The sequence below is a fragment of the Streptomyces sp. ADI95-17 genome (assembly GCF_003846175.1).
GTDB classification, from domain to species: domain Bacteria; phylum Actinomycetota; class Actinomycetes; order Streptomycetales; family Streptomycetaceae; genus Streptomyces; species Streptomyces sanglieri.
Map to the genome: position 1 here is coordinate 878,286 of NZ_ML123046.1, position 56,449 is coordinate 934,734.

Consider the following 56,449-nt stretch of genomic DNA (forward strand, 5'->3'; position numbering starts at 1 on the left):
TATCACCGGGCGGGCCTCCTTGCCCAGGCGCCGCTCCAGCTCCCTGGAGAGCTGCGTGGCCATGCCGGCGAACCGCTCGTGCCCGTAGATGTCCTTGGTGCCCTGCTCGATCTCCATGGACGTGCCCTCGCGGGGCTTGGCGCCCTCGGCGACGACGACGATCGCGAACTTCTTGCCCGCCGAGAACCGCCGGCCGACCACCTCGGTCAGCTCGTCGATGTCGAACGGGCGCTCCGGCACCACGATGGCGTGCGCGCCGGCCGCCATTCCCGAGTGCAGGGCGATCCAGCCGGTGTGGCGGCCCATGACCTCGACGATCAGCACCCGCTGGTGCGATTCGGCGGTCGTCTTGAGCCGGTCGAGCGCCTCGGTCGCGACACCGACGGCGGTGTCGAAGCCGAAGGTCACATCGGTCGAGGCGATGTCGTTGTCGATGGTCTTCGGGACGCCGACGATCGGCAGGCCCGCCTCGGAGAGCAGATTGGCCGCCTTCAGCGTGCCCTCGCCGCCGATCGGGATGATCGCGTCGAGACCGAGATCGGAGACATGGCCCCTGGCCTGCTCCACACCGCCGCGCAGATGGGCGGGCTGGACCCGGGAGGAGCCGAGGATCGTGCCGCCCCGGGCGAGGATGCCGCCGACCGCGTCGAGGTCGAGCTTGCGGTAGTCGCACTCAAGGAGGCCCTTCCACCCGTCGTGGAAGCCGATGACCTCGTCGCCGTGGTCGACCACCGCGCGATGAACGACGGAACGGATGACGGCGTTGAGGCCGGGGCAGTCGCCGCCGGAGGTGAGCACACCAATTCGCATTGCCCGGGAAACCTTTGCAACGTGGGCCGACGACCGGACCACGTCGTCCGGTTGGATCCCCGCCACCCTACCGGCGCAGGGTGGCGGGACCGAACCGGGCGTCCGCCTGCTGGACTCCGCTCAGACGAGCGAAAAGCCCCTCATCAGGCGGGCTGTGTCGCCGACGCGATGCGCTCGGCGCGCAGCGCCTCGTACCAGCGGTCGTCCGTCGGCGGCAGGGCGTTCACATCGAGGGCCAGCTTCAGCAGCAGGTCCGCGATCAGCGGGTTGCGAGCCATGACCGGGCCGTGCATGTACGTACCGAAGACGGTGTCGTTGTACGCGCCCTCGGTGCCGTCGCCGGTGCCGTTGCCCCGGCCGAACTGCACCCGGGCGAACGGCCGCGCCGTCGGGCCGAGATGGGTGACGCCCTGGTGGTTCTCGAACCCGGTCAGCGGCGGCAGACCGAGGTGCGGGTCGATGTCCGCCAGTACGTCACCGACGCAGCGGGCACCCTCGCCGCGGGTGGAGACCACGTCGAGCAGCCCGAGACCCGGCTCGCGCTCACCGAGGTCGTTGATGAACTCGTGGCCGAGGATCTGGTAGCCCGCGCAGACCGAGAAGATGATCGCGCCGTTCGACGCGGCCCGGCTGAGCCCGCCGTCGCGGCGCAGCCGCTCCGCGGCGAGCCGCTGCGGCCGGTCCTCACCGCCGCCGATCAGATAGATGTCGCCGGACGTCGGGATCGGCTGGTCGCTGCGCACGTCGACGCGCTGCACATCGAGACCGCGCTGCCGGGCCCGGCGCTCCACCACCAGCGCGTTGCCCTGGTCGCCGTAGGTGCTGAGGAGGTCGGGGTAGACCCAGACCAGACGCAGACCGTTGTTGCTCATGCTTCGTCCTCTCCGGAGGTGGCCGGGGCCGGGGTCAGTTGCCGACACGACGGCGCAGATCCTGGAAGGCGGTGTAGTTGGCGATGACCTCGATACGGCCGGGCGGGGCCTGCTGCACGGCCTCGTCGAGGTTCTCGCAGACCCGGAAGTCGAGACCGGCCACTTCGAGACGGACCGCCAGGTCCAGCTTGCGGTCGCCGAGCACGAAGATCGGGTGACCGGCGAGCTGGGTGTAGTCCACGTCCCACAGCCAGGAGGTGTCCGTGCCGTCCGCGCCACGGGCGTTGACGGAGAGGATCACCGGCGTGGGCGGCGGGTCGATCAGGGAAAACGTTTCGAGCCAGCCCGCCGGGTTCTTCGCCAGCAGCAGCCGCAGCTCACGGCCGAGGAAGGACACCACGTCGTAGCGGCCCGCGACGGCCTGCACCTGGTACATGCGCTCCAGCGCGACCTGCGGCGGCACACCGAAGACGGCGGCCACGGCGGCGGAGCTGGTGGCGTTGGCCTTGTTGGCGCGGCCGGGCAGCTGGAGGTGGATCGGCCATGCCGAACCGTGCGGGTCCAGGACGTAGTCGCCGTGCAGGACCCAGCTGGGGGCCGGCCGGCGGAATCCGCACTCGCCGCAGAACCAGTCGTCGCCGGGGCGCTGCATCACACCGCCGCAGGAGGGGCAGGACCAGGCGTCGTCCTTCCACGCCTGTCCCGCCGCCACCCACACCACATTGGGGGAGGAGGAAGCCGCCCAGACGATCAGCGGGTCGTCCGCGTTCGCGACGATCACGGCCTTCGAGCCGGACAGCCCCTCACGCCACTTCTCCGCCAGCATCCGGGTCTCCGCCGCGCGGTCCAGCTGGTCGCGGGAGAGGTTGAGCAGTGCGATCACCTTGGGCGTCGTGTCGCGCGCGACCCCGGCGAGGTACTTCTCGTCCACCTCGATCACGCCGTACTGCGCGTCCGAGCCGCCGGCCAGCGCCGAGGTGATGCCCGCCGGCATGTTGGCGCCGAGCGCGTTGGACACCACCGGGCCCGCGGCCCGCAGTGCTTCGGCGATCAGCCGGGTGGTCGTCGTCTTGCCGTTCGTCGCCGACACGAGGATCACGTCCAGGTGCTGCGCCAGCCGCCCCAGCAGGTCGGGGTCGAGCTTGAGCGCCACCCGGCCGCCGATCACCGATCCGCTGCCGCGCCCTGCGGCGCGTGACACCGCCGCCGCGGCCTTGCCCGCCGTCACGGCCAGCTTGGCCCGCGGCGACAGCGGGTCCGTGTTGCCTGCCATCGTCCTAGATCCTCCTTGCATCGGTCCACGCCCAGCCTATCGATGTCCGGCGCGGCGCCCGCACCCTGGCACCGCCGGGAAGGTGGAGGTCGCGTGGAACGTACGATTGCGGCCATGCGAAACCGCCCGATCCCCGGCAGTTCCGGACTGATTCGTGCCATGAGCCTGCTCGGTGATCCGGTGTTGCACGGGGCCTGTGAACCCGTCACCGACTTCGGCCCGTCGCTCGCCCGGCTCGTCGAGGACATGTACGCCACCATGTACGCGGCCGAGGGCGTCGGCCTCGCGGCCAACCAGATCGGCGTGCCGCTGCGGGTGTTCGTCTACGACTGCCCGGACGACGACGACATCCGTCACCTCGGGCACCTCGTCAACCCCAGACTGGTCGAGGCCGACGGCATCACCGTACGCGGCCCGGAGGGCTGCCTCTCGCTGCCCGGCCTCGAAGCGGCCACCCCGCGGTTCGACCGTGCGGTCGTCGAGGGCCGCACGGTCGACGGCGAACCGGTCCGGATCACCGGCACCGGGTTCTTCGCCCGCTGCCTCCAGCACGAGTGCGACCATCTCGAAGGCACGGTCTACACGGACCGGTTGACCGGGCTGCGCCGCAGAAGGGCGATGCGAGCGGCCCGCCGCGCTCCCTGGGCGCGCACCGGTGAGGCCGCGTCCTAGAAACCGCGTCCTGGAAACCGCGTCCTGGAAACCGCGTCCTGGAAACCGCGTCCTAGAATCCCGGTCCGCCCGGACGGTCGCCCGCCGCGGCCAGCCTTCCCCACAGCAGATCGGCCAGGCTGCTCACCAACTGTTGGCGGGAGCAGGGGCGTTCGCCCAGCCACCAGTCGCCCGCGGCGTGCATCATGCCGACGATGCCGTGGCCCCAGATCCGGGCCATGGCCTCGCTGTCCGGGCCCAGGTCCACCCGCTCGGCGATCACCAGGGCGAGTTCCTCGCCGAGTCTGCGCAGTAGGGGTGCCGAGTGCCGTCCGACGTCGAAGCCCTGCTCCGTCGAGGGTGCCGCGTCGTCGGAGGGGTGCATCAGGAAGCGGTAGACCTGCGGGCGGGCCTCGATCGCCGCGAGGTAGGTGTCGAGCGTCGACTCGACGCGCCGGCGGCGCTCGGCGGGGGCGTCGAGCGCGGCCCGCAGTGCGATCAGCAGCGCGTCGGTGTGGCGCTTGGCGAGGGCGCGGTAGAGGCCGCCCTTGTCGCCGAAGTGCCGGTAGAGGATCGGCTTGGTGATCCCGGCCTCCGCCGCGATGGCGTTCATCGAGGCCCCGGGCCCGTCCCTGAGCACCACGCGGTCGGCGGCTTCGAGCAGCTCGCGGCGGCGGCTCTCGGCCGCTGTCCGCTGTCGCTCTGCCTGTCGTGTGCTCTCCATGTCGCCTCTCCCCGCCCCTGGCTGTGCAAATGCGTCCTGCCTGCGCAACGTAACACCCTGCCCAGCGCCGTGCGGATCCGAACCGGGACGGTTGACAGAGGCTACTTGTCGGTAACAGACTGCGGTTACCGCAAGTAACGAGTGGTTTTTCACAGCAGTACGTGGAGGGGAACATGGCGGAGTTCACGCTCGAACTCAACGATGACCAGAAGCAGGTCCGTGACTGGCTTCACGGCTTCGCCGCGGATGTGATCCGTCCGGCGGCTTCGGAGTGGGACGAGCGTGAGGAAACGCCCTGGCCCGTCATCCAGGAGGCGGCCAAGGTCGGCATCTACTCCCTCGACTTCTACGCCCAGCAGTTCTTCGACCCGACGGGCCTCGGCATCCCGATGGCGATGGAGGAGCTCTTCTGGGGGGACGCGGGCATCGCCCTGTCCATCGTCGGTACGGGCCTGGCGGCCGTGGGCGTCCTCGCCAACGGCACCGAGGAGCAGATCGGCACCTGGATCCCGCAGATGTACGGCGACCCCGACGACGTCAAGGTCGCGGCCTTCTGCTCCTCCGAGCCGGACGCCGGCTCCGACGTCGCCTCGATGCGCACCCGCGCGGTGTACGACCAGGCCAAGGACGAGTGGGTGCTGAACGGCACCAAGACCTGGGCGACCAACGGCGGCATCGCCAACGTCCATGTCGTCGTCGCCGTGGTCGACCCCGAGCTGGGGTCCAAGGGGCACGCCTCGTTCATCGTGCCGCCGGCCACCCCCGGGCTCTCCCAGGGCCAGAAGTTCAAGAAGCACGGCATCCGTGCCTCGCACACCGCCGAGGTCGTCCTGGAGGACGTCCGGATCCCCGGCCACTGCCTCCTCGGCGGCAAGGAGAAGCTCGACCAGCGCCTGGCGCGGGCCCGTGAGCGCGCCGCCTCCGGCGGTGAGCGGGTGAAGAACGCCGCGATGGCCACCTTCGAGGCGTCCCGCCCCGCGGTCGGAGCCATGGCCGTCGGCACCGCCCGTGCGGCGTACGAGGTGGCGCTGGACTACGCGAAGACCCGAACCCAGTTCGGCCGGCCCATCATCGACAACCAGGGCATCGCCTTTCAGCTCGCCGACATGCGCACGCAGATCGACGCGGCCCGGCTGCTGGTGTGGCGTGCCTCGTGGATGGCGACCACCGGCAAGCCGTTCACCTCGGCCGAGGGCTCGATGTCCAAGCTGTACGCGAGCGAGACCGCGAAGAAGGTCACCGCCCAGGCCGTCCAGATCCTCGGCGGCAACGGCTTCACCCGGGAGTACCCGGTGGAGCGGATGCACCGGGACGCGGCGATCTACACGATCTTCGAGGGCACCAGCGAGATCCAGCGCCTGGTGATCGCCCGCACCCTGTCGGGCATGCCGATCCGCTGACCGTGTGTGTCCCCGGCCGCCTGCCCGGCGACCGGGGACACGGTCCGTCAGGCAGGCAGCAGGGCCTCGATGGCCGCGACGAGTTCGGGTGCCTGGGGCTCGACGCGCGGGCGCAGACGGGCGACCGGTTCGCCCGCCGGCGAGATGAGGAACTTCTCGAAGTTCCACTGGACGTCACCGGCCTCGCCGTCCGCGTCCGCCAGCTGCGCCAGCTCGGCGTAGAGCGGGTGGCGCCCCTCGCCGTTCACCTCGGTCTTCTCCAGCAGCGGGAAGCTGACCCCGTACGTGGTCGAGCAGAAGGTCTGGATCTCCTCCGGGCTCCCCGGCTCCTGGCCGGCGAACTGGTTGCACGGCACGCCGAGCACGGTGAAGCCGCGGTCCGCGTAGTCGTTCTGGAGCTTCTCCAGGCCCTCGTACTGCGGGGTGAGCCCGCACTTGGACGCGACATTCACCAACAGGACGGCCCGGCCCCGGTAGACGGCCAGGGACGTGGGCTCGCCGGTGAGCGTGCGCAGGGGGATGTCGTGCAGCGTCATGAGGTCTCCTCGTGAGGTGTGGCTTCCGCAGCCATTGTCACGCCCCCGTCCGCTCCGTACGAAGCCCGTTCCCCGTCCGTCCGGGCCCCCGCACGCCACCGACCTGCGGGAGTCCGTCCGCGGAGGCGTCCGGGGCATGACCCCGACGAGCGACCCGTGTACGGATACCGGCCGAGCCCCGGACTCCTGTGCCCCGACCGGGGATCCGTGCGCCGCTCACCGGCCGGGCAGCGCCTGTGCGGGGCCGATCGCCTTGTAGTAGAGCGTCGTCGGCCTCAGGACCCCGGCCGGATCCCCGGCGTAGTCCGGGATCGAGCCGCACTCCGTCCAGCCCGCCGAACGGTAGAGCCGCTCGGCCGGACTTCCGCTCTCGGTGTCCAGGACCAGCAGTGTGACACCCGCCCCGGCGGCCGACCGCTCGGCGGCGTCGAGCAGCGACCGGCCCACGCCCCGGCCGCGGGCCGACGGACGCACCATCAGTTTGGCCACCTCCGCGCGGTGCCGGGCGTTGGGCAACTGCGCCCGGTCCAGGGCGATGGTCCCGGCGACCCGTTCCGCGTCGCGGGCGATCCAGACCTGGAGGCGGCCCGCGTCGACGGCCCCGGCCCGCTCCCGCCACCAGCCGGCGGCCACCTCGCGGTCCAGCGGCGCGAGGAAACCCACCGACGATCCGCCGTCCACGGTGTCCACCAGGAGCGCGGCCAACTCATCGGCGTAGGTGACCAGTTCGTGGCCGCGTACGGGAACGATCTCGATCATGTGCAGGGTCCTCTCACGGCAGAACGATCATCAGTGCATAGCGGACCTGCCCCGGCCCGGGGCAGTGGAAGTGCGAGGGGCCGCGCAGCCGGAACCGGAGGCAGTCGCCGCGGCGCACGGTGTGCACGGTGCCGTCGACGGTGATCTCGACCGTTCCCTCCAGCACCCAGACGTGCTGCTCCACGCCGGACACCGGCGCGTTCTCGTACGCGATGGCGGCCCCCGCGTCGAGGGTGCCCTCGATGACCTCCGCGCGCAGGCCGCTGTGCGGCGGCGACACCGAGCGGCGTACGAAGCCCGATGCCTCGTCACGCCAGACCGGTTGCCGTGCGGCCGGGACGAGCTGCGGGGGCTCCGCCTCCACCTCCAGCAGCAGCCGGGACATCGTCCGCCCGTAGACCGTGCACAACCTGCCGAGCAGGGCGGCGGTCGGGCTCAGCTCGCCGCGTTCCAGCCGGGACAGCGTGGACCGGCTCACCCCGCTGCGCCGCGAGAGCTCGTCCAGCGACCAGCCGCGTTCGGTGCGCAGTTCACCCAGCCTCGCGGCGAGCCGGGCATCGACGGAGCCGGGCTCCGTCTCTTCGGTTTCTCTCATCATGGAGATGATATCCCTGTACGGAGACGGATCGTGTGCCGGCGGCGCTCCCGGGGAACGGCTGTTCTGCCGGGCGGGTGCCGACATGACACGCTGGGTCGGGGGAGGTCCCGGTGGCCCGCTCGGTCCGCCGGGTCGCTCGGCTACCCGAGGAGGCCGCAATGGCCAGTACCACCAGCGGGCCGTCGGTGGCGCCCGCCACCCCTTCGAGCTCGCACCATCCCTTCCGGATCGGCTGGACCGCCTTCGCTGCGGTGCTGATGATCTTCGGCGGAGCGATGGCGATCTTCGAAGGAATCGCCGCCATAGCCAAGGACGCCGTGTTCGTCGCCACCCGCGACTATCTGTTCCGGTTCAACCTCACCGGCTGGGGCTGGATCCACCTCGCACTCGGCATCCTCATCGTGATCGCCGGCTGCGCGCTGTTCACCGGAGCCGCATGGGCACGTGTGGTGGGCATCGTGCTCGCGGGCCTGAGCGCACTCGCCAACTTCCTGTGGCTGCCCCACTACCCGCTCTGGTCGATCGTGCTCATGGCCATCGACGTCTTCGTCATCTGGGCGCTGTGCGCGAGTCCGTTCCAGGAGAACCAGGAGAAGGAGAGCGTCTGAGGTCACGGCGGAGGTCCGTCATCCCCGATCCGGCCGGGCGCCGGCCGGGGACGGCGAGAGCCGGATCGTGGCGACATAGGAGACGACGACCGAGACGATCACGAGCGGCATGACGGTGAGGCCCTCGGAGCCCAGCAGCAGTGTCGCCAGCAGCACCGACGTCATCGGGAGCTTGAGCATCGCCACACACATGGCGCCGATGCCCATCGCGAAGCCCGACGTGAGGCTCAGCCCCGGCAGATGGGACAGGGCGATGCCGCCCGCCGCCCCCACGAACATCGCCGGGAAGACCGGGCCTCCCCGGAAGCTGCTCAAGGACGCGCCGTACGCCACCGCCTTGCAGACCACCAGCAGTACGAGCGTGCCCACCGAGTACCCGGCGCTCTGCGCCAGCAGCGGATCGAGGGCACTCTCCCCGGAGTACAGCACCCCGGACGCGTCCCGTCCGGTGCTCTGCGCGTACACGAGCGCGGCCACGCCGGCGACCGCTCCCATGACGACGGTGCCCGTCACGGTCCGCCGGTCCACCCGCCCCTGGAGGAACCGGGCGAGCCGCTGGATGCCCGTGCCGACGAAGGCCGCGGCCAGTCCGAGGACGACGGCCCAGCCGAATTGCGCGATGTCCGGCCCTGCTGCCCGGGGTACGTGATGCAGCGCCAGGGAGTACGTCCCGAGCCCGGTCCAGGAGCCGAGTCCGGTGAAGACGAGCGCGCCGATGCCGGCCGCCAGCAGCCCCGGCACCAGGACCATTCCGAGCATCATCCCGGCCAGCCCCGAGGCCTCCATCAGCAGAAAGGCCCCCAGGAGCGGCGAGCCCAGCAGCGCGCTGATCGCGGCGAAGCTCCCCGCGGCCCCCATCACCGCGCTGGGGCCTGGCCCGATGCCGGGCTTGACCAGGTGCGCCGCGTACACGGCCAGTCCGCCGCCGAGCGCGATGAGCGGCGCCTCGGGGCCGAGCACCGCCCCGAGGCCGAGCGAGGCGATCGCCGCCAGCACGACGCCGGGCAGCTCCACTGCCGAGGGTGCCCCCGTGGCCACCATCCCGTCGGCGGGCCGGTGACCGCCCTGCCCCGGCAGATGGCGGACGGTCAGCCCGACCAGCAGGCCGGCCACGGCGAGCAGCGGCACCGGCCACCAGGACGGTGTGCCGGCGAACCCCAGCGCCCGGGGCAGGTCGTGGTAGGTCAGCGACTGGAGTTCGTGGGTGAGTGCCAGGAAACCGAACGCCACCGCCGAGACCGGGACGCCGAGGGCCGCCGCCAGTACGAGGAGCGCGGCGTAGCCGCGGGTGCGGATCCGCGCGAGGGGGTCCGCACCCGCGGCGGGTTCGGCCGACATGATCGTTGCCTCCTCGGCGTCGCGACCCGTCCGGAACGGGCTGTCCCACAAGCGTCGACAAGCGTCCACAAGGAGATAGCACAACGCGCTGATTCGTCCGCGATGTACCCGCTGGGTGGGTGCGCCGGTTCCCGTACTGCCATCCCCCTGGACCAGCGCGCGGCCGGGCCGACGGAGCGGCTCAGCAGTCCAGGGCGGCAGGGAGCCGGCCCGCCCGCACCGCGTCGACCAGCGTCCGGTGGTCCCGCTCGTTGCGATCGGCGTACTTCTCGGCGAAGCAGACCAGCGCCCGGTCGAACGAGGGACCGCGTCCCAGGTACGCCGCGATGGCGATCCGGTCGCCGGAACGCGCGTGGGCGCGGGCCAGGGTGGCGCCGCACGCCTCGCCGAACACCCGCATGCCGGACGGCACCATGTCCTCCGGCTCGACGATGCCCTTCCAGTCGCGCAACTGGCGTACGTAGAAGTCGCGGTGCCTGCCGTCGATCCCGTCCACCCGCTCCCAGCCGAGGAAGATGTCGCTCGCCGCCTGCATCAGCCGCTGCCCCGAGACCACCCGCTCGCCCTGGTTCCGGTACGGGCCGGCGCCGGCGTGGGGCGCGAGCACCGAGGTTCCGGCCTCCTTGGCCTGGAGGAGGAGCGGATCCCCGCCGTCCCTGCCGAGCATCAGGATGACCCAGCAACGCGTGCCCACGCTGCCGACGCCGACCACCTTGCGTGCCATGTCCACGAACCGGAAGTCGGAGAGCAGGGTCCGCCGGTCCGACGGCAGGCTGCGGCCGTAGTGCGAGACCAGCGTGCGGAGCTGCTCCTGTGTCGTCCCCCGCTCGCCCTCCGGGAGCAGATCGGCGGCCGGTACGAGCAGCGGCGGGTCCGCCGCGATGCGCGACTGCCCGTCCACCGTCCCGGTGAGCCTGTCGAAGGCCTGGAGACTGTCCCGGGTGCGGGCCTTCGCCGCGAACCGGGCCAGCTTCCTGCGGCCGCGCTTCGCCAACTGCTGGGCCGCCAGCGCTTCGAGGCGGCCGATGTCGACCCGCGAGTACCAGACATCGAGGTTGCGCATGCCGGCGAACCGGATCATCGACTCCCGGTACGACCGCACCGTGGTCAGCACGATGTCCGCGCACTCCCGTTCGGTGAAACCGTTCGCACGTCCCGCGATGACGAAGCTGGCCGCCAGGCGTTTGACGTCCCACTCCCAGGGGCCGGGCGACGTCTCGTCGAAGTCGTTGATGTCGAACAGCAGATTCCGCTCGGGCGAGGCGAGCAGCCGGAAGTTCAGCAGATGGGCGTCCCCGCACAGTTGGGCCCGGATCCCGGAGTCCCCGGTGGTGGCCAGGTCGGCGGCCATGATCGCGGCGGCGCCCCGGTAGAAGCGGAACGGCGACTCGGTCATCCGGCCGTAGCGGATCGGTACGAGTTCGGGCAGCCGGGTCGCGGACTGGGCTTCGAGGACGGCCAACGGGTCGGGCCGGTCGGCCGGCGGTTCGAACTCGGCATGGCTCGACCTGGGTGTCGCCCGCCGGGCCGCTTTGCCGAGAGCCGCTCGCTGCTCGGGCGTCGCATCGGGTGCCGTCCTGAGCATCGAGTTCGTGTCCTGCGGCATCGGGCCCTCCTGACTGCTCCACGGGCGTGCGCCGCACTCGCCGGCGCCCAGGTCCGGGGACGGGACCGGACGGGGCCGGGGCAGGCCGGCAGGGCGGCGCAGGGCACCGCACCGGTCGGCGCGCCCACGCCCTGCGTCCGATCATCGCGGCTCGGCCCGGTTCCGGCATCATCTGGACGCCGCCCGGCACGCCCCGACTCCGGGCCGCTACCGCCGTACCGCCCGGGTGTGGAGGCCCGGACGGGCGAGCACAGGGCGCCGGGCGGACAGTGGAAGTCGGAGGGGGCCCGTCCGGCAATGGATCCCCATGAGCCCCGGGAACGGACGCTCATGGACCGATACCTTCCCATCGCCCTCGTCTCCGACAGCCTCGTCCACCGCTACGACCCCGCGGCGTCCCCGGACGGGCTTGCGGGGCTCCGAGGGCACGTTCAGCCTCTGCACGTTCCTCTACGTGGACGCCCCGGCCCGCGCCGGCCGGCTGCGGATGGCCCGGTACACCTTCGAGAAGACGCTCATGTACGCCAAACCATGTCGGCCTGTTCGCCCAGGAGATCGGCCCCAGCGGTGAGCAACTCGGCGACTTCCCGCAGGCGTTCACCCACCTGTCGCTCATCACGGCGGCCCGCACCCTCGACGAGGCCCTGGACCGGGCCCGTGCCGAGGAGCGCGGCTGACGGTGCTCAGAGCGACAGCTGCCGGGACGGCGGGCCGAGCAGGACGGCGATGTCGCCCGGCCGGGCCTCCGGGGTGTGCGCGGGGGTGACCGGGACGAGCCGCCCGTCGGCGCGGACGACGAACAGCACATCGTGTCCGGCCGGGACGGCGCCGTCGGCCCGCCGGGTCGTCACCCGGGCCCCGGCCTCGTAACGGCGGGCCAGCTCCGGCCCGGTCAGGCCGGTACGGAAGAGCGGCTCGCCCCCGGTGTACGGCGCCACCACCCCCTGGCTGTCGGCGGCCGGGCCGAGCCGGTGCACCGGGCCCTCGACGCTCTCCCGCAGGGTCATGGCGGCGAGGGCGTTGAAATCGTCCTCCTCGGTGAGCAGCAGCACACCGGTGATGCCCTCCAGCTCCGCCCCGGCACCCGAGGCCGCCGCGAGTAGTTCGCCCGGCGCCAGGGGCAGCCCGGCCTCCTCGATCCGGGCCCGCTGCCGCTCGGCGCCCGCCCACATCAGCACATCCAGTCCCGCCGAGCGCAGCGCGCGCCCCAGATCGACCGCCCAGGGCGAGCCGCCGACCAGCAGCGGCCGGGACCGGGCGGGGCGCAGCACCCCGAGCCGCCGGGCGACCGGAAACGCCGTCAGGCCGTACAGCGTGACGGTGGCGACGATCACCACGAAGGTCGCGGGAAGGATCCGCTCGGCGCCCTCGACGCCCCGCGCCACCAGGGTCGCCGAGAAAGTGGAGGCGGTCGCCGCGGCGACGATGCCACGCGGGGCCATCCACCCGATGAACCACCGTTCCCCGCCGCGCACATCGGTACCGGCCGTCGACACCAGGGCCACGAGCGGGCGCACCACCAGCACCAGGAGGGCGACCAGCGCGAGCGAGGGCAGCACCACATGGCGCAGCGAGGCCGGGGTGACCGTCGCCGAGATGGAGATGAACAACAGGCCGATGATCAGCGAGACCAGCGTGTCCAGGAACGGCCGGCGAGCCGGAACGTCCAGGCCCGGCAGATTCACCATGGCCATTCCCATGACCACCGCCGAGATGAGCCCGGTGTCCTCGCGGAGCGCGTCGCAGGCGGCGGCGACCCCGATCACCGCGGCGATCTGCGCAGACGTGGCCAGCTCCTCGTTCAGCCGGACATGGCGCAGCAGCAGCCACAGCACGCCGACCCCGATCGCGCCGCCCACCGCACCCACCGCGGCGCTGGCCGCGAACTGCTCCAACTGGCTTCCCAAACCCTTGAGTTCACCGGCGACCACGGCATGGAAGACCAGCGCCCCCAGGATGCCGCCGACCGGGTCGATCAGGGAGCCCTCCCAGACCAGGATGCGCTGCAGCCGCTCGGAGGGCCGTACGAAATTGAGCAGCGGCCCGACGACCGTGGGACCGGACACCACGAGGATCGCGCCCAGCATCACGGCCGCGCCCCTGGACATGTTCAGCACCGGCACCGCGAACAGCGCGGCGGCCAGCCAGGTGATGAGCGCCCCCAGCCAGAGCAGCCTGACCACGATGCGCCGGGTGTGGCCCCGCAGCCGCCTGAGCTCCAGACCGAGCCCGGCCTCGTAGAGGATCACCGCCACCGCGAGTGAGACCAGCGGGGAGAAGGCCTCGCCCAGCAGCTTCTCGGGGTTGACGTTGTCCGTCAGTGCCCCGGCGGCGAAGCCGACCGGCAGCAGGATCAGCAGTGCGGGGACGCGCAGCCGGCTCGCCAGCAACTGGGATCCGACCGCCAGCACCACGATGAGCCCCACGCCCACCATTACTTGATCAGCCGTCATGTCCGTACCTCCCACGGCGTCAGCCTCCGGCGGCGAAGCCGGGGTAGAGCGTCATCCCGCCGTCGACGTAGATCGTGGTGCCCACGACGTAGTCCATCAGGTCGGACGCCAGCAGAGTCACGGCGGCGGCGACGTCCGCCGGATCGCCCACCCGGCCGTAGGGGATCAGCTCCAGCAGTCCGGCCTCGGCCTCCGGGGTGTTCCAGGCCTCGGTGTTGATGGGCGTGCGGATGGCGCCGGGGGCCACGGCGTTGACCCGGATGCCCCGCGGGGCGCACTCCTGGGCCAGGGTCCGCATCATCATCAGGACGCCGCCCTTGGACGCGGCGTAGTTCGCGTGCCCCGCCCACGGAATGATCTGGTGGACCGAGCTCATACAGATGATCTTCCCGGCGGCGCGGGACACCTCGGGCACGACGCCCCGGCGGTCGAACTCCTTGACCGCCTCCCGGGCGCACAGGAACTGGCCCGTGAGATTGACGTCCAGCACCCTGTCCCACCGGTCCAGGGTCATCTCCGTGACGGCGGCGTCCCGCTGCAGTCCGGCGTTGGCGACCAGGACGTCGATCGTGCCGAACTCCTCGGCCATGCGGGCGAACATCCCGACGACCTGATCCTCCCGGGAGACATCCGCCCGGTGGGCGCACGCCCGCACGCCGAAGGACTCGATCTCCCGCACCACCTCCTCGGCCGCCTCGCGGGCGGAGGAGTAGTTGACGACGACATCGGCACCGGCCCGTCCCAGCTCCACCGCGGTCGCCCGGCCGATGCCGGAGCTCGCCCCGGTCACCAGCGCCTTCTGGCCGCGCAGCAGGGGCCACGGCATCCGCTGCCGGTCCGTGTCCGCCGGTTGGGTCATCGCAGTCTCCCGTCACCCCGCGCGTGGCGGTCCCGGAAACCCGTGGGACCCCGGTCCGGCCCCCGCAGGCCGTCCGCGCGCGACAACCATCCGTGGCGGCGGGGGAGGCGCGGGGCAGGGCTCGCACCACTGGGCCGTCGGAGTCACCCGCTGTCCACCGGATGGAGCAACCGGGACCGTGCCCGCCCACGTCCACGACCGAGATGCGTACCGGCCCGCCCACTGCTCCAATGACGGAGACACAGGCCCCGGCCGGACCGGGGCAGCCGAGATTCTGAGGAGCCGGTGTGAGCAGCGAGACCGACGAGACGGGGCCGATCGACTATCTGGTGGTCGAATTCCCGGGCAGCCGGATGACGGGCGAGGGGCTGCCCCTGCTGGTCGACCTGGTCGACCGGGGAATCATCCGGATCCTGGACCTGGTCTTCGTCAGGAAGGACCAGGACGGAACGATCGCGGGGGTGGAACTCTCCGAGCTGACCGGCGGCGGCCACGACGAGCTCGCCGTGTTCGAGGGAGTGTCCTCCGGCCTGCTCGGCCGGGACGACATCGACGAGGTGAGCGCGGTCCTGGAACCCGGCAGCGCGGCCGGGATCGTCATCTACGAGAACGTGTGGGCCGGACCGTTCGCGGCCGCCCTGCGCCGCTCCGGGGGACGGCTCGTCGCCAACGGGCGGATCCCGGTCCAGGAGATCCTGGCATCGCTCGACGCGGCCGAGGCCGGCACCGGGGCCTGAACCGTTCGGCCGCGGCGGCGCCGACCGGTCCGCGCGGCCCCGGCGGGCCCCCGCACCAGCCAGTCACCGGCCCCCGCACCAGCAAGTCAAAGGAGATGCACCATGCCAGGCCTTCTTCGCGGCGTCGCCCGTACAGCGGTGATCGCCGGAACCGCCACCTCGGTCTCCAACCGGGTCTCCCGGCGCCAGGCGGGCCGCTGGGCACAGCAGGACGCCGAGCAGGCGCAGGCCCGGCCCGCCGCCGCGGCGCCCCCGCCCGCGTCCGTGGCGCCGGAGGACGAGATGAGCAACAAGATCGCCCAGCTCAAGGACCTCGGTGATCTCAAGAGCCAGGGTGTGCTGAGCGAGAGCGAGTTCGAGGCCCAGAAGGCGAGGATCCTCAACTCCTGACCGCTCCGGCCCGTGCGACCGGGACCGCGCGGGCCCGGCTCACTCCCGCTTGTCGTCCCAGGGCGTACCCATCCAGCTGTCGAAGGTACGGATCAGCGCGCTCAGCGCCGCCGCGAGCCGCCAGTCGACCCACGGCGCGTGGACGTGGACCTCGTCGTCGTCCGAGAAGAACTCCAGCGGCACTTCCCGGCCGGACCGCCAGATGATCCGCCGCGGCCCGCGCGCCACATCGCCGCCGCCGGACAGCAGGCTGCCCACGCCGATGGCCACCTGGACGGGCAGCAGCAGCCACCACACGTACCACCAGAAGATCCGGCCCTTGAACCCGACCGCCTCCGGGCAGCCGGTCTGGGCGACCGTCCAGCGGGTCCGCAGTCCCTTGCCGTAGAGGGCCTTCTCCCGGACGAGCGTGCCGATCGGCTCGCCCTGCGCGCCCAGTACCCGGTACGTGGCGACACCGTCCGCCGCGGACACGGTGACCAGGGTGGCCAGCCGCGCCCGGCGCTCGGCGTCGGCCCACAGCACGAAGGAACGCACCCCCGACTTGCGGGCCGCCAGATACGCGGGTATCCCGCCCTCCGGCAGTTCCCGCTCCACATGGGCGACCACCCGCGACTCGCCGCCCGGCGCGTCGGTGAACTCGACGACATGGCCGACGGGCGAGACCGCGGCCGGCTTCAAGGTCAGCACGCTGCTCACCGGTGAACTCCTCCGTTGTGTACTGCTCGGATATCTGTGCGCGGCTCGGACGTCGCACAGTGGACGGGTGCCCTGAGAAGATCGATCCGTGGAGTCCGCCGAACCCTTCCCCGAACCGCTTCCCGGCGCCGGTGCCGGAGCCGAGCCCTCGCCCGAGGACGAGCAGGGCGGCCGGACCGCCCGGCGACGGGTGGTGCGCTGCCGCATGTGCGGCCGCCCGCTCACCGGTACGGCCTCACGCCGCACCGGCCTCGGGCCCGCCTGCGACGCCAAGCTCCACCCGGCGCCGCCGGACATCCGTACCCGGCGCCACGAGGTCGAGCAGGACCCGCTGCCCGGCATCTGAGCCGGACACGGCTACTCACCGAGGCGGCGGAACAGCCCCTCCTGCACCACGGACACCAGCAGGTTGCCGCCCCGGTCGTAGATCCGGCCACGGGCCAGCCCCCGGCCGCCCGTCGCGACCGGCGACTCCTGGTCGTAGAGGAACCACTCGTCCGCACGGAACGGGCGGTGGAACCACATGGCATGGTCCAGCGAGGCCATGTCGAAGCCGCGCGGCCCCCACAGCGGCTCCACCGGGATACGGACCGCGTCCAGGAGCGTCATGTCGCTGGCGTACGTCAGCGCGCAGGTGTGCACCAGCGGGTCGTCGCCCAGCGGGCCGACCGCGCGCATCCATACCGCGCTGCGCGGATCGGCGTCCCTGACCTCCTCCTTCGTCCAGCGCAGCCGGTCGACGTACCGGATGTCGAACGGCTGCCTGCGGGCCATCCTCTCCAGCGCCTCCGGCAGCGCTCCCAGGTGCTCACGGACCTCCTCGGCGACGGTCGGCAGCTCCTCGGGGTCCGGGACCTCGCGGGCCGGCGGCAGCTGGTGCTCGAAGCCCGCCTCCTCCGGCCGGTGGAAGGACGCCGTCAGATTGAAGATCGTCCGGCCCTGCTGGACGGCGGTGACCCGGCGGGTGGTGAACGACCGGCCGTCCCGGACGCGCTCCACCTCGTAGACGATCGGCACCCCCGGCCGTCCCGGACGCAGGAAGTACGCGTGCAGCGAATGGACCGGCCGGTCCCCGTCGGTGGTCCGGCCCGCCGCGACCAGAGCCTGCCCGGCGACCTGCCCGCCGAAGACCCGTTGCAGGGACTCCTGGGGGCTGCGGCCACGGAATATGTTGACCTCGATCCGCTCCAGGTCGAGCAGATCGACCAGGCGCTCTGCGGGATCCGTCATGCCGTTCGTCTCCACTCTCGCAGCGGCGCCGCCCCCGCGGCGTACGTCCTCACAGCTGACCGACGGAGGTGACTCGGACGACGGCCCGGCCCTCCTCGTCGGAGGCGGCCAGATCGATCTCCGCGCTGATGCCCCAGTCGTGGTCGCCGTTCGGATCGGCGAAGGTCTGCCGGACCCGCCACAGCCCGTGCGCCGCGTCCTCGTCGATCTTCAGCAGCTTCGGACCGCGGGCGTCCGGGCCGGTGCCCAGGTCCTCGTACTCGTCCCAGTAGGCGTCCATGGCCTCGCCCCACGCGTCCTCGTCCCAGCCGGCCTCGCCGTCCAGCTCGCCGAGATCGCGGACCCGGTCCAGCGCGGCCAGCTCGACCCGGCGGAACATCGCGTTGCGCACCAGCACCCGGAAGGCGCGGGCGTTGGCCGTCACCGGCTTCACCTCGTCGGCCCGCTCCTGCGCCTGCTCGGCGGTCTCCACCTCCGGGTTGGCGAGCTGCTCCCACTCGTCGAGCAGACTGGAGTCCACCTGACGGACCATCTCGCCCAGCCAGGCGATCAGATCCTCCAGGTCCTCGGACTTGATGTCGTCCGGGATGGTGTGCTCCAGCGCCTTGTACGCACTGGCCAGATACCGCAGCACGATGCCCTCGGTACGGGCCAGCTCGTAGTTGGAGGTGAACTCCGTGAACGTCATGGCACGTTCGTACATGTCACGGATCACGGACTTCGGCGAGACCGGGTGGTCGCCCACCCACGGGTGGCTCCTGCGGTACACGTCGTAGGCGTGCCACAGCAGCTCGCTCAGCGGCTTCGGGTACGTGACCTCCTGGAGCAGCTCCATCCGCTCCTCGTACTCGACACCGTCCGCCTTCATCTGCCCGACCGCTTCGCCGCGCGCCTTGTTCTGCTGCGCGGCCAGGATCTGCCGCGGGTCGTCGAGCGTCGACTCGACGACGGAGACCATGTCCAGGGCGTACGAGGGGGAGTCCGGGTCCAGCAGGTCGAACGCGGCCAGCGCGAAGGTCGACAGCGGCTGGTTGAGGGCGAAGTCCTGCTGGAGATCGACGGTGAGCCGGACGATCCGGCCCTCCGCGTCCGGCTCGTCGAGCTGCTCCACCACACCGCCGTCCAGCAACGAGCGGTAGATCGCGATGGCCCGGCGGATGTGGCGCAGCTGCGCCCGGCGCGGCTCGTGGTTGTCCTCCAGCAGGTGCCGCATCGCCTTGAAGGCATTGCCGGGACGTGCGATCACGGACAGCAGCATGGTGTGTGTGACCCGGAAGCGGGAGGTCAGCGGCTCCGGGTCGGACTGGATCAGCTTGTCGAACGTGGTCTCCGACCAGGCGACGAAGCCCTCGGGGGCCTTCTTGCGGACCACCTTGCGCTTCTTCTTCGGGTCGTCGCCGGCCTTCTTGACGGCCTTCTCGTTCTCGATGACGTGCTCGGGCGCCTGCGCCACGACGAAGCCCGCCGTGTCGAAGCCGGCCCGGCCCGCGCGGCCGGCGATCTGGTGGAACTCCCGGGCGCGCAGCGTACGTACACGGGTGCCGTCGTACTTGGTGAGCGCGGTGAACAGCACCGTGCGGATGGGGACGTTGACGCCGACGCCGAGGGTGTCCGTACCGCAGATCACCTTCAGCAGGCCGGCTTGGGCGAGCTTCTCCACCAGACGCCGGTACTTCGGCAGCATGCCGGCGTGATGCACCCCGATGCCGTGCCGCACATAGCGGGAGAGGTTCTGGCCGAACTTGGTGGTGAAGCGGAAGTTGCCGATCAGATCGGCGATCTTCTCCTTCTCCTCCTTGGTGCACATGTTGATGCTCATCAGCGACTGCGCCCGCTCGACGGCCGCGGCCTGGGTGAAGTGCACGATGTAGACCGGCGACTGCCTGGTGTCCAGGAGCTCGGTGAGGGTCTCGGTGATCGGGGTCAGCCGGTACTCGTAGCTGAGCGGGACCGGCCGGGTCGCCGAGCGCACCACGGAGGTGGGGCGGCCGGTGCGGCGGGTCAGGTCCTCCTCGAACATCCGGACGTCGCCGAGCGTGGCCGACATCAGGATGAACTGGGCCTGCGGCAGCTCCAGCAGCGGGATCTGCCAGGCCCAGCCGCGGTCCGGCTCGGCGTAGAAGTGGAACTCGTCCATCACGACCTGGCCGATGTCGGCGTACTTGCCGTCACGCAGCGCGATGGAGGCCAGCACCTCGGCCGTGCAGCAGATCACCGGGGCGTCGGCGTTGACCGAGGCGTCGCCGGTGAGCATGCCGACGTTCTCCGTACCGAACAGCTTGCACAGGTCGAAGAACTTCTCCGACACCAGCGCCTTGATCGGCGCGGTGTAGAAGGTGACCTTGTCCTGGGCCAGCGCGGTGAAGTGCGCACCCGCCGCGACCAGGCTCTTTCCGGAGCCGGTCGGGGTGGAAAGGATCACGTTCGCGCCGGAGACCACCTCGATCAGCGCCTCCTCCTGGGCCGGATAGAGGGTGATGCCCTGCGTCTCGGTCCATGACGAGAAAGCCTCGAAGAGGGCGTCGGGGTCGTCGGTCGGGGGCAGCTGATCGATAAGGGTCACGCCCCCATCTTGCCTGCCTTCCGCCCGGATGAGGGAACCGGACGACGGTATGAAGATCATGGGCGATACGCTTCCCACTCAACTCGGCCGTGCCGTAACGGCAATGGCAGCGATACGACTCTGGGGGCGGGAAGAACCATGATGGGACCGGCACACTCTCTGTCAGGGGCGGCGGCCTGGCTGGGGGTGGGCGCGGCGGCGGCGGCCGCCGGCCACGCGATGCCGTGGCCCGTCCTCGTCGTCGGGGCACTGATCACCGCCGGGGCCGCGCTCGCCCCGGACCTCGACCACAAGTCCGCGACCATCTCGCGCGCCTTCGGGCCGGTGTCCCGGGGGCTCTGCGAGATCGTCGACAAGCTCTCGCACGCCGTCTACAAGGCGACCAAGATGCGCGGCGACTCGGCCCGCAACGGCGGCCACCGGACGCTGACCCACACCTGGGCGTGGGCGGTCCTGATCGGCGCCGGAGCCTCCGCCGCGGCGATCACCGGCGGCCGGTGGGCGGTGCTGGCGATCCTCTTCGTCCACCTGGTGCTCGCCGTCGAAGGACTGCTCTGGCGGGCCGCCCGGATGTCCAGCGACGTACTGGTCTGGCTGCTCGGCGCGACCAGCGCCTGGATACTGGCCGGCGTCCTGGACAAACCGGGCAACGGCTCGGACTGGCTGTTCACCGCCCCCGGCCAGGAGTACCTGTGGCTCGGTCTGCCGATCGTGCTCGGAGCCCTCGTCCACGACATCGGCGACGCGCTGACCGTCTCCGGCTGCCCGATCCTGTGGCCCATCCCGATCGGCCGCAAGCGCTGGTACCCGATCGGCCCGCCGAAGGCCATGCGGTTCCGGGCCGGGAGCTGGGTGGAGCTGAAGGTGCTGATGCCGGTGTTCATGGTGCTCGGGGGAGTGGGCGGGGCAGCCGCTCTGAACTTCATTTGACCGGGAGGAGGCCGGGGAGCCCGGCCGGTACCGCGGGCTATGGCGAAGGCGCCGCTGAGCTTGCCGAGCAGTACGAGAGCGTCTCCTTCGCGGAGGTCCACCGCGAAATGCTCGATCTGTTCCCCTCCCGGCCCGGCGCGGCGCGGCGCGGTCCTGGACATCGGTGCGGGCAGCGGACGCGACGCCGCCGCGCTGGCGGGCCTGGGACACCGGGTCCTTGCCGTCGAGCCGACGGCGGAGCTGCGCTCGCTCGGCCGTCGGATCCACGCGGACCGGGCCATCGAGTGGATCGACGACTCGCTGCCGGAGCTACGGGTGCTCCGCGGCCGGGACGAACGGTTCGACCTGATCCTCCTGACGGCTGTCTGGATGCATCTGGACAGCCGTCAGCGGGAGTCCGCGATGGCGAGCATCGCCGGTCTCCTCGTGCCCGGAGGCCAGGTGTTCCTCTCCCTGAGGCACGGCCCGGTTCCGGCAGGACGACGGATGTTCGACGTCTCGCCGGACGAGACCACTGCACTCGGCCGTCACCACGGCCTGGACCCGGTGCGTCTTGCCGAGCGTGAGGATCTGCACGGCCGGCCGGGTGTGCGGTGGAGCTGTTTGGGACTGCGCCGGAACCCGGATGCCGACTGAGGTCGCCCCGCAGCCCCACCGCCCCTCACCCGTGCCAGGACCGCCAGAGCGCCGCATACGCGCCGTCCGCCGCCACCAGCTCGTCATGGCTGCCCAGCTCGCTGATCCGGCCGCGCTCCACCACCGCGATCACATCCGCGTCGTGCGCGGTGTGCAGCCGGTGGGCGATCGCCACGACCGTGCGGCCGTCCAGCACCCGGGCCAGTGAACGCTCCAGATGACGGGCCGCCCGCGGGTCCAGCAGGGACGTCGCCTCGTCCAGCACCAGTGTGTGCGGATCGGCCAGGACCAGCCGGGCCAGTGCGATCTGCTGGGCCTGCGCCGGGGTCAGCGCCAGACCGCCGGAGCCGACCTCGGTGTCCAGCCCCGCCTCCAGCGCCTTCGCCCAGCCGTCCGCGTCGACCGCCGCCAGCGACGCCCACAGCTCGGCGTCCTCGGCGCCCGTCCGGGCCAGCAGCAGGTTGTCGCGCAGCGAACCGACGAACACATGGTGCTCCTGGTTGACCAGCGCCACATGCGTACGTACGTCCTCCGCCTTCATCCGCGACAACTCGGCGCCACCGAGCGTCACTTCGCCCGCACGCGGGGCGTAGATCCCGGCCAGCAGCCGCCCCAGCGTGGACTTGCCCGCGCCGGACGGGCCGACCAGGGCCAGGCGCGTACCCGGCGCGACGTCCAGTGACACCCGGTGCAGCACGTCGAGCCCGTCGCGGTATCCGAAGCGCACCTCGTCGGCACGGACATCACGGCCGTCCGGGACGACCTCCGCATCACCCGCGTCCGGCTCGATGTCCCGCACCCCGACCAGCCGGGCCAACGACACCTGAGCGACCTGCAACTCGTCGTACCAGCGCAGGATCAGACCGATCGGGTCGACCATCATCTGTGCCAGCAGGGCGCCCGTCGTCAGCTGCCCCACGCTCAGCCAGCCCTCGATGACGAACCAGCCGCCGAGCATCAGCACCGAGCCCAGAATCGTCACATAGGTGGCATTGATGACGGGAAAGAGAACGGAACGGAGGAAGAGTGTGTACCGTTCCCACGCCGTCCACTGCCGGATACGGGTGTCCGACAGCGCGACCCGGCGCGCACCCAGCCGGTGCGCCTCCACGGTCCGTCCGGCATCCACCGTCTCCGCGAGCATCGCGGCGACCGCCGCGTACCCCGCGGCCTCCGAACGGTACGCGGACGGCGCTCGCTTGAAGTACCAGCGACAGCCGAGGATCAGCACGGGCAGCGCGAGCAGCACCGAGAGCGCCAGCGGCGGAGCCGTCACGGTGAGAGCGCCGAGCAGCAGCCCCGCCCACACCACACCGATCGCCAGCTGCGGCACGGCCTCGCGCATCGCGTTGGCCAGCCGGTCGATGTCCGTGGTGATCCTGGAGAGCAGATCTCCGGTACCGGCCCGCTCCAGCACCCCCGGCGGCAGCCCCACCGACCGTACGAGGAAGTCCTCGCGCAGATCGGCCAGCATCTCCTCACCGAGCATCGCGCTGCGCAGCCGCATCAGCCGGGTGAAGACGGTCTGCACGATCAGTGCGAGCGCGAACACCCCGGCGACGCGCCCCAGATGAAGGTCCCGCACCCCCTCGGAGAGGTCCTCGACCAGCCCGCCCAGCAGATACGGGCCGACGATCGACGCGATCACCGCGATGGCGTTGAACGCGACGAGCACGGTGAACCGCCCGCGATGGCGTCGCAACAGCTCCCGTACATAGCTCCGTACGGTGGTGGGGGTGCCGACCGGCAGGGTCGTCGCCGACTCCGGCGCGGCCGGGTCGTACGCCGGTACTGCGACGCCGATCATGCCCGTTCCTCGATTTTCTCGATCGTTCCGGTCGCGCCCAGGGAGGTCAGGGCCTCGATCTCGTCGTCCGTCTCACGTGTCACGACCGCCCGGTAGCGAGGGTCCGTGCGCAGGAGCTCACGATGCCCGCCGACCGCGACGACGGTGCCCCGGTGCACCAGCACCACCCGGTCCGCGAGGTCGAGCAGCAGGGGTGAGGAGGCGAACGCCACGGTGGTACGGCCCTGGCGCAGCGCCTTGATGCCGGCGGCGACCCGGGCCTCGGTGTGCGAGTCGACGGCGGAGGTCGGCTCGTCGAGCACCAGCGCCTCCGGGTCGGTCACCAGGGAGCGGGCCAGCGCCAGGCGCTGGCGCTGGCCGCCCGAGAGCGACCGGCCGCGTTCGGTGATCCGGGTCGTCATCGGGTCGCCGTCCGTGGCCACGGACGCCTGCGCCAAGGAGGCCAGCACATCGGCGCACTGCGCCGCCGTCAGCGCGTCCTCGGCGGTGACCCGGCCGGACGACGGAACGTCCAGCAGCTCGCGCAGCGTGCCCGAGAGCAGCACCGGGTCCTTGTCCTGGACCAGCACGGAGGTCCGGGCGGCATCCAGCGGGAGTTCGTCCAGCGGCACACCACCGAGCAGGACGGACGGGGCCGTCAGTGCCGAGGTCTCCCGGTCCGCGGAGCCGGCTGCTGCGCCTTCCGTCGCCGAGGCAGGACCGTCCTCGTCCGGGCCGGTGTCCGCCTGGGCGTGTCCGCCGAGCCGTTCGGCCAGCCGGCCCGCCTCGTCCGGATCTCCGCAGACCACTGCGGTGAACAGACCGGCCGGGGCCATCAGGCCGGTGTCCGGGTCGTACAGGTCACCGGTCGGCGCGGCGTCCGCGTCCGGTGCGGCACCGACACCCGACGGCCCGGTCGTGCGGCGCAACGACAGCACCCGGACCGCACGCTGGGCGGAGGGCCGAGAGAAGGAGTACGCCATCGCGATCTCCTCGAAGTGGCGGAGCGGGAACAGCATCAGGGTCGCCGCGCTGTACACCGTGACCAGCTGGCCGACCTCGATCCGGCCGTCCCGGGCCAGCACCGCCCCGTACACGACCAGCGAGATGAGCAGCGCGCCCGGCAGCAGCACCTGGATCGCCGAGATCAGCGACCACATCCGGGCACTGTGCACCGCGGCCTCGCGGACTTCCTGGGAAGCACGCCGGTAGCGGCCGAGGAACAGCTCCTCGCCACCGATCCCGCGCAGCACCCGAAGCCCCGCCACGGTGTCCGAGGCCAGCTCCGTGGCCTTGCCCGCCTTCTCGCGCTGGAGATCCGCACGCCGCGTCGCCCGGGGGAGCAGCGGCAGCACGGCGAGGGCCAGCAGCGGTACGGCGACCGCCACCAGGACGCCCAGCGACGGCAGATACAGCACGAGCCCCACACAGATCAGCACCAGCGCCGCGGCCGCCGCGGCGAACCGCGAGAGCGCCTCGACGAACCAGCCGATCTTCTCCACATCACCCGTGGAAACAGCGACCACTTCGCCCGCCGCGACCCGACGCGTCAGCGCCGAACCGAGCTCCGCGGTCTTACGGGCGAGCAACTGCTGGACCCGGGCGGCGGCGGTGATCCAGTTGGTGACCGCCGTACGGTGCAGCATCGTGTCACCCACCGCCATCAGCACGCCCAGGACCGCGATCAGCCCGCCCGCCCAGGCGAGCCGGCTGCCGGAACGGTCGACGACCGCCTGGACGGCGAAGCCGACCGCGGGTGGCAGACCGGCGAGGGAGCACTGGTGAAGCAGGCCCCAGGACAGGGACGCGAGCTGGCCCTTGAGCTGGTTGCGGCCGAGCCAGAGCAGGAAGCGAGGACCTGACCGGACATCGGGATCGCCTGGATCTGGGTAGGGAAGATCGCGAATCTGCATGACGTCCCATGGTTCGGTGTGACGGTTCGTTCGGTGCGACGGCCATCGGGTGGAAGACTCAAACCGTGCAAGACTCGCCCCGGGACGCCGGTCGGGGCAATTGATTTTTTTCTCCACGAACGGCACCGGCCGCGCCGCCGTCGCGATACGGACGGGCCGGCCGGTTACGTGCCGCGAGGCCCGGCCCGGCCGGGCCCCGCGGCGGTGTATCGGCCGGTCAGGCCTTCTCCGGGTTCTCCGAGTCCATGCCGGAGCGGGCCTTCTTCCACTCGCCGCGGGTGAAGTCCGGGATCTGCTGCGGCGCGCCCTTCGCCTTGATGGACAGATGGCTGAGGGGTACCGGCGACGTCCAGGTCGCCGCGTCGTACACATCGAAGTCGGGGACGAGCCCGAGCCGCATGCACTGCATCAGCCGGAACACCAGCATGTAGTCCATGCCGCCGTGGCCACCGGGCGGGTTCGCGTGCTCCTTCCACAGCCAGTGGTCCCACTCCTGGTACTTGGCGAAGTCGCCCCAGCTGTCATTGGTGTGGTCGGGCTCGATGTAGATACGGGCGGGGTAGTCCTCGAAGACGCCCTTCGTGCCGCCGAGGCTGTTGATCCGCGAGTACGGATGCGGAGTGGACACATCGTGCTCCAGCCGGATGACCCGTCCCTTGGCGGTCTGGACGAGACTGATGGTGCGGTCGGACTCGACGTAGGTCTCCTTCCAGCTCGGGTCGCCGGCCGGCATGTTCTTCTCGCGGTACTCGGCGAGCCCGAGGGACGGGGAACCGACACTGGTGATGCTCACCGCACGGTCGCCGCGGTTGATGTCCATGTAGTTGGCGACCGGGCCGAACCCGTGGTTGGGGTAGAGGTCACCCCGCAGCCTGGTGTGCCACAGCCTGCGCCAGGGGCCCTCGTAGTAGTCCGGGTCGAACATCAGGCCGCGCAGATCGTGGTTGTAGGCGCCCGCGCCGTGCAGCAGATCACCGAAGAGACCGGCGTGCGCCATGCGCAGCACCCGCATCTCGTTCTGCCCGTAACAGCAGTTCTCCAGCTGCATGCAGTGGCGCCTGGTGCGCTCGGACAGGTCGACCAGCTCCCAGAGCTGGTCGAGCTGGAGCGCGATCGGACACTCCACACCGACGTGCTTCCCGTTCAGCATGGCGGTCTTCGCCATCTGGAAGTGGAAGTCCCAGGGCGTCGCCACATAGACGAAGTCGATGTCACCGCGCTTGCAGAGGTTCTCGTAGTCGTCCTCACCATTGGTGTAGACGGCGGGCGCCGGCTGACCCGCGGCCGTCACCTTCGCCGCGGCCTGCTGCGCCTTGGCCTTGACCGGGTCGCAGACGGCGACGACCTGTACGCCGCTGACGGCGAGGAAGAGGTCGATCATGCTGCCACCGCGGTTGCCCAGGCCGACGATGCCGACCCGCACGGTGGATCGCCGGTCGAAGGGGACGCCCACCATGGTCCGGCCCTGACGCTTCGGCGCGGCCGCCGGGTCGGCGGCGCCCTCCGGGCCCCGGCCGGGGGCGGCGGCTGCCGAGGAGCTTCCGAGGGCGCCGAGTCCTAGCCCGGCCCCGGCCACTCCGGCGGTCGTCCAGAGGACCGAGCGGCGGCTCATGGAGCCCTCGTCGCCACCCTGCGTACCGTCGTTGTGCTGTGCTGCGTCGTTCATCGATCCTCCAGAAAGGGGGTCTGACGTGCGCGGCTGGTGCGTGAACCTCGGTAAGGACCTTGGTAGTTGGGTCTGCTGTTGCGCAAGGGGAGGGATTGGACTCCTGTGCCGAAACCATGGACTTTCGTGCCCGCACGAAAACGCCGGGCGGGCTCGAACGCGTCGAGCCCGCCCGGCGGTCCGGGGTGGCCAATGGGGACCGAACGGCCCGGTGATCAGCGCACGGCGGGCCCCGGCCGGGTCGCCCGCTCCAACTCCATCAGCACCGAGTAGTACTGCTGACCCGTGGCCCGGTCCATGCCGATCTCGCACATGCGGTTGGCCGAGAGGTAGGCGTCGTACTCGCGGGACTTCACCTCGGCGGCCTCCTTCGCCGTCGCCGAGGCCGTCAGCTCCTTGTGCAGCATGCCCCGGTCGCCCGCGAAGGCGCAGCACCCGGCGTCGTCGGGGATCACGACCTCCTCGGCACAGGCCTCCGCGACCGTACGCAACTGCTCCACATCGTCCAGATGCTGCATGGAGCACGTCGGATGCAGGACCGCCGAACCGGTCTTCCGGAGGACCGTCAGCTCCGGAAGCAACTCGTCGGCCGCCCAGACCAGGGAGTCGACGATGGTCAGCTCCCGGTGCAACTCCCGGTTGTCATCGGTGAGATACGGCACCACCTCATGGGCGATGCCCAGGGTGCAGGACGAGGCGTCGACCACCAGCGGCAGCTTTCCGCCGGCCGTCCAGCCCCACGCCGCCTCCACGATGCGGTTCGCCATCACGGCGTTGCCCTCGTCGTACCCCTTGGAGTGCCAGATCGTCGCGCAGCAGGTCCCCACGACATCGTCCGGGATCCACACCGGCTTTCCGGCGCGGGCGGACACGGCGACGACGGCCTGCGGCAGCGAAGGACCACGATGGCCCTCGGGGCCGCCGAAGATACGGTTCACACACGCCGGGTAGTACACGGCGCTCGCCCCGACACGGGAGGTCCGGGGCAGCTTCCGGGCGGCTGCGCCGGGGATCTCGGGCAGCCACTCGGGCACCAGATCGGGGCGCACGGCCTTGCGGGCGAGAGCGGTGATGGTCTCCAGCGGTCCGTCACCGAGCCGGTCACCGATCCGGCCGGCCGCGGCCACCGCCAGCCGCGCCGCCGCCTCCACCGCCTTGAAGTTCTTCGCCGTGAGCGCCGCGACCCGCTCCTCGCGCGGCGAGTGCCGCCGGTGGCGGAAGTCCTTCATCATCGCGCCGGTGTCGATGCCCACGGGACAGGCGAGCTTGCACGTGGAGTCGCCCGCGCAGGTGTCGACGGCGTCGTAGCCGTACGCGTCGAGCAGCTGCGTCTCCACCGGGGAGCCGTCCGCCTGCCGCAGCATCTCCCGCCGCAGCACGATCCGCTGACGCGGGGACGTCGTCAGATCGTGGCTGGGACAGGTGGGCTCGCAGAAGCCGCACTCGATGCAGGGATCGGCGATCGCCTCGACCTCGGGAATGGTCTTCAGCCCGCGCAGATGGGCCTTCGGATCGCGGTCGAGGACGATCCGGGGCGCCAGGACACCGTCGGGGTCGATGATCTGCTTGGTGCGCCACATCAGGTCGGTCGCCTTCGGACCCCACTCCAGCTCCAGGAACGGGGCGATATTGCGGCCGGTGGCGTGCTCGGCCTTCAGGGAGCCGTCGAAACGCTCCACCGTCAGCCGGCAGAAGTCGTCCATGAACGCGGCGTAGCGGTCGACGTCGGACGGCTTCGCCGCGTCGAAGGCGAGCAGGAAGTGCAGGTTCCCGTGCGCCGCGTGACCGGCCACGGCGGCGTCGAAGCCGTGCTCCGCCTGGAGCCCGAGCAGCGCCTCGCAGGCCTCGGCCAGCCGGGACGGCGGCACCGCGAAGTCCTCCGTGATCAGCGTCGTACCCGAGGGGCGGGAGCCGCCGACCGCGGTGACGAACGCCTTGCGGGCCTTCCAGTAGCCGGAGATGACCTTGGCCTCGCGGGTGAACGCATTGGTCACCGACGGGACCGGCGCGACCAGGTCCAGCCCCTCGACGACGGCCGCCGCGGCCCGCTCGTACGCCTCCTGACCGGACTCGTCCGGAGCACGGAACTCCACCAGCAGCGCCGCGGTCTCCTTGGGCAGCTCGGCCCAGTCCGCCGGCACGCCCTTGACGCTCACCGACGCGCGCAGCGTATTGCCGTCCATCAGCTCGACGGCGATCGCCCCCGCCTCGTTGAAACGGGGCACGGCGGCCGCCGCCGCGGTCAACGACGGGAAGAACAGCAGGGCCGTGGAGATCCGGCGGTCCAGCGGCAGCGTGTCGAAGACGACCTCGGAGATGAAGCCGAAGGTGCCCTCGGAGCCGACCATCAGACCGCGCAGGATCTGGACCGGCGTCGCACCGTCCAGGAAGGCGTCTAGGCGGTAGCCGTTGGTGTTCTTGATCTCGTACTTGGCGCGGATCCGGGCCGTGAGCTCCGGATCCGCCTCGATCTCCGCCTTCAGGGCCAGCAGCCCTTCGCACAGCTCCGGCTCGGCGTGGGCCAGGGCCTCGTCCGCGGCCGGGTCGCCCGTGTCGACGACGGTGCCGCTGGGCAGCACGAAGGTGAGGGAGGAGACCGTGCGGTACGAATTGCGGGTGGTGCCCGCCGTCATTCCCGAGGCGTTGTTGGCGACGACCCCACCGATCGTGCAGGCGATCGCGCTGGCCGGGTCGGGGCCCAGCAGCCGGCCGTGCCGGGCGAGGGCGGCGTTGGCCCGCACCACCGTCGTACCCGGGCGGATCCGGGCCTGCGCGCCGTCGTCCAGGACCTCGATGCCCGCCCAGTGGTGGCGGACGTCGACCAGGATGTCCTCGCCCTGGGCCTGGCCGTTCAGGCTGGTGCCGGCGGCCCGGAAGACGACCTCGCGGCCCCTGCCGTGCGCGTACGACAGGATCGCCGAGACGTCGTCGATGTCCTGGGGGACCACGACGACCTGGGGGAGGAAGCGGTAAGGACTGGCGTCGGAGGCGTACTTCACCAGGTCGGAGACCTTCCAGAGCACCTTCTCCGGACCGAGCAGGGCGATCAGCTCGGCGCGCAGCGGTTCGGGCGTGCCCGGAGCCTGCCGGTCGGGGACCCGGTCCACGGACGGCGTGCGCACCGCGTCGGGGCGCAGTGCTTCCGGCTTCGGCTCCAGCAGTGGCATGTCGAGGTCTCCTCGGCGGTTCGGTTCGGTACCACGGCGGCGGGGGCGCCGCCCGGTGTCCAGGGGCTGCTCCTCAGCAGCGGCGCTCCGGCATTCCGTTGACCAGAGCGGACAGGAGTCCGCCGAGCACCTCGCGCTGATCGGCGGTCAGTGGGGCCAGGATCTCCTCTGCGGCGGCCCGGCGCGCGTCGCGCAGCGACCGGAGGGTGGCGAGCCCCTCCTCGGTGATCTCGATGCGGACCACCCGGCGGCTGTCCGGATCGGGGGCCCGGCGCACCCGCCCGCTCGCCTCCAGCCCGTCGACCAGGGTGGTCACGGCGCGCGGGACGACGTCCAGGCGTTGCGCGAGATCGGCCATCCGGGGCGGGCCGTCGTAATGCGCGACGGTGCGCAGCAGCCGAAACTGTGCGGGCGTGATGCCGATCGGCTCCAGCTGGCGGCTCTGAATCCGCTGGAGCCTGCGGGTCACCCGCAGCAACTGCTCGGCGAGCACGCCGTCGGCGTCGGAGGAGTCCATGGAGGGAACAATATCAGGACCTCGTTCATTGTGAGTATAGGTAACAATGAGCTATGCTCTCAAAAATCGGCTCGTCGCAGCCCCGGCTCGATTCTCCGCTTCTGTGACCCTTGAGCCCATCGAGTCCCTGCTCCGGCCACGGCCGCCGCACGCCCGACGAAGGAGCCCATGAAACCCGACGCGATCAACTGGACACCCCCACCGCGGGACGAGAGCCGTCCGCCCGCCGAGGTGCGCCGCATCCTGCGCCTCTTCCGCCCCTACCGAGGCCGGCTCGCGCTGGTCGGGCTGCTGGTCGGCGCCTCGTCGCTGGTGTCGGTCGCCTCCCCGTTCCTGCTGCGCGAGATCCTGGACACGGCCATTCCCCAGGGTCGTACGGGACTGCTGTCGCTGCTCGCCCTCGGCATGATCCTCACCGCCGTGACGAACAGCGTCTTCGGTGTCCTGCAGACCCTGATCTCCACCACGGTCGGCCAGCGGGTCATGCACGATCTGCGGACCGCCGTCTATGCCCAGTTGCAGCGGATGCCGCTCGCCTTCTTCACCCGGACCCGCACCGGCGAGGTGCAGTCCCGCATCGCCAACGACATCGGCGGCATGCAGGCGACCGTCACCTCCACGGCGACGTCGCTGGTCTCCAACCTCACCGCCGTCATCGCCACGGTCGTCGCCATGCTGGCCCTCGACTGGCGGCTCACTCTGGTCTCGCTCCTGCTGCTGCCGGTCTTCGTCTGGATCAGCCGGCGGGTCGGCCGTGAGCGCAAGAAGATCACCACCCGGCGCCAGAAGCAGATGGCCGCCATGGCGGCCACGGTCACCGAGTCGCTCTCCGTCAGCGGCATCCTGCTCGGCCGGACGATGGGCCGTGCGGACTCCCTGACCAAGGGCTTCGCCGAGGAGTCCGAGAAGCTCGTCGACCTCGAAGTGCGCTCCAGCATGGCCGGGCGGTGGCGGATGTCCACGATCGGCATCGTCATGGCCGCCATGCCGGCGGTCATCTACTGGGCGGCGGGCCTCGCCCTGCAGTCCGGCGGACCGGCCGTCTCCATCGGCACGCTCGTCGCCTTCGTCTCGCTCCAGCAGGGCCTCTTCCGGCCCGCCGTGAGCCTGCTCTCCACCGGCGTGGACATGCAGACGTCCCTCGCGCTCTTCCAGCGGATCTTCGAATACCTCGACCTCGAAGTGGACATCACCGAGCCCGAGAGCCCGGTCCGGCTGGAGAGGATCCGCGGCGAGATCCGTTTCGAGGATGTCGATTTCAGCTACGACGAGAAGAGCGGCCCGACCCTCAGCGGCATCGATGTGACCGTCCCGGCCGGCGGCAGCCTGGCGGTCGTCGGACCGACCGGGTCCGGCAAGTCCACGCTCAGCTATCTGGTGCCCAGGCTCTACGACGTCACCGCCGGCCGGGTCACGCTCGACGGGGTCGATGTACGCGATCTGGACTTCGACACCCTGGCAAGAGCCGTGGGTGTGGTCTCCCAGGAGACCTACCTCTTCCACGCCTCGGTCGCCGACAACCTGCGCTTCGCCAAGCCGGACGCCACCGACTCGGAAATCGAGGCGGCGGCCCGTGCGGCCCAGATCCACGACCACATCGCCTCACTGCCCGACGGCTACGACACCCTCGTCGGCGAGCGCGGCTACCGCTTCTCCGGCGGCGAGAAGCAGCGGCTCGCCATCGCCCGCACGATCCTGCGCGACCCACCCGTCCTGGTGCTCGACGAGGCGACGAGCGCCCTCGACACCCGTACGGAATTCGCCGTGCAGGAAGCGATCGACGCCCTCTCCGAGGGGCGCACCACCATCACCATCGCGCACCGGCTCTCCACGGTTCGCGATGCCGACCAGATCGTCGTCCTGGATCACGGCCGCACCGCCGAGCGCGGCAGCCATGAGGAACTCCTCCAGCGGGGCGGGCGTTATGCCGCGCTGGTCCGGCGGGACACCCAACTGGCCCCTGCGACAAGCTGATTGGCGGGATCGAGTGTGCCCGGCCGAGACCGGACACGCGGCGACGCCGCCGCTCCCGTGGGACGGGGAGCGACGGCGCCGGGCGGAGCGATGGTCAGACGAGCCAACCCACGAAGTGGATGATGCCGGCGAGCAGGTTGGTGATGACGTTCATTCGGTGTTTCTCCTTGTGCGTATTGCAAATCTGGGACAGCACAGTCGCGGTCTGCAGCCCGTCGCTTGCGCCCTGTAATCATCCAGCGCCGCAGGGGAGTTGAGCAACGAATCCTGGAACGATCACGCGTTCCAGCGAACACCCGATCCCCTGTTCGTGTGTTCCATTCGAGAACTGCGGGCCCGTGTCGTCCGGGCCCGGGCCCCGAACGGCGGGATAGCGTGCCCGCATGGTGAACGAATCGCCGGACACCCCGCCCGGTCGCACTCTTCGCCCGACCCGGCGCGGCCGTCTGGTGCTGTTCATCGGCGTCGTCCTCGTCCTGGTCGTGGCAGCGGCCGTGCTCGTACCGCTGCTGACGAGGGGGCCGAAGGTCGAGCGGGCCCGCTCGCTGGTGATCCCCGAGGGATGGCGGGCCTCCCAGGTCTACGAGGCGGTCGACAAGGCCCTCGACGTCGAGCCCGGCACCACCGAGAAGGCCGCGACCACGGCTGACCTGCCGCTCCCGGCCGCCGCGAAGGGCAACCCCGAGGGCTACCTCTTCCCGGCGACGTACCCCGTCACCTCCGGCACGACCCCGCAGAGCCTGCTCAGGTACATGGCCGACACCGCGGTCGAACGATTCGGCGCTGACCACATCGCAGCCGGCGCACAGCGCAACGGTGTGTCGGTGTACCAGACGGTGACGATCGCCTCCATCGTGCAGGCCGAGGCGGACACCACGGCCGACATGGGCAAGGTCGCCAGGGTTGTCCACAACCGGCTGGACCGGGGCATGCCGCTCCAGATGGACTCCACGCTCAACTACGCGCTGAACCGCAGCACCCTGCACACCACCACGGGCGACACGAAGATCGACAGCCCGTACAACAGCTATGAGCGCAAGGGACTGCCTCCCACACCCATCGGGAACCCGGGGGAACAGGCGATGACGGCGGCGATCAACCCCACTCCCGGAGCGTGGCTGTACTTCGTCACGGTCGCACCGGGGGACACCCGCTTCACCAGCAGCTACACGGAACAGCAGCGAAACGTGGCGGAGTTCAACCGCAACCGCCGCAGCGCCTCCGGCGGCTGAGCACCCGCGCCGTCAGACCACGGCGGGCGCGAACACCTCATCGGCGTCCCCCGCCGCCGTGTCCGCCCCTTTCAGCAGTCGGCCGATCTCGCGCACCGCCGCCCGCCCCGCCCGGTTGGCCCCGATCGTGCTGGCGGACGGCCCGTACCCGACGAGATGGATACGCGCGTCCCGCACCGCCCGGGTGCCCTCGACCCGGATGCCACCGCCCGGCTCGCGCAGTTTCAGCGGCGCGAGATGGTCGATGGCGGCCCGGAATCCGGTGGCCCAGAGGATGACATCCGCCTCGACCGTCCGCCCGCCGTCCCACGCCACCCCGTTCGGAGTGATCCGGTCGAACATCGGCAGCCGGTCCAGCACGCCCGTCTCGCGGGCCCGGCGCACCGCGTCAGTGAGCGGCAGCCCGGTCACGGACACCACACTCCGCGGCGGCAGCCCGCGCCGCACCCGCTCCTCCACCATCGCCACCGCGGCCCGCCCCAGCTCCTCGTCGAAGGGGCCGTCCCGGAAGACCGGCGGCCGACGCGTCACCCAGTACGTCTCGGCCGCCACCTCGGCGATCTCCATCAGATGCTGGGTGGCCGAGGCACCGCCGCCGACCACCACCACACGCTGTCCGGCGAACTCCGCCGGACCCGGGTAGTTCGCGGTGTGCAGCTGCCGCCCCCGGAAACCCTCCTGGCCCGGGTAGCGCGGCCAGAACGGCCGGTCCCAGGTGCCGGTGGCATTGATCAGGGCACGGGTGGCGTACGTACCCTCCGAGCTCTCGACCAGCAGCCGCCCGCCGTCGCCCTCGCGCACCGCGCTCACCTCGACGGGACGGTGGACCCGCAGGCCGAAGGTGCGCTCGTACTCGGCGAAGTACTCACCGATCACCTCGGAGGAGGGCCGGGCGTCGTCCGCTCCGGCGAGTTCCATGCCGGGCAGCGCATGCATGCCGTGGACCTTGCCGTAGGTCAGCGAGGGCCAGCGGAACTGCCAGGCGCCGCCCGGGCGCGGGGCGTGGTCGAGCACCACGAAGTCGCGATCCGGCTCCAGGCCGGTGCGGCGCAGATGGTAGGCGCCGGACAGACCTGCCTGTCCGGCGCCGATCACGACGACATCGACCTCGCGTGCTGCGCCCACCCCAAAGTTGTTCACGTTTCTACTAACCCTGTCGGAGGCGAGGATCTTCCCCGGCCGGCCGCCGGCTTCTGCCGTACGGGCAAGCCCTGCCTCTCCGCCGGTCCTTCCCCGCTCCGACCGGTCAGCGGCCCCCGGCGACCAGCAGCGGCGCACCCCCCGGCGCGGACGCCGGCCTGCCGTTCGCGGCAGCCACCCCGAGCAGCGGCGACGCGGGCACCGTCGACAGCAGACCGCGCGCCGCCAGCTCGGGTGTCACACCCTCGCCGAACCAGTACGCCTCCTCCAGATGCGGATAACCGGACAGCACGAAATGCTCCACACCCAGCGAGTGGTACTCCTCGATCCGGTCGGCGACCTCCTCATGACTGCCCACCAGCGCGGTGCCGGCCCCGCCTCGCACCAGACCGACGCCCGCCCACAGGTTCGGCGAGATCTCCAGCCTGTCGCGCGAACCACCGTGCAGCGCCAGCATCCGCTGCTGCCCGACCGACTCGCTCCGCCCCAGCGCCTGCTGGGCGGCGGCGATCGTCCCGGGGTCGAGATCGCCCAGCAGCCGGTCGGCCGTCGCCCACGCCTCGCGCGAGGAGTCGCGCGAGATCGTGTGCAGCCGGATGCCGAAGCGGACCGTACGGCCCTGCTCCTCGGCCAGACCGCGGATCCAGTCGATCTTCTCCTTCACCGCGGCCGGCGGCTCGCCCCAGGTCAGATAGACATCGGCATGAGCCGCGGCCACCGGCCCGGCCACAGCCGACGACCCGCCGAAGAAGATGTCCGGCAGCGGGTCCGGCGGCAGCGCGGTCAGCCCGCCCTCCACCTGGTAGTGCTCACCGTCGTAGTCGAAGGGCCGCCCGCCCCACACACCCCGCACCACCGACAGGAACTCGGCGGTCCGTGCGTAACGCCGGTCGTGGTCCAGGTGATCCCCGAACCGCCGCTGCTCCGTCGAATCGCCGCCCGTGACGACATTGAGCAGCAACCGCCCCCGGGTGATCCGCTGATAGGTCGACGCCATCTGCGCGGCGAGCACGGGCGAGATCACCCCCGGCCGGAACGCCACCAGGAACTTCAGCCGTTCGGTGTGCTGGGCCAGCGCCACCGTCGTCAGCCAGGCGTCCTCGCACCAGGTCCCGGTGGGCGTCAGCACGGCCTCGAAGCCCAACTGCTCGGCGGCCTTGGCGATCTGTGCCAGATACTCGATGTCGGGGGCGCGCACCCCGCTCACCGGAGTGATCCGGTCCCGCTTGATCCCGCCGTCGGTGTACGCGTGCCGGTCGACGAGCGTACGCCCGTCACCGCCGGTGGGCAGGAACCAGTGCAGATGGACGTTCATGACGAGGCCTTTCCGTAGGTGCGGGGAGCGGTGGAGGACGGCGGCAGATCGCGGTTGAAACGGGTGTCGACGTACTCCTTGAAGGAGAAGCGCCGCGGAATGAGCTTCAGACCGGCGAAGGTGTCCGCGATGGCCTGCTCGGAGGCGATCGCGGCAGGATCGAGGGCCACGGACACCCGGGTTCCGGCACTGAGCCGCACCGCGTCCAGGGCCACCTCGTACGGCAGCCCGGTCTCCTTCGCCCAGACCTTCGCCCAGGCCTCCGGATGCTCGAACACCCAGGACTGCGCCCGCTGCAGCCTGACCAGCAGATCGCCGATCGCCCTGGACTTCGCGGGATCCTTCAGCGCGGCCGGGGACGCCACCTGGAAGCTGAGACCGTTCACGACACCCTGGCCGGTGGTCAGCACCCGGGACTTGGTGCTGCGCAGCACCTGCGAGGTGTACGGATCCCAGATCGCCCAGGCGTCGACCTTGCCCCGGCTGTACGCGGCCAGCGCGTCCGCCGGCTGAAGATACTTCGGCTTCACGTCCTCGATGCCGAGCCCCGCCTTCTTCAGCGAGGCGATCAGCTGGTAGTGGGCCGAACTGCCCTGCGCCACCGCGATCGACCTGCCCCTGAGCTGGGCTGGGGACTTCAGCGGCGAGTCCTCGGGTACGACGATGGCCTCACCGGCGGACGATCCGTGCGCGGCGCCCACCACGACGATCCTGGAATCGGAGCCGGCCGCGAAGACGGGCGGTGTGTTGCCGACGCCCCCGAGGTCCACGGCCTGCGCGTTGACGGCTTCCAGAAGGGGCGGACCCGAGGCGAAGGTCGACCACTTGATCCGGTAGTCGAGGTCGTCCAGCTCGCCGGCGGCCCGCAGGATCGCTTCATAACCCCCCTTCTGGTCACCGACATCGAGGACGACACCGCCCTTTCCGTCGGTGTCACCGGTGGTGGAGGCGGACGTGGCACCGCCGCAGGCGGACAGCAGCAGAGCGAGGGGCAGCAGGAGGGCAGGCAGGGAACGACTTCTCATCGGATCCTCTTTCGTCGTGCACGGAGGCGGGCGGGGTGGACGGGCGGCCGACGGACAGCCCCCGTCTCAGACGACCTCGACGGATGCGGCGCCATCGGTGCCACCGGCGCCGCCGTCGACGCCCAGCTCGGTCAGCAGCCGGGCGCGCAACGCCGCGAAACCGGCACTGCTCGCGCCGCGAGGCCGGTCCAGACCGACCGGCGTGTCGTACGCGATCGCCCCGTCCCGCATCACCAGCGCGCGGTCGGCCAGCAGCAGCGCCTCGTCCACATCGTGGGTGACCAGCAGTACGGCGCAGCCGCGTCGCTGCCAGAGCTCGGCCACCAGCCGCTGCGCCTTGATCCGGGTCAACGCGTCCAGCGCGCCGAACGGTTCGTCGAGCAACAGCAGATCCGGCTCACGCACCAGGGCGCGGGCCAGCGAGGCGCGCTGGGCCTCACCCCCGGAGAGCGTCCTGGGCCACGCACCGGACCGCTCCGCGAGCCCGACCTCGTCCAACGCACGTTCCGCGACCGCCCGTTCGGGCTTCCCGGGCAGTCCCAGCAGCACATTGCGCCAGACCCGCTTCCACGGCATGAGCCGCGGCGCCTGGAAGGCGACCGCCCGCCGTCTCGGCACCAGCACCGTGCCCTCGATCTCGCGGTCCAGCCCGGCGAGCACCCGCAGCAGCGTCGACTTCCCACAGCCGCTGCGCCCGAGCAGCGCGGTGAACTCCCCGGCGCGCAGGGTGAGATCGAGCCCGTCGATGACGGCCGCGCCGCCGAAGGAGCGGGTCAGTCCCGCCACCCGCACCGCGGTCTCGGCCGGAGCGGCGGGGCTCACTGTCCCGTGAAGGTCGGTCGCCATTGCAGCAGCAGCCTTTCGAGTGTGCGGACGATGACGTCGGCGGCGAGGCCGAGGAAGGCGTAGACGACCAGGCAGACGACGATGACGTCCGTACGGAAGAACTCCCGGGCCTGGTTCATCAGGAAGCCGATCCCGGCATCGGCGTTGACGGATTCGCCGAAGACCAGGGCCAGCCATGCGGTGGCGAGTGAATAGCGGAGCCCGGTCATGGCCCCGGGCAGCGCGCCCGGCAGCACCACATGCCGGATCAGTCCCCACCGGCCGAGCCCCAACGACTCCCCGGCTTCGATGAGTTGGGCATCGACCCCGCGAATGCCCGCGTACACATTGAGATACAGATGAAAGGCGACACCGAGCGCGATGAGCGCCACCTTCGGGGCCTCACCGATCCCCAGCCAGATGATGAAGAGCGGGATCAGCCCGACCCAGGGGACGGTGCGCAGCATCTGCACACTCGCGTCCACCAGATCCTCGCCGAGCCGGGAGAGCCCGGAAACCAGCGCGAGCGCCGTCCCGACGACACCCCCGAGCACCAGCCCGACGGCGACCCGCTGGAGCGAGATCCCCATCGCGGACGGCAGCGTCCCGTCGGCGATCAGATCCGATCCGGCACGGGCGATGGTGCCGGGCGACGCGAGCACATCGGCGTGCAGGACACCGGTGGCACTGAGAACCTGCCACAACGCGAGCAACAGCAACGGGCCGACAGCACGCCGAACCCAACGGGGCGGCGCGCCCAGGCGCACACCCCGCACGGAGGCCGGAACAACGGGCTCCAGATCGAGCGGCCGCCGATCGGAAGGGACAGGGGACTTCCCGGATTCTGAAGGTATGTCAGGTGGTGCGAGGGCATGGCCGATGGTCATGAGGGCTCCACGAGCAGTCCACGGGCAGGGGGAGTCACACCGCGGCCACGGCCGCGCGAACCACTGCTGCCGTTACGTCACAGCGGTCACGCCGAGCGGCGGACGGGGCGGAATGGGCCGGTGCGCGTACGGGCAGACGCGTACGGCAGCGAGAACGGGCAGAAGCGCCGCCCGGTCACCGACGGAGAAGAAGCCGAGAGAACGTCAGCAGCCGCTGGGACACGCGGCGGAGGTCACCCGCAGCAGGTCGATGTGACCGCGCGAAGTGAGCAGGGCTGAACGGAACATGCCGCCGAACGTAGCGATCCATCACTGAAACGGTCAATGATGTCTCGGCAGGTGGACGCGCGATCTTGCCGAATGGGCGAGAGAATGGACCCATGCCCCACGCCTTCGCCACCAGCGTTCTGCACATCACCACCGGCACCACGGAGACCATCACCGACCTGACCGCCGAATGCGAGCAGTTCCTCACCCGGAACGCCGCCTCCGGAGACGGCCTCCTCAACATCTTCGTACCGCACGCGACCGCCGGCATCGCCATCCTGGAGACCGGATCCGGCAGCGACGACGACCTCCTGGCCACCCTCCACACCCTGCTGCCCGCCGACAGCCGCTGGCAGCACCGCCACGGCAGCCCCGGCCACGGCCGCGACCACGTACTCCCCGCCCTCGTCCCGCCGCACGCGACGCTGCCGGTGATCGGCGGACGGCTGGAGCTGGGGACGTGGCAGTCGGTGTGCCTGGTGGACACGAACGTCGACAACTCGGACCGTCAGGTGCGGTTGAGCTTCCTCGGCCAGTAGGCCGGTTCGGAGGACGAGAGGCCCACATCGGCGCGTCGGCGCTCCTCAAGGAATTCGATGCGCCGGGCCTGTTCGTCGGTGATCACATCGCACACCCAGTCCCAGTGCAGCGCCACCCGGTCGCCGGCGGAGAGCCCGTCGAGCAGCGTCAGTCCACCGGCCGAGCAGCGTACGGTCTCCTCCCGCCACGCGCCGTCGGCAAGCCCCGCACCGTCCCAGCACAACGGGCGTGACCGCACGGTCGCCAGGTCCCTGTCGGCGGCCACGACCACTCCCGTACGGACGCGGCACTGGTCGAGCACGGACAGGGCGGTCGGATGGCCGCTCGACCGCAGCATCGGGGCCCACGGGTACACCTCGAACACCTGGAAGCTGTGATGGGCCAGGGCGCGCCGCCCGGCGTCGCGCCAGGTGCCGCCGAGCTGCCCCCGGAACCGGTCGGTCATGCGCTCCACCAGAGCGGCGGGATCGGCCCGGTCCAGCAGCTCGTTGCCGATCCAGTACGCCTCGACCACCCGCACGTCGAGCGGGTCCGCCAGCCCGGCCGTCTCCGCGAGGAACTGGAGATAGCACCAGGCCCCCTCGAACTGCCGGGCGCGCCGCTCGATGTCGGCGGTCGCGTCACGGCGCAGGAGGGCCGCCGCGTCGGCGGGGCCGCAGTAGCCGAGCTCGTTGGGCGGGTAGGCGTATCGCGCGAACAGCAGGGCGCCCTCGGCACTCACTCAGCAGATCCTCGGTAGTTGTTCGCCGATCGGCAGCCCGATCACCCGGCTCCCGCCCAGCCCCGTTTTCGCCACGACCATCCCGGTGTGATCCGGAACGCAGCTGCCGATCCGGCAGGCGGACCGGCCCAGGGGGTGGGCCCGCATGGCGGCCAGCACCCGGTCCGCGTCCTCGGCCGGGACGATCGCGATCAGTTTGCCCTCGTTGGCCACCTGGAGCGGGTCGAGCCCGAGCAGGCTGCACGCGTCGCGCACCGCGGGCGGTACGGGAAGCAGCCGCTCGACCAGTTCGATGCCCACGTCCGAGGCGCGGGCGATCTCGTTCAGCGATGCCGAGACGCCCCCGCGCGTGGGGTCCCGGAGCACATGGAGGTCGGTTCCGGTGGCGAGCATGGCGGCGACCAGTCCGTGCAGCGCGGCGGTGTCGCTTTCCACCGTCGTACCGAATTCGAGGCCCTCCCGGCAGCTCATCACGGCCACACCGTGCACACCGATGTCGCCGCTGACGAGCACCGCGTCGCCGGGGAGCGCCCGGCGCGCATGGATGTCGACACCGGGAGGGATCACGCCGATGCCCGAGGTGTTGAGGTAGACGCCGTCACCACTGCCGTGTTCCACGACCTTCGTGTCCCCGGTGACCAGGCGTACGCCGGCGTCCTCGGCGGCCCGGCCCACGGCCTGCGCGATCCGGCCGAGGTCGCTCAGCGCGGTGCCCTCCGCGAGGATGAAGGCGGTGGACAGGAACAGCGGCGTCGCACCCGACATGGCCAGGTCGTTGACCGTGCCGTTCACCGCCAGGTCACCGATCGACCCGCCGGGGAAGAACATCGGCTTCACCACGAACGAGTCCGTGGAGAAGGCGAGACGGGTACCGGAGCCGACCGTCAGGACGGCCGAGTCACCGAGGTCGGCGGCGGCCGCGGCACCGTACGCGGGCAGGAACAGGTGCTCGATCAGCTCACCGGACATCGCACCGCCGCCCCCGTGCCCCATGACGACGGACGGGACGTCCCGCAGCGGGACCGGGCAGGCCCACCCTTCGAAGTCGAGGTCGGGCACGTCGTTCACCACGGCGGTCGCGTCTTGCATCGCGTCAGTCACTTCGCATCGACCAGTTCCAGGCGGCGGTGGGTGTAGTACGCGGCGCACGCGCCCTCGGACGACACCATGGTCGCACCGAGGGGATTCCTCGGCGTGCACTCCTTGCCGAACGCCTCGCACAGATGCGGCTTGATCAGGCCCTGGAGGACCTCGCCCGAGCGGCAGAGCGACGACTCGGCGGTGTGGATGTCCGTCACGTCGAACCGCTGCTCCGCGTCGAACGCCCGGTACTTCTCGGAGAGCCGCCAGCCGCTGCGGGGAATCGCCCCGATGCCGCGCCAGGTCCGGTCGGTCACCTCGAAGACATCGGCGAGCATCTCCATGGCGGGCACATTGCCCTCCTCGCGCACGGCCCTGGGGTAGGCGTTCTCCACCTCGTGCCGGCCCGCCTCCAGCTGGACGACGGTCCGGCGGACCCCTTCGAGGATGTCCAGCGGCTCGAAGCCGGTCACCACGATCGGCACCTTGTACTTCCGGGCCAGCGGCGGGTACTCGGCCGTCCCCATCACACTGCATACGTGGCCTGCGGCGAGGAACGCCTGCACCCGGCACGTCGAGGACTCCATGATCGCGGCGATCGCGGGCGGCACCAGCACATGGGACACCAGCAGCGAGAAGTTCCGCACCCCGAACCGCTGGGCCTGATACACCGTCATGGCGTTGGCGGGGGCGGTGGTCTCGAACCCGATCCCGAAGAAGACGACTTCGCGGTCAGGGTTCTCCCGGGCGATCTTCAGCGCGTCGAGCGGCGAGTACACCACGCGTACGTCGCCGCCGGCGCTCTTGACGGAGAAGAGGTCCTGGCTGCTGCCGGGCACGCGCAGCATGTCGCCGAACGAGCAGAAGACGACGCCGGGGCGGGCGGCGATCGCCAGTGCCCGGTCGATGGTCTCCAGCGGGGTGACACAGACGGGACATCCCGGTCCGTGGATCATCTCCACACTGTCCGGCAGCAGTTGGTCGATGCCGTGCCGGATGATGGAGTGGGTCTGGCCGCCGCAGACCTCCATCAGCGCCCACTTCCGCGTGGTGGCCGCGTGGATCTGGTCGATCAGCTTCTTCGCGAGATCGGGGTCACTGAACTCTTCGAGGTACTTCACCGGCCGACTCCTTCGGGAGACACACGCTGTTGGGCCGCGCGCTCGAAACCGTCTCCGAACTCCTCGGCCAGGATGCCGAGCCGCTCGAAGTCGGCAAGGGTGTCCAGGGCCGACCGTTCGTCGAGGCGCTGGATGGCGAAACCGACGTGCACGATGACGTACTCACCGACGGTCGCATCGGGGATGTACTGGAGGCACACCTCCTTGCGCACCCCACCGAAATCGACTTCGGCCATCACGGTGCCGTCGACTTCGGCGGTACTGAGGACACGCCCCGGAACAGCCAGACACATGGTCCCTCTTCTCTGTGGATCCCTCTTGGAGTGCGGCGGTACGGTCGTGCGGCAGCGTCAGTCCGATGCGGCGATCATGAGCTGGCCGAGGGCGATCCCGCCGTCGTTCGGGGGGAGCAGGCGCGGCCGCAGGACGGTGAAGCCTCGCTCGTTCAGGCCGAGTTGCACAGCTTCGAGCAATACGGCGTTCTGGAAGACGCCGCCGCCCAGCGCCACGGTGGAGAGGCCGGTGCGCGAGTGGCAGAGGTCCGCGAGGCGGGTGGCCAGAGCGGCGACGGCGGTGTGGAAGCGCATGGCGATCAGCCCGGCCGGAACGCCGTCGCGCACGTCGGACACCACGGCCCGGACCACCGGGCCCGGATCCGCGACGGCGGGTTCCTCTCTCTTCCCGGGCCGGATGCCGAAGCGGTAGCCGCCCTCCGGTGCCGCGGGCCCGGCGGCCGCGGCACGGGCCAGCCCCTCCAGTTCCATGGCCGCCTCCGCCTCGTACGCCACCACGTGCCGGACGCCGGCCAGGGACGCCACCGCGTCGAAGAGCCGTCCCATGCCCGACGTGGGCACGCAGCCGAATCCGGTGGCGAACTGATGGGCCAGTACGTCGCGTTCGGCGGGCGGGCAGGCACGTACCGCTGGCAGGTCGTCGTCCCAGGGGATGCCGGCCGCGTGCAGATGCGCGAGGGCCATCCGGTACGGCCGCAGCACACTCGCGTCGCCCCCGGCCAGCGGTACGTAACCCAGGTGCGCGGCCCTGCTGAACGACGCGTAGCCGGCCACCAGGACCTCGCCGCCCCAGGCCGCCCCGTCGGCGCCGTGGCCGGTGCCGTCGAAGGCGATGCCGATCACGCGCTCGTCCGCGCCCAGGCCGTGCTCCGCCATCACGGACGCGATGTGCGCGTGGTGGTGCTGCACGGTGCGGACCGGCCGCCCGGCCGCGTGGGCACGAGCCCAGTCGCCGGAGTGGTAGCCGGGGTGTCTGTCGGCCACCAGTCGGGTGGGTGCCACCCCGGTGAGGTCCTCCAGATGCTTCTCGGTCCGGGTCAGAGCGCCGACCGTGGACAGGTCGTCCATGTCGCCGATGTGCTGGCTCAGCCAGGCATAGCGGCCCTCGGCCAGCGCACAGGTGTTCTTCAGGTCGGCGCCCACGGCGAGCGTCGGGGGCACGTCGAAGGGCAGTGCGAGCGGCAGCGGGGCGTATCCGCGCGAGCGGCGCAGCGGCAGCTCGGCACCGGCGGCCCAGCGGCTGACCGAGTCGTCGCACGGCACATGGATGCGCCGGTCGTGCCGTAGCCAGGCATCGACCAGCGGAGCCAGAACGGCCAGCGCGTCGCCGTCGTCGGTGACGATCGGCTCGCCCGACAGATTGGCTGAAGTCATCACCAGTGCGTCCGGGCCCGGATCGTCGTCCCTGATCCCGAAGAGCAGGACGTGCAACGCGGTGTAGGGAAGGAGCAGCCCGAGGTGGGGGCTGCCGGGCGCCACGGCGTCGGACACCCCGGCCCCGGGCCCGGCAGGATGCCGGGGCAGGAGCACGATCGGGCGGCGGCCACCGGACAGGAGCTCCTCCTCGTCCGCCGTGACGGTCACCAGCCGCCGCGCGGCGTCGAGGTCCGGCACCATCACCGCGAACGGCTTGCCGCCGCGCCGCTTGCGCCGGCGCAGCTCGGCCACGGCCGCGTCGTCGCGGGCGTCGCACACCAGGTGGTAGCCACCGAGTCCCTTGACCGCGATGATCCCGCCCTCGGCGAGGAGCTTCCGGGCCGTACGCAGCGCGTCCTCGTCACGGGACAGGGACACGCCTTCCCCGCCGACCAGTTCGAGCCGCGGTCCGCAGTCGGGACAGGCGATCGGCTGGGCGTGGAAGCGCCGGTCGAGCGGGTCCTCGTACTCCGCCCGGCAGGCCCCGCACATCTCGAAGTCCGCCATCGTGGTGGCGGCCCGGTCGTACGGAAGGCCGGTGACGATCGTGAACCTGGGGCCACAGTGCGTGCAGGTGATGAACGGGTGGCGGTAGCGCCGGTCCGACGGATCGACCAGCTCCTCCAGGCAGTCCCGGCAGGTGGCGATGTCGGGCGAGACCAATGTCCTGGCCCGGTCGGACGTGCTGGAGCGCTCGATGGTGAAGCCCGTACCGCCGCGCGTCGGCAGTTCGCTCGTACGCACGTCCTCGACGACCGCGAGCGGAGGGGCGTCGGCGCTCAGACGGCGGCCGAACTCCTCCACGGCCCCGGCCGCTCCCTCGACCTCGGCGAGCACCCCGTCGCCGGTGTTCGTCACCGAGCCCGTGAGCAGCAGTTCCGAGGCGGTGACATAGACGAAAGGCCGGAAGCCCACGCCCTGCACGACGCCGCGCACCTCGAATCTGCGCCGGATCCGCTGCTCCCGGCCGCGGCCCATCATCTCCAGCCCCGACAGGGCCTGACGGGCCTTCGCCCGGTCGATGAGCTCGACGGCGAAGCCCATATGGAGAAGCACCCAGTCGTCGCGACCGGGCGCCTCGTCGAGCATGCCGATGTTGACGCGGCGCCTGGCGCCCTCCACGTCCACCAGAGCCAGCTGGCCCGCGTACCCGTCCACGATCTCCACGACGCGGCCAGGAATGCCTAGGCACATGATCAGGATCTCCGGGGTCGGGTGCTGTTCACGGACGCGGTCGGTACGGCCGGCACGAGCTGCCGGATCAGGGTGTGCACTGCCTGGATCGCTTCGGGCACCGCGCTGTCGACGGCTTCGCCGAGCCCGATGCCCTCCTCGACTCCGGCGGGTGTGCAGCCGACGAGGTAGGTGAGCGGAAGCGTACCGCCCAGTTGTTCCAGATTTGCCAGGACAGCAACCGGATTCATTCCATGTGCGTCGAATTCACCCGAACCGAGGTCCTCCACACCGATGCGGAGCACCGTCACCTCCCCGGGGGCCCCGCCCCCCGGGTACGCGTCGACCAGAACCAGCGCGTCGTACCCGTCGAGCAGGTCGTACGCGAGATGCATGCCGCGGATGCCGTAGTCCACCACCCGGACCTGCGGGGGCATCCCCCCGTCGCGGGCCAGCCGGCGCACGACCTCCGGGCCGAAGCCGTCGTCGCCGAGAAACAGATTGCCGATGCCCGCGACCAGCACCCGGGTGGCGGTGTCCGGTTCCCTCGTCATCGTCGGCTCAGCCGCCCCCGGACCGGAGGTCGGGCGATGCCGGGTCCTGAGTCTTCTGCGGGTGTACGGAGGTGTCGGAGCGTTCGTCCGAGGTGCCCGAGGGACGGTCGGCAGGGCCGGCCGAGGGCCGGTCCGAGCCGGTGTCGCGGGACCCCTTCGGGCCTCGTTCCTCCTGCGGCTCCTCCTCGACGTCGCTGTTCTTCTCCGGTGTCTCAGCCATGGGGTACTCCTTGCTCACTTCACTCGGACCGGGATTCACATCGAACGGATGTGCAGGTAACGGCGGATGTCGGGGATCGACCTGATCCCGACCGCCACGGCGACGAGCGCCACGGCCGCGGCCGCTCCGGCGGTGATGATGCCCAGGGTCTTCACGATCGGTTCTCCTCTCGGTGCTGCGCCGTCTCCTCGACGCTCAGGGGTGTCAGTTCGTCGGGCGCGAAGTAGAAGTAGCGGCCGTACCAGTCGTGCAGGTCCGACGCGGGGTCGTCGACGAGGACCAGGGCGATGTGCGTACCACCGTCCACGTCCGAGAGAACCGCCGTCACCCGGGCCACCTGGCCGGCGAAGAACAGGTCCTGCGCGTCCGCCCGCCGGGAGGGGTGGACGCGGACCAGGCTGCCCTTGGCCACCCGGACCCCGTCGATCACGACCGCGTCGCTCCCGGGCCGCACCGAGGCGTCGGCCGCCGGATCCCACCAGGGGGCGCCCGCGGTGTCGAAGGCGGCGGGTTCCACATCCCGGACGTCGGCCACCGGGCCAGCGGGAGCCGCGGGCTGCGGCCGGTGCGGGTCGCGCAGCAGACCGTGCAACTGCTGGAGGCCGGCGGGCGACATGCCGTCGCACCGGTCGATGATCTCCCGGGCCCGGGGATCGGTGGCCCGGGCCTCCGCCTTCTCCTCCTCCGTCATGGTCATCACGCGGAGGGTCAGGATCTCGTCGATCTCGGTCGAGTCGAAGAGCGCGCCGGGGCTCTGCTCGGCGACCTCCGGGTAGTCGTACAGGATGATCGGCGCACCGAGCAGGGTGTCCGTCGTCCCCTTCGGTCCGGCCAGCACGGGCCAGCATCTGCGCTGTCGGCAACGGCCGGCGGCCGCTGCCGCCCCGGCGGGCGGTTCGAGCAGCGAGACGAACTCGGCGTCGTGCGCCCGCAGCAGCAGATGCGCGCCGATCAGCGAGGACCGGATCGCGGCGTCCTTGGTGGCCGCGGGCTCCGGATGCTCGTTGCGCACCGCCACCGAGAGGCGCACGTATCCGTCGTCGATGACGGCCCGAGCGCGGACCCGGACCGTCAACGGCAGCCGCCGTCGCACGATCCGGCCCGCCACCACACCCCGCGCGTCGGTCAGCGGCTCGGTCTCCTCGCCGCCCGGGACCTCGTGGACGGCATCCGTCACCTCCCCCAACGGCAGGGCGGGCAGCACGATTTCACGCTCGACGGCCTCGTCCCAGGACATCACCGGCACCCCGTCGACGATGAGCTGCCCGACCGGTACCTCCACCCCGTCCTCGCCCGTGCTCAGCACCTCGCGGACCTGGAGTTGGAGGAAGCGCAGATGCACGGTGACGGCCGCCGGCCCGTCGTGCGGTGCCAGCAGGCACTGCGTCTCCATCTCCGGCTCCTCGCCGAAACTCGCCGCCGTGGCGTGCGGCGGGCCGAGGACCCCGAACTGCCAGCGCGACCGGTTCTTGTGCGAGCTCGCCCGGTACGGGTACAGGAGGTACCCCTCGTACAGGACGGCGTCGGCGATCGAACGCACCTGGTCGAGACTCACAGGACCACCTCGTCGTGTTCGGCCAGGAGGGTCTGGACCGTCTCGTCCCAGCTGATCAGCCCGTGCCGGGCCCGGAAGTCCGCGAAGCGTGCCAGCACCTCGTGGTCCAGCCGGATCCATCCGGTGTTCGGGTAGTGCGCCGCCACCATGCGTCGCCACACCTCGACCGGCATCGGGTGCCGGGCCTCGCAGTCCCACGGCACCTGCTCGACCCCGAAGCCCTTGCTGCCGCGGGTGAAGACCGTGCCGGAGAACATCAGGGCGAGGGGCACCGAACCCTCGCCCAGGGCGTGCAGATAGCGGGAACCGATCACGTCGAAGTCGTAGGTGCAGGGCAGGGCGAGATCGACCTCGGTCGCACCGCTGAACCCCTGCACGGTGGTGTCGCAGCTCATCCACTGGAACGGCTTCAGGGTGTCCGTCCAGCGGTCCCGGCCGCCGAACAGCGCCACCAGGCCGCTCTGTTCGGCCTCGTCGTAATGGCGCCGCTGCGGCTCGATGCGGACCTGGCAGTGCAGCGCGATGGCATGGATCCGCCGGCCCGTCCGCTCCTCGATCCGCAGCCGCGCGGTCAGCTGCGGAGCGGCCGCGTACGGCTCGGCGACTACGTCGAGCACGGAGAACGCGAAGTCGTTCACGGCGCCCCGATCCCCGCGGCGGGCCGGCTGCGGTCCGCCACCCGCGCGAAGAAGCCGTCCATCGCGGCACGGGCCTCGGTGCCACCGTCGAACCCGCGCCACAGCGAGCGCAGTTGCCCCACCAGCTCGTAGCAGGCGTCGATCGGCACCAGATGGCACGAACCCTCGCTCTCCGCCGTACGCCGGATCAGCAGCGCCTCCACGTCCGGATGCAGCACGGAGAGCTCCGGGCTCGACTCGACGACGGCCGCCCAGGCGTCCAGCGGCAGTTCCGACTCGGTGGCCCCGGCGGGCCCGGGGTAGAACGCGACCATCCGGTCCTGGACGGAGTTGTGGAACAGGAAGGCGAGCCCCACGGGAATCTGCAGCTCGTCCCAGGCACGCCCGTCCACGGTCAGCCCGGCGAAGTGCAGATACCGCTCGGGGACCGCCCGGTACCGCAGCTCCGCGTTCTCGTCGGTGAACAGCAGATAGCAGGCCCGACAGCAGCACATCAGGGCGCGGCTGTCGAGGTTCACCACATGGGAGTGGCTCTCGCCGATCGGTTCCGCGCACATCTCGCAGCGCTCACCGGCAACCGGCCGCGGCCGGTTGCGTCTGAGCCGCAGCAGGGCGGAGGCCGGCGAGGCGGAACGGCCGACGGCGATCACGGCGCCACCGCCGCGGGGACCGACACCGAGACCACGGCACCGTCCGACAGCAGGGGCAACGGGGCCAGATGCCCGCCGTTCTCGTCGAGGCAGACACCGGCCCGTCGCACGTCGTAATGGGCACGGCATCCGGCGCAGCGCAGTACCGCGTCCCCGGACCGGCCGCCCAGCCGCCGCGCCAGCGTGGCACCCTCGAACGGCCGCTCGCAGCGCGCGCACCGGTCCTCGAAGGCGAAGAGATCCGTGCCCACCCGACAGGCCACCACCGGCATCCTGCCGACACCGACCCGGGCCACGGCGCCGGACTCCAGCCCCGACAGCTCCGGCACGACCTCCCACGACGCGCCGTCGTCGGCCGTCCCGGACTCCGTGTGCAGCCGGGCGAACAGCGAGTCCACCGGTACCAGCGGCCCCGCCGCCCCGGCGTCCTCGTCGGCCGCGGTCTCGACCTCGATCGAGGTGATCTCCGGCGCCGCCGCCTCCACAGCACCCTGCACGGCCAGCCTGAGCGTGACCGAGGACGACGGGCAGCCGTCACAACTGCCCAGCAGCCGCAACCGGACGGTGCCCTCGTCGGTGACGGCGAGCAGCTCCACATCGCCGCCGTGCGACCCCAGATACGGCCGTACGCTCTCCAGCGCCTGCTCGACCCGGGTCTCCACGCCGTACGGATGCAGCCCGTGCACCAGCAGGACGCCGGCCACCAGCTCGTCGCCGGCCAGGGCGGCCAGGACGTCTTCGTCCAGCCGCCCCTGTTCGTGCACGAGATCGAGCAGCCGTTCGAGCCCGGCACCGTAGAAGTCGGCGACGACCCGGACCAGTTCCTCGCTGCGCTCGCGGGCGACCGCACCGCCCGAGCCACTGGCGGCGATCAGGGCGTCGATGCGTTCACCGGTCGTCCGCCAGTCGGGCGTGGCCGGGGAATCCTCCCGCGCCATCACTCACTGCCCGCGGACTGGGTGGGGGAGTGCAGGAGCTCCAGCTTCTTGCCCTCGCCGAGATACATGTGCACACCGCAGGGCAGACAGGGGTCGAAGCTGCGCACCGTGCGCATGATGTCGATGCCCTTGAAGTGCTCCCGGTCGTTCTCCTCGAAGATCGGCTGGCCCTGCACGGCGTCCTCGTAGGGGCCGGGCGTGCCGTACGTGTCACGGGGGCTCGCGTTCCACGGAGTCGGCGGGTACGGGTGGTAGTTGGCGATCTTGCCGTCCCGGATCACCATGTGGTGGGAGAGAACGCCGCGGACCGCCTCGGTGAACCCGCAGCCCACACCCTCCTCGGGCACCTCGAACTTCTCCCAGGTCTTGGTGTTCCCGGAGCGGATCTCCACGAGCGCCTTCTCCGCGAAGTGGAGCGCGCAGGCGGCCGCGTAGGCCTGGAAGTAGCTGCGCGCCCGGTTGCGCTCGATGGTGTTGCTCCACTTCGGGACGTGCCACTCCAGCTCCACCGGCCCCTTGAGGGCGGTCTTGGGGAGGTTGATCTTGACGCTGTGGCCGGTGGCCTGGATGTAGCCGATGTCGACCAGACCGGCCAGAGCGGTGGTCCACAGCCGCGCGAGCGGCCCGCCGCCCGTGTCGAGCGCCAGGTAGTCCTTGCCGTCGAACCACCGCGGTGACATGACCCAGCTGTACTTGTCGTCCAGGTCCCGCTTCTGCGGCTGCGGGTTGGTGTGCTGGTTCCACGGGTGGCGCCGGTCGACCGGATTGCCGAGCGGGTCGTGGGAGACGAAGGTCTCCTGCTCGTCCCAGTCGTTGTAGTACGACGAACCGAGCAGGATCCGGATGCCGAGGTTGATCTTCACCAGGTCGGTGGTGACCAGCTTCCCGTCGACGACGACACCGGGGGTGACGTACATCTTCCGGCCCCAGTCGGTCATGTCCTTGTACTCGAAGTTGCAGTGCTCCGGGTCCTGGAAGGAGCCCCAGCAGCCCAGCAGGATGCGCCGGTTGCCGACCTGCTCGTACCCCGGCAGGGCTTCGTAGAAGAAGTCGAAGAGGTCGTCGTGCATCGGCACGACCTTCTTCATGAACTCGACGTACCGCTGGAGGCGGGTGATGTAGTCCGTCATCAGCTGGATGGTCGCCACGGTGCCGACGCCACCGGGATAGAGCGTGGAGGGGTGCACGTGCCTGCCCTCCATCAGGCAGAACATCTCCCGGGTCATCCGGCTGACCTGGAGCGCCTCGCGGTAGAACTCGCCGGTGAACGGGTTCAGCGACCGCATGATGTCGCCGATCGTCCTGTATCCGTGCGCGTCGGCGTGCGGGGAGGGGGTGCGGTTGGCCTGCTCCAGTACCCCGGGGTTGGTCTCCGCGACCATCTTCTCGCAGTAGTCGACCCCGACCAGGTTCTCCTGGAAGATGTTGTGGTCGAACATGTACTCCGCGGCCTCGCCGAGATTCACGATCCATTCGCCGAGGTGCGGCGGCTTCACCCCGTACGCCATGTTCTGCGTGTAACACGAACATGTGGCGTGGTTGTCACCGCAGATTCCGCAGATACGACTGGTGATGAAGTGTGCGTCCCGGGGGTCCTTCCCCTTCATGAAGACCGAATAGCCCCGGAAGATGGAGCTGGTGCTGTGACACTCGGCGACCACCTTCTGCTTGAAGTCGATCTTCGTGTAGATACCCAGGCTGCCGACGATCCGGGTAATGGGATCCCACGCCATTTCGACCAGGTCGTTCTTTCCCTGGCCGCCCCCGGCACCCTTGTGCTGCGTCGCGGTCATTGCGCCGCCTCTGCTTTCTGTCCGTTGCGGTGATGTACGCGGTCGTTCACCAGGTGCGTGTGGCGCCGGTGGTGAGTTTCTTGCCGGGCCTACGCCATTTCGGTTCGCGGTCCAGGGTGTGGGTGGTGAGGTGGCGCAGCCGCCGCATCGTCGACCCGTACAGCCCGACCGCGTTGGTCGAGAGCTTTCCTCCGGGGGGCTCGTCCATGAACGGCATGAACTTGTCCGGGAACCCGGGCATGGTGCAGCCGATGCAGATGCCACCGACGTTGGGGCAGCCGCCGATGCCGTTCATCCAGCCCCGTTTGGGCACGTTGCACTTGACCGTGGGGCCCCAGCAGCCCAGCTTGACGATGCACTTCGGTGAGCCGTACTCCGTCGCGAAGTCGGCCTGCTCGTAGTACCCGGCCCGGTCGCAGCCCTCGTGGACCGTCGACCCGAACAGCCACGTCGGCCGCAGCGCGTCGTCGAGCGGGATCATCGGCGCCTGGTCGGTGGCCATGTAGAGCAGGTAGGTGAGCGTCTCCGAGAGGTTGTCCGGCTGGATCGGGCACCCCGGGACGCACACGATCGGGATCCCGGCCTTGGACTTCCAGTCCCAGCCCAGGTAGTCGGGAACCCCCATTGCGCCGGTCGGGTTGCCCGCCATGGCGTGGATGCCGCCGTACGTCGCGCAGGTGCCGACCGCGACGACCGCGGTCGCCTTCGGAGCCAGCCGGTCGAGCCACTCGCTGGTCGTCATCGGCTGGCCGGTGGCGGGATCGTTGCCGAACCCGCACCAGTAGCCCTCGTCGTGCAACCGCTCGTTCGGAATGGATCCCTCGACCACCAGGACGAACGGTTCCAGCTCTCCGCGATCGGCCTTGAAGAACCATTCGAGGAAATCATCGGCGCCGCCGTTCGGGCCGCATTCGAAATCGATGAGCGGCCAGTGGACAGCGACCTGCGGAAGTCCCGGCAGGGCGCCGAGAGCGATTTCCTCGATGCTCGGCTGCGTGGCGGCGGTCAGTGACACGGAATCGCCGTCACAGCTCAGTCCTGCGTTGATCCACAGCACGTGGATCAGTGTGTCCTCCGCCTTTACCGCTTCCTCTGTCGGCATGGCAGTGCCGCCTTTCAGGATGACGGCCTACCGGCCATCGGCCCCCACGGGTGGGTATGCGCACATTGCTACCATCACGCCTCGATTCGCGGGCACCGGCAACAGGGGAATTCGCCGCACCGGCTTGTCACCGGGGGCCGAATGACGGCATGCGGTGGGCCGCTCGGGTGGTCCGGGCGTGCGACCGGTCCCGTCGGTCGGCGCCACGGTCCGCCCGTGGCCCTACGGTCGGAGCCACCCGCGGAAGGACGAGGCACCGGTGCACGAGCTGGCCATCACACAGAGCGTCGTCGACTCGGTGTGCGAACGCGCCGGGGGGCGTCCGGTCCGCTCGGTCCGCGTCCGCGTCGGCGTGCTCACGGCCGTGGTACCCGACTCGATGCGGTTCTGCTTCGGCCTGGTCACGGAGGGAACGGCCGCCGAGGGCGCGCAGTTGGAGATCGACCAGCCGCCCGGCGCCGGCCGCTGCCGCACCTGTGCCGTCGCATTCACCCTGACCGACCTGATTCTGCTGTGTCCCTGCGGCAGCGCGGATGTGGAGATCACATCGGGACAGGAACTGCAGATCGTCTCCATGGAAGTGGGCTGAACCATGTGCGGTACCTGCGGCTGTGCCGAGGAGTCCGGCGGGACCAGGATCGTGATGCTGCGGGAGGACGATGCACCGGACCACGGACATCCGCATCCGCACCCGCACCCTCGTCCGCACGAGCGTCGTCAGCCGAGTGGCGCCGGTGAGACCGTCACCATCGAGCAGAAGGTGCTCGCCAAGAACGACCTGCTCGCGGAGCGCAACCGGACGTGGATGACCGACCGCGGCGTCGTGGCCGTGAACATGATGAGCTCGCCGGGCGCAGGCAAGACCACCCTGCTGGAACGCGCCGTCACCGACCTCGGCGGCCGCCGGCCGGTGGCCGTCGTCGAGGGCGACCAGGAGACGAGGCTCGACGCCGACCGGATCAGGCGTACGGGCTGCGCCGTGGTGCAGGTGAACACGGGGGCGGGGTGCCACCTCGACGCGGAGATGATGCGGGACGCCCTCACGGCACTGTCCCCGGCCGAGGGGTCGCTGCTCATGGTGGAGAACGTCGGAAACCTGGTGTGCCCTGCCCTGTTCGACCTGGGGGAGCGCAGCAAGGTCGTGATCATCTCGGTCACCGAGGGCACGGACAAGCCGCTGAAGTACCCGTACATGTTTGCCGCTGCCGACCTGATCCTGATCAACAAGTCCGATCTGCTGCCCTACGTCGACTTCGACGTCGAGCAGTGCGCGCGGCACGCGCGCTCGGTGAACCCGGACGTCCGCGTGCTGACGGTCTCGGCGACCACCGGCGAGGGCCTGTCCCACTGGTACGACTGGCTGGCGGAGCAGCGGTAGCCGCTCCGCCGCCGCACCGCGGTCAGCCCCGGGGGAACGGGGGCTGCGGGACCGCGGCGTCGGACGCCGGGCGCTCCTTGCGGACGAAGGCCCGGCGCAGCCCGTGGTACGGGTGGTGCGGGTCCGCGAAGATGCGGTGCATGCGGACGAGTTCCGCCTCCCGGTACGGGGCCAGGTCGACCAGGTCCCGCTCCTCCTTCTTCGCGTGGATCCGGGACTGGGTCGCGGGCAGGGCTGCCAGGCGGGTCGCGAGGGCGCCGACTTCCGCGTCGAACGACTGGGGGGCGCACGGGATCACCCTGTCGACCAGCCCCAGCCGACAGGCCGCGGCGGAGCTGACCGGCAGGGCGTCCCGCATGAGCCGGCCGGCAGCCGGCGCCCCCACCCGCCGCGGCAGCGTGTACGTCCAGTACTCCGATCCGTACAGCCCCATCAGGCGGTAATGCGGATTGAACACCGCGCCCGCCCTGCACCACACCTCGTCGGCAGCGAGGGCCAGCATCACCCCGCCCGCCGCGGCGTTCCCGGCCACGGCGGCGACGACGAGCCGGTCCGTGGTGGTCAGCACCGCCTCCACCAGGTCGTCCATGGCATTGATGTTGGCCCAGGACTCGGCGCCGGGATCGGCCGCTGCCTCGATCACGTTGAGGTGGATGCCGTTGGAGAAGAAGTCCCGGCCGCCGCCGAAGACCAGCACCGAGGTGGGCCGGGAGCAGGCGAACCGGTAGGCACACAGCAGGCGTTGGCACTGCGCCGTGCTCATCGCGCCGCCACGGAACGAGAACGACAGGAAGCCGGTCCCGGCCTCCTCCCGGTAGCCGATCTCGGACCAGGTGTCGTCGCCCCGGGGCCGGTGCAGCGGAGCCGGCCGCTCGGGTACGGCGGACAGCCGCCCGGCCAGCGCCGAGGTGGCGGGGAGCTTGAAGGTGGCCGGGCCGCCCGGCTCCCGCCGTGGCCGCAGCTCGGGGATCCACACCGCGCCGTCGGTGGTCGCCCGGCAGATCGCGCCGTCCCGGGTGGCCACCACATCCCCCGGACGCCCGCCCAGCCGGGACTCGGGATACCCGCCGTGCAGGAACCACTCACCGCCCAGCAACTCGTCGAGCACACCGGGCTGGGAGTCCGCCGCCCGGAGTCTGCGGACCACCGTCGCGGTGGAGTCCGACCGCCAGTCGATGCGACGCAGCGACTGGCGGAACAGGGGGCGGCAGCCTCCGCCGGCGCCGGAGGCCTGCGGCGCCGGGGTGTACGTCCCCGACGCGAAGCGCCCGACCGCCAGGAGCACCGCCTGCACGGCGGCGTCCGAGATCTCGTTGCGGTACAGGTCGCTCTTGCCCACCGGGGGCAGCGGACAGGCCACGGAGGCCCAGACGTCGCCCGCGTCCATCTCCGCGTTCGCCTGAAGCACGGTGACGCCCCAGCGGTCCGCTCCCTCATGGACGGCCCAGTCCAGGGAGGAGGGCCCGCGGTCGCCGACCGGCCCCGGATGGACGACGAGACAGGTGTGGACCGACCAGACGTCCCTCGGGATCGCGGTCTTCAGGTACGGCGCCACAACAAGGTCCGGGCACTCCCGGCGGACGGCCTCCCGGACCGGGTCTTCCTCGTGCGCGAGCTGCACGGCAACGGAGTGCCCGTGGTCTCTCAGCTCCACCTGGACACGTTGGGTAAGGCTGTTGAAGGCGCTTGCGACAAGCAGGATGTGCACGGCGATCTCCCGGTGGCTGCGGTTCGTCCTGATCGAGCGTGGGCGTGGGCTCTTGCTCAGCGGGACTCACCCGGCGGGAACATGCCGGGAATTCACCCGAGCGCACAGAGCGGGCAGGGGCCGACGCGCTGTTTCGCTCACCGGATTCACAACGTCGGGCCGGACCGCAGTCCTGTTCGTGCG

The 56,449-nt window shown here is 70.9% G+C and carries 52 protein-coding genes and 1 pseudogene; 14 read left to right on the forward strand and 39 right to left on the reverse strand.

Annotated elements, in window-relative coordinates; all coding sequences use genetic code 11:
- The 3 genes from EES42_RS17710 to EES42_RS17720 all read right to left on the reverse strand — a co-directional run.
- Positions 1-810 (reverse strand): ATP-dependent 6-phosphofructokinase (locus tag EES42_RS17710; RefSeq protein WP_124719424.1); only part of this gene is annotated, 810 nt, incomplete at its 3' end.
- A 143-nt stretch (positions 811-953) separates the two neighbouring features.
- On the reverse strand, positions 954-1,682 hold the full coding sequence (locus tag EES42_RS17715) for a type 1 glutamine amidotransferase (RefSeq protein ID WP_124719155.1): 729 nt from the start codon (positions 1,680-1,682) through the stop codon (positions 954-956).
- 34 nt (positions 1,683-1,716) lie between these two features.
- The gene (locus tag EES42_RS17720) at positions 1,717-2,955 is read right to left on the reverse strand and encodes a Mur ligase family protein (RefSeq protein WP_124719156.1); all 1,239 of its coding nucleotides are present in this window, start codon (positions 2,953-2,955) and stop codon (positions 1,717-1,719) included.
- A gap of 114 nt (positions 2,956-3,069) precedes the next feature.
- Here EES42_RS17720 and def point away from each other — a divergent pair, with 114 nt between their 5' ends.
- Positions 3,070-3,627 (forward strand): peptide deformylase, encoded by a 558-nt coding sequence (gene def / locus EES42_RS17725; RefSeq protein ID WP_206433493.1) that lies wholly within the window; start codon positions 3,070-3,072, stop codon positions 3,625-3,627.
- Positions 3,628-3,679: 52 nt separating this feature from the next.
- On the opposite strand, the gene EES42_RS17730 is transcribed toward def, so the two are convergent.
- Positions 3,680-4,330 (reverse strand): TetR family transcriptional regulator, encoded by a 651-nt coding sequence (locus tag EES42_RS17730; protein ID WP_124719157.1) that lies wholly within the window; start codon positions 4,328-4,330, stop codon positions 3,680-3,682.
- Positions 4,331-4,503: 173 nt separating this feature from the next.
- On the opposite strand from EES42_RS17730, the gene EES42_RS17735 reads away from it, so the two are divergent.
- Positions 4,504-5,730 (forward strand): acyl-CoA dehydrogenase family protein, encoded by a 1,227-nt coding sequence (locus tag EES42_RS17735; RefSeq protein WP_124719158.1) that lies wholly within the window; start codon positions 4,504-4,506, stop codon positions 5,728-5,730.
- 47 nt (positions 5,731-5,777) lie between these two features.
- On the opposite strand, the gene EES42_RS17740 is transcribed toward EES42_RS17735, so the two are convergent.
- From EES42_RS17740 to EES42_RS17750, 3 genes are all read right to left on the reverse strand, one after another.
- Positions 5,778-6,266 (reverse strand): glutathione peroxidase, encoded by a 489-nt coding sequence (locus EES42_RS17740; protein ID WP_124719159.1) that lies wholly within the window; start codon positions 6,264-6,266, stop codon positions 5,778-5,780.
- A gap of 216 nt (positions 6,267-6,482) precedes the next feature.
- On the reverse strand, positions 6,483-7,025 hold the full coding sequence (locus EES42_RS17745; protein ID WP_124719160.1) for a GNAT family N-acetyltransferase: 543 nt from the start codon (positions 7,023-7,025) through the stop codon (positions 6,483-6,485).
- 13 nt (positions 7,026-7,038) lie between these two features.
- Positions 7,039-7,620 (reverse strand): helix-turn-helix domain-containing protein, encoded by a 582-nt coding sequence (locus tag EES42_RS17750; protein WP_124719161.1) that lies wholly within the window; start codon positions 7,618-7,620, stop codon positions 7,039-7,041.
- 161 nt (positions 7,621-7,781) lie between these two features.
- On the opposite strand from EES42_RS17750, the gene EES42_RS17755 reads away from it, so the two are divergent.
- On the forward strand, positions 7,782-8,231 hold the full coding sequence (locus EES42_RS17755) for a DUF7144 family membrane protein (protein ID WP_124719162.1): 450 nt from the start codon (positions 7,782-7,784) through the stop codon (positions 8,229-8,231).
- A gap of 18 nt (positions 8,232-8,249) precedes the next feature.
- Here the strand turns inward: EES42_RS17755 and EES42_RS17760 are convergent, their stop codons facing one another.
- On the reverse strand, positions 8,250-9,569 hold the full coding sequence (locus EES42_RS17760; RefSeq protein ID WP_124719163.1) for a chloride channel protein: 1,320 nt from the start codon (positions 9,567-9,569) through the stop codon (positions 8,250-8,252).
- Positions 9,570-9,750: 181 nt separating this feature from the next.
- On the reverse strand, positions 9,751-11,175 hold the full coding sequence (locus EES42_RS17765) for a DUF2252 domain-containing protein (RefSeq protein WP_124719164.1): 1,425 nt from the start codon (positions 11,173-11,175) through the stop codon (positions 9,751-9,753).
- Positions 11,176-11,529: 354 nt separating this feature from the next.
- On the opposite strand from EES42_RS17765, the pseudogene EES42_RS46180 reads away from it, so the two are divergent.
- Positions 11,530-11,852: pseudogene (locus EES42_RS46180) on the forward strand (glycoside hydrolase family 15 protein); the annotation flags it as partial.
- 6 nt (positions 11,853-11,858) lie between these two features.
- On the opposite strand, the gene EES42_RS17775 reads toward EES42_RS46180, so the two are convergent.
- Both EES42_RS17775 and EES42_RS17780 read right to left on the reverse strand, forming a co-directional pair.
- Positions 11,859-13,628, reverse strand: coding sequence for a cation:proton antiporter (locus EES42_RS17775; protein ID WP_124719165.1), 1,770 nt, complete (start codon positions 13,626-13,628; stop codon positions 11,859-11,861).
- 19 nt (positions 13,629-13,647) lie between these two features.
- A complete protein-coding gene (locus EES42_RS17780) occupies positions 13,648-14,487 on the reverse strand; it encodes an SDR family oxidoreductase (RefSeq protein WP_124719166.1) in 840 nt (279 codons plus the stop codon).
- A 287-nt stretch (positions 14,488-14,774) separates the two neighbouring features.
- On the opposite strand from EES42_RS17780, the gene EES42_RS17785 reads away from it, so the two are divergent.
- Both EES42_RS17785 and EES42_RS17790 read left to right on the forward strand, forming a co-directional pair.
- Positions 14,775-15,224 (forward strand): DUF6325 family protein, encoded by a 450-nt coding sequence (locus EES42_RS17785; protein WP_206433494.1) that lies wholly within the window; start codon positions 14,775-14,777, stop codon positions 15,222-15,224.
- 102 nt (positions 15,225-15,326) lie between these two features.
- Positions 15,327-15,614 (forward strand): SHOCT domain-containing protein, encoded by a 288-nt coding sequence (locus EES42_RS17790; protein ID WP_124719167.1) that lies wholly within the window; start codon positions 15,327-15,329, stop codon positions 15,612-15,614.
- Positions 15,615-15,653: 39 nt separating this feature from the next.
- Here EES42_RS17790 and EES42_RS17795 read toward each other — a convergent pair whose 3' ends face one another.
- On the reverse strand, positions 15,654-16,313 hold the full coding sequence (locus EES42_RS17795; RefSeq protein ID WP_241196434.1) for a hypothetical protein: 660 nt from the start codon (positions 16,311-16,313) through the stop codon (positions 15,654-15,656).
- 88 nt (positions 16,314-16,401) lie between these two features.
- On the opposite strand from EES42_RS17795, the gene EES42_RS17800 reads away from it, so the two are divergent.
- Positions 16,402-16,659, forward strand: coding sequence for a DUF6011 domain-containing protein (locus tag EES42_RS17800; RefSeq protein WP_124719168.1), 258 nt, complete (start codon positions 16,402-16,404; stop codon positions 16,657-16,659).
- A gap of 11 nt (positions 16,660-16,670) precedes the next feature.
- Here EES42_RS17800 and EES42_RS17805 read toward each other — a convergent pair whose 3' ends face one another.
- Both EES42_RS17805 and EES42_RS17810 read right to left on the reverse strand, forming a co-directional pair.
- The gene (locus EES42_RS17805; protein ID WP_124719169.1) at positions 16,671-17,543 is read right to left on the reverse strand and encodes an acyl-CoA thioesterase; all 873 of its coding nucleotides are present in this window, start codon (positions 17,541-17,543) and stop codon (positions 16,671-16,673) included.
- Between the two features lie 49 nt (positions 17,544-17,592).
- Entirely contained in the window at positions 17,593-20,166 is a 2,574-nt protein-coding gene (locus EES42_RS17810) for a DEAD/DEAH box helicase (RefSeq protein ID WP_206433495.1), read from the reverse strand.
- Positions 20,167-20,244: 78 nt separating this feature from the next.
- On the opposite strand from EES42_RS17810, the gene EES42_RS17815 reads away from it, so the two are divergent.
- Together EES42_RS17815 and EES42_RS17820 are read left to right on the forward strand one after the other, a co-directional pair.
- Positions 20,245-21,036, forward strand: a complete 792-nt coding sequence (locus EES42_RS17815) for a metal-dependent hydrolase (RefSeq protein WP_124719171.1) — start codon at positions 20,245-20,247, stop codon at positions 21,034-21,036.
- 60 nt (positions 21,037-21,096) lie between these two features.
- A complete protein-coding gene (locus tag EES42_RS17820; RefSeq protein ID WP_241196435.1) occupies positions 21,097-21,672 on the forward strand; it encodes a class I SAM-dependent methyltransferase in 576 nt (191 codons plus the stop codon).
- A 25-nt stretch (positions 21,673-21,697) separates the two neighbouring features.
- On the opposite strand, the gene EES42_RS17825 is transcribed toward EES42_RS17820, so the two are convergent.
- From EES42_RS17825 to EES42_RS17845, 5 genes are all read right to left on the reverse strand, one after another.
- Complete coding sequence (locus EES42_RS17825; RefSeq protein WP_124719172.1) at positions 21,698-23,479, reverse strand: ABC transporter ATP-binding protein; 1,782 nt, start codon at positions 23,477-23,479, stop codon at positions 21,698-21,700.
- Positions 23,476-25,371, reverse strand: a complete 1,896-nt coding sequence (locus tag EES42_RS17830) for an ABC transporter transmembrane domain-containing protein (RefSeq protein WP_124719173.1) — start codon at positions 25,369-25,371, stop codon at positions 23,476-23,478. The genes EES42_RS17825 and EES42_RS17830 overlap by 4 nt, the downstream gene beginning before the upstream one ends.
- Positions 25,372-25,588: 217 nt before the next feature.
- Positions 25,589-27,037 carry a Gfo/Idh/MocA family protein gene (locus EES42_RS17835; protein ID WP_124719174.1) on the reverse strand — a complete coding sequence of 483 codons (1,449 nt, stop codon included), beginning with the start codon at positions 27,035-27,037 and terminating at the stop codon, positions 25,589-25,591.
- Between the two features lie 215 nt (positions 27,038-27,252).
- On the reverse strand, positions 27,253-30,204 hold the full coding sequence (locus EES42_RS17840; RefSeq protein WP_124719175.1) for an FAD-binding and (Fe-S)-binding domain-containing protein: 2,952 nt from the start codon (positions 30,202-30,204) through the stop codon (positions 27,253-27,255).
- 73 nt (positions 30,205-30,277) lie between these two features.
- Positions 30,278-30,721, reverse strand: coding sequence for a MarR family winged helix-turn-helix transcriptional regulator (locus tag EES42_RS17845; RefSeq protein WP_124719176.1), 444 nt, complete (start codon positions 30,719-30,721; stop codon positions 30,278-30,280).
- Between the two features lie 168 nt (positions 30,722-30,889).
- On the opposite strand from EES42_RS17845, the gene EES42_RS17850 reads away from it, so the two are divergent.
- Together EES42_RS17850 and mltG are read left to right on the forward strand one after the other, a co-directional pair.
- The gene (locus EES42_RS17850) at positions 30,890-32,695 is read left to right on the forward strand and encodes an ABC transporter ATP-binding protein (protein ID WP_124719177.1); all 1,806 of its coding nucleotides are present in this window, start codon (positions 30,890-30,892) and stop codon (positions 32,693-32,695) included.
- A gap of 383 nt (positions 32,696-33,078) precedes the next feature.
- Complete coding sequence (mltG, locus tag EES42_RS17855) at positions 33,079-33,927, forward strand: endolytic transglycosylase MltG (protein ID WP_124719178.1); 849 nt, start codon at positions 33,079-33,081, stop codon at positions 33,925-33,927.
- Between the two features lie 12 nt (positions 33,928-33,939).
- On the opposite strand, the gene EES42_RS17860 is transcribed toward mltG, so the two are convergent.
- The 6 genes from EES42_RS17860 to EES42_RS47595 all read right to left on the reverse strand — a co-directional run bounded on the left by EES42_RS17860 (position 33,940) and on the right by EES42_RS47595 (position 39,407).
- Entirely contained in the window at positions 33,940-35,052 is a 1,113-nt protein-coding gene (locus EES42_RS17860) for an NAD(P)-binding domain-containing protein (protein WP_241196436.1), read from the reverse strand.
- Positions 35,053-35,173: 121 nt separating this feature from the next.
- On the reverse strand, positions 35,174-36,382 hold the full coding sequence (locus tag EES42_RS17865) for an LLM class flavin-dependent oxidoreductase (protein WP_124719180.1): 1,209 nt from the start codon (positions 36,380-36,382) through the stop codon (positions 35,174-35,176).
- The gene (locus EES42_RS17870) at positions 36,379-37,407 is read right to left on the reverse strand and encodes an ABC transporter substrate-binding protein (protein ID WP_124719181.1); all 1,029 of its coding nucleotides are present in this window, start codon (positions 37,405-37,407) and stop codon (positions 36,379-36,381) included. The genes EES42_RS17865 and EES42_RS17870 overlap by 4 nt, the downstream gene beginning before the upstream one ends.
- 66 nt (positions 37,408-37,473) lie before the next feature.
- On the reverse strand, positions 37,474-38,253 hold the full coding sequence (locus EES42_RS17875; RefSeq protein WP_124719182.1) for an ABC transporter ATP-binding protein: 780 nt from the start codon (positions 38,251-38,253) through the stop codon (positions 37,474-37,476).
- The gene (locus tag EES42_RS17880; RefSeq protein ID WP_206433496.1) at positions 38,226-39,119 is read right to left on the reverse strand and encodes an ABC transporter permease; all 894 of its coding nucleotides are present in this window, start codon (positions 39,117-39,119) and stop codon (positions 38,226-38,228) included. Before EES42_RS17880 ends, EES42_RS17875 begins: the two co-directional genes overlap by 28 nt.
- A 204-nt stretch (positions 39,120-39,323) precedes the next feature.
- Positions 39,324-39,407 carry a putative leader peptide gene (locus tag EES42_RS47595; protein ID WP_346775398.1) on the reverse strand — a complete coding sequence of 28 codons (84 nt, stop codon included), beginning with the start codon at positions 39,405-39,407 and terminating at the stop codon, positions 39,324-39,326.
- A gap of 92 nt (positions 39,408-39,499) precedes the next feature.
- Between EES42_RS47595 and EES42_RS17885 the strand changes: the two genes are divergently transcribed.
- The gene (locus EES42_RS17885; protein WP_124719183.1) at positions 39,500-39,925 is read left to right on the forward strand and encodes a secondary thiamine-phosphate synthase enzyme YjbQ; all 426 of its coding nucleotides are present in this window, start codon (positions 39,500-39,502) and stop codon (positions 39,923-39,925) included.
- Here the strand turns inward: EES42_RS17885 and EES42_RS17890 are convergent.
- The 13 genes from EES42_RS17890 to EES42_RS17950 all read right to left on the reverse strand — a co-directional run bounded on the left by EES42_RS17890 (position 39,895) and on the right by EES42_RS17950 (position 53,180).
- Complete coding sequence (locus EES42_RS17890; protein WP_124719184.1) at positions 39,895-40,647, reverse strand: DUF6390 family protein; 753 nt, start codon at positions 40,645-40,647, stop codon at positions 39,895-39,897. The genes EES42_RS17885 and EES42_RS17890 overlap by 31 nt on opposite strands.
- On the reverse strand, positions 40,648-41,736 hold the full coding sequence (hypE, locus tag EES42_RS17895; RefSeq protein WP_124719185.1) for a hydrogenase expression/formation protein HypE: 1,089 nt from the start codon (positions 41,734-41,736) through the stop codon (positions 40,648-40,650).
- An 8-nt stretch (positions 41,737-41,744) separates the two neighbouring features.
- Complete coding sequence (hypD, locus tag EES42_RS17900; RefSeq protein WP_124719186.1) at positions 41,745-42,848, reverse strand: hydrogenase formation protein HypD; 1,104 nt, start codon at positions 42,846-42,848, stop codon at positions 41,745-41,747.
- Positions 42,845-43,141, reverse strand: coding sequence for a HypC/HybG/HupF family hydrogenase formation chaperone (locus tag EES42_RS17905; protein ID WP_124719187.1), 297 nt, complete (start codon positions 43,139-43,141; stop codon positions 42,845-42,847). Before EES42_RS17905 ends, hypD begins: the two co-directional genes overlap by 4 nt.
- A gap of 57 nt (positions 43,142-43,198) precedes the next feature.
- Positions 43,199-45,751 carry a carbamoyltransferase HypF gene (gene hypF, locus EES42_RS17910; RefSeq protein ID WP_124719188.1) on the reverse strand — a complete coding sequence of 851 codons (2,553 nt, stop codon included), beginning with the start codon at positions 45,749-45,751 and terminating at the stop codon, positions 43,199-43,201.
- 2 nt (positions 45,752-45,753) lie between these two features.
- Positions 45,754-46,284, reverse strand: coding sequence for a hydrogenase maturation protease (locus EES42_RS17915; RefSeq protein ID WP_124719189.1), 531 nt, complete (start codon positions 46,282-46,284; stop codon positions 45,754-45,756).
- Positions 46,285-46,291: 7 nt separating this feature from the next.
- Positions 46,292-46,504 (reverse strand): hypothetical protein, encoded by a 213-nt coding sequence (locus EES42_RS17920; protein ID WP_124719190.1) that lies wholly within the window; start codon positions 46,502-46,504, stop codon positions 46,292-46,294.
- Between the two features lie 151 nt (positions 46,505-46,655).
- Positions 46,656-48,059: a hypothetical protein gene (locus EES42_RS17925; protein ID WP_124719191.1), complete on the reverse strand. Its 1,404-nt coding sequence runs from the start codon at positions 48,057-48,059 to the stop codon at positions 46,656-46,658.
- On the reverse strand, positions 48,056-48,697 hold the full coding sequence (locus EES42_RS17930; RefSeq protein WP_124719192.1) for a DUF6084 family protein: 642 nt from the start codon (positions 48,695-48,697) through the stop codon (positions 48,056-48,058). The genes EES42_RS17925 and EES42_RS17930 overlap by 4 nt, the downstream gene beginning before the upstream one ends.
- A complete protein-coding gene (locus EES42_RS17935) occupies positions 48,694-49,347 on the reverse strand; it encodes a DUF5947 family protein (RefSeq protein ID WP_241196437.1) in 654 nt (217 codons plus the stop codon). Before EES42_RS17935 ends, EES42_RS17930 begins: the two co-directional genes overlap by 4 nt.
- Positions 49,344-50,285, reverse strand: a complete 942-nt coding sequence (locus tag EES42_RS17940) for a NifU family protein (RefSeq protein WP_124719193.1) — start codon at positions 50,283-50,285, stop codon at positions 49,344-49,346. Before EES42_RS17940 ends, EES42_RS17935 begins: the two co-directional genes overlap by 4 nt.
- Positions 50,285-52,078 carry a nickel-dependent hydrogenase large subunit gene (locus EES42_RS17945; RefSeq protein WP_124719194.1) on the reverse strand — a complete coding sequence of 598 codons (1,794 nt, stop codon included), beginning with the start codon at positions 52,076-52,078 and terminating at the stop codon, positions 50,285-50,287. Before EES42_RS17945 ends, EES42_RS17940 begins: the two co-directional genes overlap by 1 nt.
- A gap of 46 nt (positions 52,079-52,124) precedes the next feature.
- Positions 52,125-53,180, reverse strand: coding sequence for an NADH-quinone oxidoreductase subunit B family protein (locus EES42_RS17950; RefSeq protein WP_124719195.1), 1,056 nt, complete (start codon positions 53,178-53,180; stop codon positions 52,125-52,127).
- 259 nt (positions 53,181-53,439) lie between these two features.
- Here EES42_RS17950 and EES42_RS17955 point away from each other — a divergent pair, with 259 nt between their 5' ends.
- Both EES42_RS17955 and hypB read left to right on the forward strand, forming a co-directional pair.
- On the forward strand, positions 53,440-53,769 hold the full coding sequence (locus tag EES42_RS17955; RefSeq protein WP_124719196.1) for a hydrogenase maturation nickel metallochaperone HypA/HybF: 330 nt from the start codon (positions 53,440-53,442) through the stop codon (positions 53,767-53,769).
- A gap of 3 nt (positions 53,770-53,772) precedes the next feature.
- Positions 53,773-54,558, forward strand: a complete 786-nt coding sequence (gene hypB / locus EES42_RS17960; protein ID WP_124719197.1) for a hydrogenase nickel incorporation protein HypB — start codon at positions 53,773-53,775, stop codon at positions 54,556-54,558.
- A 22-nt stretch (positions 54,559-54,580) separates the two neighbouring features.
- Here the strand turns inward: hypB and EES42_RS17965 are convergent, their stop codons facing one another.
- Complete coding sequence (locus tag EES42_RS17965; protein ID WP_124719198.1) at positions 54,581-56,266, reverse strand: hydrogenase maturation protein; 1,686 nt, start codon at positions 56,264-56,266, stop codon at positions 54,581-54,583.
- Positions 56,267-56,449 lie beyond the last annotated feature (183 nt).

Coding starts and splice junctions, on each gene's coding strand:
- EES42_RS17715 (WP_124719155.1), bottom strand. CDS start 1,682: ATGAGCAACAACGGTCTGCGTCTGGTCTGGGTCTACCCCGACCTCCTC.
- EES42_RS17720 (WP_124719156.1), bottom strand. CDS start 2,955: ATGGCAGGCAACACGGACCCGCTGTCGCCGCGGGCCAAGCTGGCCGTG.
- def (WP_206433493.1), top strand. CDS start 3,070: ATGCGAAACCGCCCGATCCCCGGCAGTTCCGGACTGATTCGTGCCATG.
- EES42_RS17730 (WP_124719157.1), bottom strand. CDS start 4,330: ATGGAGAGCACACGACAGGCAGAGCGACAGCGGACAGCGGCCGAGAGC.
- EES42_RS17735 (WP_124719158.1), top strand. CDS start 4,504: ATGGCGGAGTTCACGCTCGAACTCAACGATGACCAGAAGCAGGTCCGT.
- EES42_RS17740 (WP_124719159.1), bottom strand. CDS start 6,266: ATGACGCTGCACGACATCCCCCTGCGCACGCTCACCGGCGAGCCCACG.
- EES42_RS17745 (WP_124719160.1), bottom strand. CDS start 7,025: ATGATCGAGATCGTTCCCGTACGCGGCCACGAACTGGTCACCTACGCC.
- EES42_RS17750 (WP_124719161.1), bottom strand. CDS start 7,620: ATGAGAGAAACCGAAGAGACGGAGCCCGGCTCCGTCGATGCCCGGCTC.
- EES42_RS17755 (WP_124719162.1), top strand. CDS start 7,782: ATGGCCAGTACCACCAGCGGGCCGTCGGTGGCGCCCGCCACCCCTTCG.
- EES42_RS17760 (WP_124719163.1), bottom strand. CDS start 9,569: ATGTCGGCCGAACCCGCCGCGGGTGCGGACCCCCTCGCGCGGATCCGC.
- EES42_RS17765 (WP_124719164.1), bottom strand. CDS start 11,175: ATGCCGCAGGACACGAACTCGATGCTCAGGACGGCACCCGATGCGACG.
- EES42_RS17775 (WP_124719165.1), bottom strand. CDS start 13,628: ATGACGGCTGATCAAGTAATGGTGGGCGTGGGGCTCATCGTGGTGCTG.
- EES42_RS17780 (WP_124719166.1), bottom strand. CDS start 14,487: ATGACCCAACCGGCGGACACGGACCGGCAGCGGATGCCGTGGCCCCTG.
- EES42_RS17790 (WP_124719167.1), top strand. CDS start 15,327: ATGCCAGGCCTTCTTCGCGGCGTCGCCCGTACAGCGGTGATCGCCGGA.
- EES42_RS17805 (WP_124719169.1), bottom strand. CDS start 17,543: ATGACGGATCCCGCAGAGCGCCTGGTCGATCTGCTCGACCTGGAGCGG.
- EES42_RS17810 (WP_206433495.1), bottom strand. CDS start 20,166: ATGATCTTCATACCGTCGTCCGGTTCCCTCATCCGGGCGGAAGGCAGG.
- EES42_RS17815 (WP_124719171.1), top strand. CDS start 20,245: ATGATGGGACCGGCACACTCTCTGTCAGGGGCGGCGGCCTGGCTGGGG.
- EES42_RS17825 (WP_124719172.1), bottom strand. CDS start 23,479: ATGATCGGCGTCGCAGTACCGGCGTACGACCCGGCCGCGCCGGAGTCG.
- EES42_RS17830 (WP_124719173.1), bottom strand. CDS start 25,371: ATGCAGATTCGCGATCTTCCCTACCCAGATCCAGGCGATCCCGATGTC.
- EES42_RS17835 (WP_124719174.1), bottom strand. CDS start 27,037: ATGAACGACGCAGCACAGCACAACGACGGTACGCAGGGTGGCGACGAG.
- EES42_RS17840 (WP_124719175.1), bottom strand. CDS start 30,204: ATGCCACTGCTGGAGCCGAAGCCGGAAGCACTGCGCCCCGACGCGGTG.
- EES42_RS17845 (WP_124719176.1), bottom strand. CDS start 30,721: ATGGACTCCTCCGACGCCGACGGCGTGCTCGCCGAGCAGTTGCTGCGG.
- EES42_RS17850 (WP_124719177.1), top strand. CDS start 30,890: ATGAAACCCGACGCGATCAACTGGACACCCCCACCGCGGGACGAGAGC.
- mltG (WP_124719178.1), top strand. CDS start 33,079: ATGGTGAACGAATCGCCGGACACCCCGCCCGGTCGCACTCTTCGCCCG.
- EES42_RS17865 (WP_124719180.1), bottom strand. CDS start 36,382: ATGAACGTCCATCTGCACTGGTTCCTGCCCACCGGCGGTGACGGGCGT.
- EES42_RS17870 (WP_124719181.1), bottom strand. CDS start 37,407: ATGAGAAGTCGTTCCCTGCCTGCCCTCCTGCTGCCCCTCGCTCTGCTG.
- EES42_RS17875 (WP_124719182.1), bottom strand. CDS start 38,253: ATGGCGACCGACCTTCACGGGACAGTGAGCCCCGCCGCTCCGGCCGAG.
- EES42_RS17880 (WP_206433496.1), bottom strand. CDS start 39,119: ATGACCATCGGCCATGCCCTCGCACCACCTGACATACCTTCAGAATCC.
- EES42_RS47595 (WP_346775398.1), bottom strand. CDS start 39,407: ATGTTCCGTTCAGCCCTGCTCACTTCGCGCGGTCACATCGACCTGCTG.
- EES42_RS17885 (WP_124719183.1), top strand. CDS start 39,500: ATGCCCCACGCCTTCGCCACCAGCGTTCTGCACATCACCACCGGCACC.
- hypE (WP_124719185.1), bottom strand. CDS start 41,736: ATGCAAGACGCGACCGCCGTGGTGAACGACGTGCCCGACCTCGACTTC.
- EES42_RS17905 (WP_124719187.1), bottom strand. CDS start 43,141: ATGTGTCTGGCTGTTCCGGGGCGTGTCCTCAGTACCGCCGAAGTCGAC.
- hypF (WP_124719188.1), bottom strand. CDS start 45,751: ATGTGCCTAGGCATTCCTGGCCGCGTCGTGGAGATCGTGGACGGGTAC.
- EES42_RS17915 (WP_124719189.1), bottom strand. CDS start 46,284: ATGACGAGGGAACCGGACACCGCCACCCGGGTGCTGGTCGCGGGCATC.
- EES42_RS17920 (WP_124719190.1), bottom strand. CDS start 46,504: ATGGCTGAGACACCGGAGAAGAACAGCGACGTCGAGGAGGAGCCGCAG.
- EES42_RS17940 (WP_124719193.1), bottom strand. CDS start 50,285: ATGGCGCGGGAGGATTCCCCGGCCACGCCCGACTGGCGGACGACCGGT.
- EES42_RS17945 (WP_124719194.1), bottom strand. CDS start 52,078: ATGACCGCGACGCAGCACAAGGGTGCCGGGGGCGGCCAGGGAAAGAAC.
- EES42_RS17950 (WP_124719195.1), bottom strand. CDS start 53,180: ATGCCGACAGAGGAAGCGGTAAAGGCGGAGGACACACTGATCCACGTG.
- hypB (WP_124719197.1), top strand. CDS start 53,773: ATGTGCGGTACCTGCGGCTGTGCCGAGGAGTCCGGCGGGACCAGGATC.